Annotated in this window: 51 protein-coding genes and 1 riboswitch (1 of these 52 cut by a window edge); of the genes, 22 read left to right on the forward strand and 29 right to left on the reverse strand. The window is 45.5% G+C overall.

Annotated elements, in window-relative coordinates; genetic code table 11:
- Positions 1 to 597: the 3' portion of an MBL fold metallo-hydrolase gene (locus tag ALT761_RS00680; RefSeq protein ID WP_041453117.1), read on the forward strand. It extends 165 nt beyond the left edge of the window; the window shows 597 of its 762 coding nt (coding positions 166–762); the start codon falls outside the window, past its left edge; it ends in the stop codon at positions 595 to 597.
- A 126-nt stretch (positions 598 to 723) separates the two neighbouring features.
- On the opposite strand, the gene ALT761_RS00685 is transcribed toward ALT761_RS00680, so the two are convergent.
- Positions 724 to 1068: a carboxymuconolactone decarboxylase family protein gene (locus ALT761_RS00685; RefSeq protein ID WP_013786104.1), complete on the reverse strand. Its 345-nt coding sequence runs from the start codon at positions 1066 to 1068 to the stop codon at positions 724 to 726.
- A gap of 227 nt (positions 1069 to 1295) precedes the next feature.
- On the opposite strand from ALT761_RS00685, the gene ALT761_RS00690 reads away from it, so the two are divergent.
- Positions 1296 to 2690, forward strand: coding sequence for a YcjX family protein (locus ALT761_RS00690; RefSeq protein WP_129735689.1), 1395 nt, complete (start codon positions 1296 to 1298; stop codon positions 2688 to 2690).
- The gene (locus tag ALT761_RS00695) at positions 2683 to 3675 is read left to right on the forward strand and encodes a DUF697 domain-containing protein (RefSeq protein ID WP_129735690.1); all 993 of its coding nucleotides are present in this window, start codon (positions 2683 to 2685) and stop codon (positions 3673 to 3675) included. The genes ALT761_RS00690 and ALT761_RS00695 overlap by 8 nt, the downstream gene beginning before the upstream one ends.
- 79 nt (positions 3676 to 3754) lie before the next feature.
- On the opposite strand, the gene ALT761_RS00700 is transcribed toward ALT761_RS00695, so the two are convergent.
- The 18 genes from ALT761_RS00700 to ALT761_RS00785 form a co-directional block, all read right to left on the reverse strand.
- Positions 3755 to 4981, reverse strand: coding sequence for a threonine/serine ThrE exporter family protein (locus tag ALT761_RS00700; RefSeq protein ID WP_129735691.1), 1227 nt, complete (start codon positions 4979 to 4981; stop codon positions 3755 to 3757).
- A gap of 232 nt (positions 4982 to 5213) precedes the next feature.
- The gene (locus tag ALT761_RS00705; RefSeq protein ID WP_129735692.1) at positions 5214 to 6344 is read right to left on the reverse strand and encodes a YHYH protein; all 1131 of its coding nucleotides are present in this window, start codon (positions 6342 to 6344) and stop codon (positions 5214 to 5216) included.
- Positions 6345 to 6473: 129 nt separating this feature from the next.
- Positions 6474 to 7598, reverse strand: a complete 1125-nt coding sequence (gene thiH, locus ALT761_RS00710) for a 2-iminoacetate synthase ThiH (RefSeq protein WP_129735693.1) — start codon at positions 7596 to 7598, stop codon at positions 6474 to 6476.
- Between the two features lie 7 nt (positions 7599 to 7605).
- Positions 7606 to 8373, reverse strand: coding sequence for a thiazole synthase (locus tag ALT761_RS00715; protein ID WP_129735694.1), 768 nt, complete (start codon positions 8371 to 8373; stop codon positions 7606 to 7608).
- Positions 8374 to 8595 (reverse strand): sulfur carrier protein ThiS, encoded by a 222-nt coding sequence (gene thiS / locus ALT761_RS00720; protein WP_172602830.1) that lies wholly within the window; start codon positions 8593 to 8595, stop codon positions 8374 to 8376.
- The gene (locus tag ALT761_RS00725) at positions 8583 to 9347 is read right to left on the reverse strand and encodes a HesA/MoeB/ThiF family protein (RefSeq protein ID WP_129735696.1); all 765 of its coding nucleotides are present in this window, start codon (positions 9345 to 9347) and stop codon (positions 8583 to 8585) included. Before ALT761_RS00725 ends, thiS begins: the two co-directional genes overlap by 13 nt.
- Positions 9340 to 10989, reverse strand: coding sequence for a thiamine phosphate synthase (thiE, locus tag ALT761_RS00730; protein WP_129735697.1), 1650 nt, complete (start codon positions 10987 to 10989; stop codon positions 9340 to 9342). The genes ALT761_RS00725 and thiE overlap by 8 nt, the downstream gene beginning before the upstream one ends.
- Entirely contained in the window at positions 10986 to 12923 is a 1938-nt protein-coding gene (thiC, locus tag ALT761_RS00735; protein ID WP_129735698.1) for a phosphomethylpyrimidine synthase ThiC, read from the reverse strand. The genes thiE and thiC overlap by 4 nt, the downstream gene beginning before the upstream one ends.
- Before the next feature lie 157 nt (positions 12924 to 13080).
- Positions 13081 to 13194: riboswitch (TPP riboswitch) on the reverse strand.
- A 581-nt stretch (positions 13195 to 13775) separates the two neighbouring features.
- Entirely contained in the window at positions 13776 to 16091 is a 2316-nt protein-coding gene (locus ALT761_RS00740; protein WP_129735699.1) for a TonB-dependent receptor, read from the reverse strand.
- A 400-nt stretch (positions 16092 to 16491) separates the two neighbouring features.
- Positions 16492 to 17493 (reverse strand): TIGR03842 family LLM class F420-dependent oxidoreductase, encoded by a 1002-nt coding sequence (locus ALT761_RS00745; RefSeq protein WP_013786089.1) that lies wholly within the window; start codon positions 17491 to 17493, stop codon positions 16492 to 16494.
- Between the two features lie 128 nt (positions 17494 to 17621).
- Entirely contained in the window at positions 17622 to 18302 is a 681-nt protein-coding gene (gene npdG, locus ALT761_RS00750) for an NADPH-dependent F420 reductase (RefSeq protein WP_126872683.1), read from the reverse strand.
- Positions 18299 to 19081, reverse strand: coding sequence for a coenzyme F420-0:L-glutamate ligase (gene cofE, locus ALT761_RS00755; protein ID WP_129735700.1), 783 nt, complete (start codon positions 19079 to 19081; stop codon positions 18299 to 18301). Before cofE ends, npdG begins: the two co-directional genes overlap by 4 nt.
- Positions 19082 to 19091: 10 nt before the next feature.
- Positions 19092 to 19703 (reverse strand): 2-phospho-L-lactate guanylyltransferase, encoded by a 612-nt coding sequence (gene cofC / locus ALT761_RS00760; RefSeq protein ID WP_129735701.1) that lies wholly within the window; start codon positions 19701 to 19703, stop codon positions 19092 to 19094.
- Positions 19696 to 20652: a 2-phospho-L-lactate transferase gene (gene cofD / locus ALT761_RS00765; RefSeq protein ID WP_129735702.1), complete on the reverse strand. Its 957-nt coding sequence runs from the start codon at positions 20650 to 20652 to the stop codon at positions 19696 to 19698. Before cofD ends, cofC begins: the two co-directional genes overlap by 8 nt.
- Entirely contained in the window at positions 20649 to 21998 is a 1350-nt protein-coding gene (gene cofH, locus ALT761_RS00770) for a 5-amino-6-(D-ribitylamino)uracil--L-tyrosine 4-hydroxyphenyl transferase CofH (RefSeq protein ID WP_129735703.1), read from the reverse strand. Before cofH ends, cofD begins: the two co-directional genes overlap by 4 nt.
- Complete coding sequence (gene cofG / locus ALT761_RS00775; RefSeq protein ID WP_013786083.1) at positions 21991 to 23148, reverse strand: 7,8-didemethyl-8-hydroxy-5-deazariboflavin synthase CofG; 1158 nt, start codon at positions 23146 to 23148, stop codon at positions 21991 to 21993. The genes cofH and cofG overlap by 8 nt, the downstream gene beginning before the upstream one ends.
- Before the next feature lie 328 nt (positions 23149 to 23476).
- The gene (locus tag ALT761_RS00780) at positions 23477 to 24106 is read right to left on the reverse strand and encodes a TetR family transcriptional regulator C-terminal domain-containing protein (protein WP_126872678.1); all 630 of its coding nucleotides are present in this window, start codon (positions 24104 to 24106) and stop codon (positions 23477 to 23479) included.
- Between the two features lie 135 nt (positions 24107 to 24241).
- Positions 24242 to 25171, reverse strand: a complete 930-nt coding sequence (locus ALT761_RS00785; protein WP_129735704.1) for a LysR family transcriptional regulator — start codon at positions 25169 to 25171, stop codon at positions 24242 to 24244.
- A gap of 102 nt (positions 25172 to 25273) precedes the next feature.
- Here ALT761_RS00785 and ALT761_RS00790 point away from each other — a divergent pair, with 102 nt between their 5' ends.
- The 5 genes from ALT761_RS00790 (at position 25274) to hydA (ending at position 32791) form a co-directional block, all read left to right on the forward strand.
- The gene (locus tag ALT761_RS00790; protein ID WP_129735705.1) at positions 25274 to 26602 is read left to right on the forward strand and encodes an aspartate aminotransferase family protein; all 1329 of its coding nucleotides are present in this window, start codon (positions 25274 to 25276) and stop codon (positions 26600 to 26602) included.
- Positions 26603 to 26646: 44 nt separating this feature from the next.
- Positions 26647 to 28146: a CoA-acylating methylmalonate-semialdehyde dehydrogenase gene (locus tag ALT761_RS00795; protein WP_129735706.1), complete on the forward strand. Its 1500-nt coding sequence runs from the start codon at positions 26647 to 26649 to the stop codon at positions 28144 to 28146.
- 422 nt (positions 28147 to 28568) lie between these two features.
- On the forward strand, positions 28569 to 29843 hold the full coding sequence (locus ALT761_RS00800) for a Zn-dependent hydrolase (protein ID WP_129735707.1): 1275 nt from the start codon (positions 28569 to 28571) through the stop codon (positions 29841 to 29843).
- Entirely contained in the window at positions 29840 to 31315 is a 1476-nt protein-coding gene (locus ALT761_RS00805) for an NCS1 family nucleobase:cation symporter-1 (RefSeq protein WP_129735708.1), read from the forward strand. Before ALT761_RS00800 ends, ALT761_RS00805 begins: the two co-directional genes overlap by 4 nt.
- Before the next feature lie 24 nt (positions 31316 to 31339).
- Complete coding sequence (gene hydA, locus ALT761_RS00810) at positions 31340 to 32791, forward strand: dihydropyrimidinase (RefSeq protein WP_129735709.1); 1452 nt, start codon at positions 31340 to 31342, stop codon at positions 32789 to 32791.
- Between the two features lie 96 nt (positions 32792 to 32887).
- On the opposite strand, the gene ALT761_RS00815 is transcribed toward hydA, so the two are convergent.
- Genes ALT761_RS00815 through hemC form a run of 4 tightly spaced genes read right to left on the reverse strand, consistent with a single transcriptional unit; the run spans position 32888 to position 36952 of the window.
- Positions 32888 to 34060, reverse strand: coding sequence for a heme biosynthesis HemY N-terminal domain-containing protein (locus ALT761_RS00815; RefSeq protein ID WP_129735710.1), 1173 nt, complete (start codon positions 34058 to 34060; stop codon positions 32888 to 32890).
- Positions 34057 to 35265, reverse strand: a complete 1209-nt coding sequence (locus ALT761_RS00820; RefSeq protein WP_129735711.1) for a uroporphyrinogen-III C-methyltransferase — start codon at positions 35263 to 35265, stop codon at positions 34057 to 34059. The genes ALT761_RS00815 and ALT761_RS00820 overlap by 4 nt, the downstream gene beginning before the upstream one ends.
- The gene (locus ALT761_RS00825) at positions 35266 to 35997 is read right to left on the reverse strand and encodes a uroporphyrinogen-III synthase (RefSeq protein WP_129735712.1); all 732 of its coding nucleotides are present in this window, start codon (positions 35995 to 35997) and stop codon (positions 35266 to 35268) included.
- A gap of 19 nt (positions 35998 to 36016) precedes the next feature.
- Entirely contained in the window at positions 36017 to 36952 is a 936-nt protein-coding gene (hemC, locus tag ALT761_RS00830; RefSeq protein WP_129740535.1) for a hydroxymethylbilane synthase, read from the reverse strand.
- Positions 36953 to 37149: 197 nt separating this feature from the next.
- Between hemC and ALT761_RS00835 the strand changes: the two genes are divergently transcribed.
- Positions 37150 to 38208 carry a GGDEF domain-containing protein gene (locus tag ALT761_RS00835; protein ID WP_129735713.1) on the forward strand — a complete coding sequence of 353 codons (1059 nt, stop codon included), beginning with the start codon at positions 37150 to 37152 and terminating at the stop codon, positions 38206 to 38208.
- Positions 38209 to 38283: 75 nt separating this feature from the next.
- Here the strand turns inward: ALT761_RS00835 and ALT761_RS00840 are convergent, their stop codons facing one another.
- Positions 38284 to 38955 (reverse strand): alpha/beta hydrolase, encoded by a 672-nt coding sequence (locus ALT761_RS00840; protein ID WP_129735714.1) that lies wholly within the window; start codon positions 38953 to 38955, stop codon positions 38284 to 38286.
- A 197-nt stretch (positions 38956 to 39152) separates the two neighbouring features.
- On the opposite strand from ALT761_RS00840, the gene gmk reads away from it, so the two are divergent.
- The 12 genes from gmk to ALT761_RS00900 all read left to right on the forward strand — a co-directional run bounded on the left by gmk (position 39153) and on the right by ALT761_RS00900 (position 51877).
- On the forward strand, positions 39153 to 39794 hold the full coding sequence (gmk, locus tag ALT761_RS00845; RefSeq protein WP_129735715.1) for a guanylate kinase: 642 nt from the start codon (positions 39153 to 39155) through the stop codon (positions 39792 to 39794).
- Positions 39795 to 39905: 111 nt separating this feature from the next.
- Positions 39906 to 40178, forward strand: a complete 273-nt coding sequence (rpoZ, locus tag ALT761_RS00850) for a DNA-directed RNA polymerase subunit omega (RefSeq protein ID WP_129735716.1) — start codon at positions 39906 to 39908, stop codon at positions 40176 to 40178.
- A 142-nt stretch (positions 40179 to 40320) separates the two neighbouring features.
- Positions 40321 to 42429, forward strand: a complete 2109-nt coding sequence (gene spoT, locus ALT761_RS00855) for a bifunctional GTP diphosphokinase/guanosine-3',5'-bis pyrophosphate 3'-pyrophosphohydrolase (protein WP_129735717.1) — start codon at positions 40321 to 40323, stop codon at positions 42427 to 42429.
- A gap of 26 nt (positions 42430 to 42455) precedes the next feature.
- A complete protein-coding gene (locus ALT761_RS00860; protein ID WP_129735718.1) occupies positions 42456 to 42842 on the forward strand; it encodes a RidA family protein in 387 nt (128 codons plus the stop codon).
- Positions 42843 to 42845: 3 nt separating this feature from the next.
- Positions 42846 to 43577 (forward strand): tRNA (guanosine(18)-2'-O)-methyltransferase TrmH, encoded by a 732-nt coding sequence (gene trmH / locus ALT761_RS00865; RefSeq protein WP_129735719.1) that lies wholly within the window; start codon positions 42846 to 42848, stop codon positions 43575 to 43577.
- A 144-nt stretch (positions 43578 to 43721) separates the two neighbouring features.
- The gene (gene recG / locus ALT761_RS00870) at positions 43722 to 45794 is read left to right on the forward strand and encodes an ATP-dependent DNA helicase RecG (protein WP_129735720.1); all 2073 of its coding nucleotides are present in this window, start codon (positions 43722 to 43724) and stop codon (positions 45792 to 45794) included.
- On the forward strand, positions 45787 to 46596 hold the full coding sequence (locus tag ALT761_RS00875; protein WP_129735721.1) for a class I SAM-dependent methyltransferase: 810 nt from the start codon (positions 45787 to 45789) through the stop codon (positions 46594 to 46596). The genes recG and ALT761_RS00875 overlap by 8 nt, the downstream gene beginning before the upstream one ends.
- 9 nt (positions 46597 to 46605) lie before the next feature.
- Complete coding sequence (locus tag ALT761_RS00880) at positions 46606 to 47079, forward strand: peroxiredoxin (RefSeq protein WP_013786062.1); 474 nt, start codon at positions 46606 to 46608, stop codon at positions 47077 to 47079.
- Positions 47080 to 47484: 405 nt separating this feature from the next.
- Complete coding sequence (locus ALT761_RS00885; RefSeq protein WP_129735722.1) at positions 47485 to 48294, forward strand: hypothetical protein; 810 nt, start codon at positions 47485 to 47487, stop codon at positions 48292 to 48294.
- Between the two features lie 15 nt (positions 48295 to 48309).
- Entirely contained in the window at positions 48310 to 49344 is a 1035-nt protein-coding gene (locus ALT761_RS00890) for an extracellular solute-binding protein (RefSeq protein WP_057794778.1), read from the forward strand.
- Positions 49341 to 50861 (forward strand): ABC transporter permease, encoded by a 1521-nt coding sequence (locus ALT761_RS00895; protein ID WP_129735723.1) that lies wholly within the window; start codon positions 49341 to 49343, stop codon positions 50859 to 50861. The genes ALT761_RS00890 and ALT761_RS00895 overlap by 4 nt, the downstream gene beginning before the upstream one ends.
- A complete protein-coding gene (locus ALT761_RS00900) occupies positions 50861 to 51877 on the forward strand; it encodes an ABC transporter ATP-binding protein (protein WP_129735724.1) in 1017 nt (338 codons plus the stop codon). Before ALT761_RS00895 ends, ALT761_RS00900 begins: the two co-directional genes overlap by 1 nt.
- A gap of 47 nt (positions 51878 to 51924) precedes the next feature.
- Here the strand turns inward: ALT761_RS00900 and ALT761_RS00905 are convergent, their stop codons facing one another.
- Together ALT761_RS00905 and ALT761_RS00910 are read right to left on the reverse strand one after the other, a co-directional pair.
- On the reverse strand, positions 51925 to 53688 hold the full coding sequence (locus ALT761_RS00905; RefSeq protein ID WP_232043512.1) for a putative bifunctional diguanylate cyclase/phosphodiesterase: 1764 nt from the start codon (positions 53686 to 53688) through the stop codon (positions 51925 to 51927).
- 181 nt (positions 53689 to 53869) lie between these two features.
- Positions 53870 to 54085: a YgaP family membrane protein gene (locus tag ALT761_RS00910; protein WP_129735726.1), complete on the reverse strand. Its 216-nt coding sequence runs from the start codon at positions 54083 to 54085 to the stop codon at positions 53870 to 53872.
- A gap of 232 nt (positions 54086 to 54317) precedes the next feature.
- Between ALT761_RS00910 and ALT761_RS00915 the strand changes: the two genes are divergently transcribed.
- Positions 54318 to 55499, forward strand: a complete 1182-nt coding sequence (locus tag ALT761_RS00915; protein WP_129735727.1) for an NAD(P)/FAD-dependent oxidoreductase — start codon at positions 54318 to 54320, stop codon at positions 55497 to 55499.
- A gap of 102 nt (positions 55500 to 55601) precedes the next feature.
- On the opposite strand, the gene ALT761_RS00920 is transcribed toward ALT761_RS00915, so the two are convergent.
- The 3 genes from ALT761_RS00920 to ALT761_RS00930 all read right to left on the reverse strand — a co-directional run bounded on the left by ALT761_RS00920 (position 55602) and on the right by ALT761_RS00930 (position 57572).
- Positions 55602 to 56435, reverse strand: coding sequence for a mechanosensitive ion channel family protein (locus ALT761_RS00920; RefSeq protein WP_057794772.1), 834 nt, complete (start codon positions 56433 to 56435; stop codon positions 55602 to 55604).
- Between the two features lie 184 nt (positions 56436 to 56619).
- A complete protein-coding gene (locus tag ALT761_RS00925; RefSeq protein WP_129735728.1) occupies positions 56620 to 57219 on the reverse strand; it encodes a hypothetical protein in 600 nt (199 codons plus the stop codon).
- Positions 57220 to 57329: 110 nt separating this feature from the next.
- Positions 57330 to 57572: an HNH endonuclease signature motif containing protein gene (locus ALT761_RS00930; protein WP_172602831.1), complete on the reverse strand. Its 243-nt coding sequence runs from the start codon at positions 57570 to 57572 to the stop codon at positions 57330 to 57332.
- Between the last annotated feature and the right edge of the window lie 99 nt (positions 57573 to 57671).

The raw sequence follows: 57671 nt of genomic DNA on the forward strand, positions 1-57671 counted from the left end.
GTAACACACATGCACCCCGACCATGCTGGTGGGGCAGTTCGACTAAAAGCGTTAACCGGGGCGCCTATTGCTGCACACCCCAAAGCAAAAAGTTGGTATGCAGGCTTAATGGGTAGAGCAGCCCACGCCATTGATTTGGGCTTAACGTGGTGGGTGGCAAACCGTATAGGCAAGCAGCGAGAGTCTATTTGGTATAACCCTGTATTGCGTGCTGATATTTTGCTGGAAGACGAGCAAAATCTGCCCTTTTTTAACGAGTGGAAAGTGCTATATTCACCTGGGCACACTGACCACGATCTCACTATTATGCACGAACCTACGCGGCAAGCGTACGTGGCCGATTTATTGGTGAAAGTAAAAGGTGAGTTAGTACCACCTTACCCCCTATGCCATCCAAATCAGTACCGTAAGTCGTTGCAGCGCATTGCGCAGTCGTCTATAGAAACTATTTTCTGCGCCCACGTTGCCCCAGTGCAATTGACTGATATTCCTTTCGACCACGTTATCGAGAACGCGCCTACCTTGCCAAAGAATCACTGGCACTCAGCTAAAAACCGTATAAATCGAAAGCTGTTTGGCAAAACCGCTCAGCACTAGTGGGTTCAGTAAAAGTGCATATTGCAAAAGTGCGAAGGCGGCTGTATTTAAAGGCGCTTTAGCCAAAGCCGCTAAAGACAAAGCCACTTAAGACAAAGCCACCATGCTAAATTCGGTGAACGCATATTACCCTTGAGTAAATTGCTCGTAGGCTAACATGGCATCGGCAGCGTACATCAGTGACGGGCCTCCGCCCATATAAATTGCCATCCCTAGTGTTTCTTCTAACTCTTCTTTGGTTACGTCTAAATCGACCAATGCTTTTACATGAAAGCCAATACAGCCGTCGCACCGTGTTGAAATACCAATAGCCAATGCAATCAGCTCTTTGGTCTTTTTATCTAGCGCGCCGTCTTGAGTCGCGGCTTTCGCCATGGCTGAAAACCCTTGCATGGTGTCGGGTATGCCAGCACGAAGAGACTTCATATTATCCGAAATGCGTTTAGTTATATCAGGGTACGACTTGCTCATTTGATGATCCTTTTTACTATTAACGGTAAAGACTAAGCACAAAGTAAGTAAATCTTTATATGCATGTAATCTTATATATCAATGCATCATATTATGGTCAATATAGAGTACGGCGAAATGGTGGAAGTTGTAACAAAACGTGCAATATGCTTGTCTTACATCAATTAATGACCACATTATGTAGAAGCACGTATGTTTAAGTGCAACTAAAAGGAAACGGGTGGCTCATGCAAAACAGTTTGTCTTCTTTACTTGATAAGGTGCGCTCAGCCGCGTCTGCATCAGGAGAAACCCTGTCTGATATCTTCAGTAAAGAAACCCATAGGTTTACCATTACCGGCTTAAGCCGAAGTGGCAAATCCATGTTGTTTACCAGCTTAATGACCATGCTGAAAAGTCGTAGCGAAGAGGGTTATGCTTGTATGCCTCTGTTGCGATACCTTCCGCCTTCACAGGTTGAGTTCATGCGAATTGAACCCATAGACGGGTATAAGCCATTTCCTCTTGATGAGAACATGGCTGCATTGGCTGAGGGCCGCTGGCCTGCCGCTACGGAAGAAGCTTATGGTTTTAAGCTTATCGTGCGGTTAACACAAACCACCAGTATTAAACGCCACGTGCTACCCCATACCGATATTGTTTTCGAGTTTATCGACTACCCAGGGGAGTGGATAACTGATATCCCCATGCTAGGTAAAACCTATGCCCAGTGGTCTGATTCTGCGTGGGCTCAATTAAGCAGCGGGCCCCAGCAGCATTTTGCAAATGATTGGAAGGCCGTTGTGAATGCCTTTGACTTCGAACAATCACCTACTCAAGACAATATTAATGAACTTGTAAGTGCTTATCGACACTATTTAGTGATAGCGAAAAAAAATGGTATATCTCTACTACAGCCTGGCAGTTTCTTATTAGATTCAAGTGATTTTGATTGGCAGCAGCTAGGGTTTGCGCCGTTACCGTCGAGTATTACCAGCGATGTATCTCATCCTTGGTACAAAGCATTTGAAAGTCATTTTACTGCGTTTCAAAAAGACTGGTTAACGCCGTTAAAGCAGTCTGTATTTCGAGAAACCGATAAACAAATTATTTTGGTGGATTTATTCGAGGGTTTAAATCACAGCCGTCAGCATTTGTATCAATTAAAAGAAACGCTTAGTCATTTGGCCGACACTTTTGTGTACGGCCAAACAGGATGGTTTGCCCGCAATGTTATGCGTAAAGAAGCCATTGGCCGAGTGGCTTTTGTAGCCACAAAAGCTGATTTAATACCGGTGTCTGAACGGGAAAACTTGCTATCGTTACTTAAGCAGGTTACCGAAGGGGCCAGAGCCCGTTTTGTTGATAAACCCATTCAGTTTGAGCACTTTTTAGTATCGGCAATCCAAGTGACTGATGAAGGTAGTTCGCCGAACGCATTGCGTTATCAAGATGCCGAGAATGGCTACGTAGAAGCGGCATTTGAACCTATACCTGCTTCACTTAAAGCCATGGAAGCAGATGCACACTTTCCTGTATTGAACACCCAAGTGCCACAAGATTATATGGCGCGAATACTATCCGGCAGAGGATTGGACAGATTACTGCAGTTCTTGTTGGCCGAAGGAGTTTCCAATGAATAAGCAAAACTCGATGAACGAACAAAGCTCAATGGATAAACAACGCTCGATGGATGAACAAAGCTCGATGTATAAAAATACCGAGAAACCAGCAAGTGCAGCTCCGCCAGCCTATCGGCCCAAAGTGGTACAGCAGCGCCTTGATATTACGCCACCCGATACGGCGATGCCCGCAAAAACTGAAACCAACGAATGGCAAATGGACAGCGCAAAAGCACGTATTTCCATTGGTGGATTAACCTTAGGGCTAGGTGTACTTTCTATTATTGGCTTTTTTGTTTTCGATGCCTACACCACCCTTACCGCAAGCGTGGTCGAGCATCCTATTGCTAGCACTGCTTTGGCAGCAATGCTTAGCGGGTTTGTAGCTTGTTTTAGCTATTTAAGCTTTCGAGAATGGCGAGGCTATAAACAAATCAATAAGGCCATTGATGATGGGCAAACTATCGCGTCGTTAACGGGTGAAGACAGCATTGAGACCGTGGATAAGGTACTCAAACGCCATGGTAGCCGTTTTACCTCATCGTCTTATGCTGCGCATTGTTTCGCTATTTACCAAAAGCAGCTACACAATGATATGTCTGCCAAAGAGCGGCTTGAGCTATATCACGATACGGTATTAAACGCGGTGCAACAAAAAGCGCAGAAAGTGCTTAACAAAGAATCGATTACCGCAGGAAGCTTGGCATTTATCAGTCCGAATAACTTAATTCAAACCTTTGCTGTAATGTGGATAAGCTTTCGTACCATAAGGCGCATGGCTAAAATTTATGGCCTTCGACCCGGCACCATAGGCAATTGGAAACTACTTGGCGTATTAGCACAAAATATTGCTGCGCAGGGCGTTTTCGATTTAGCGACTGACGAAGTCGCCAACCAAATTGGTGGCTCGTTAAGTGCTAAATTCATGGAAAATTCCGCTGAAGCCGTTGCCGCAGGGGCGCTTAACGTACGCTTAGGAAAGGCGTTAATGAAGCTATTGAAATGAAGCTATTAAAACAAAGGTAAACAACAGCGTTATGAATAACGCTGTTGTTTTAGCTGTGCTTGTTAAGTAAATGAATACACTACAGCGCTTTTTTAGTTGGCATCACAACGTTAGCAAAAATAAGCCCTGCCACTAGCGACATAAAGATCAAGAACACTTCTTGGCCTAAATGATCGGCTTGCACAAAGTCCTGCCCCGAAATAAACGAGTTCAACCCAATATAAGTTTTAGACCCCGGCACCAATACAATTAGCCCATGCATAGCCACAATGGTAGCAGGTTGGTTAACAATGCGGGTGAAGCCGTTGGCAAATAACCCCAGCGCGAAGGCACCTACGAATGCGCCTAGCCCTGGGCTCATGTAATCAGAGCTCCACGCTGTGGCACTGTAGGCAATAAAGGCCGCTGCCATGGCCCACGGAATATGCTTCACCCGGGTGCGAAAAATAGCCACTAGTGCCAAACATAACAAAAACACCGATAACCACGTCGCCCAATAAGGCAGTGACTCAGCCGGTTGATATACGTTTTCGCCAAATAAACTAAAGCCTGCCGATACACCTAAAAAAGCACCGAAATAGAGCTTAAACAACTGCATTACTGCATCCATGGTGCGAGCGGTGCCTGATACCATATTGCGGGACGAAAGCTCGGCTAGCCCCATGGTAAGGGCAAGCCCGGGAACAAATACTATCACCGAGGAAAGTACAATAAGAGGAATGTTAATACCTGGGTCGATGTAAGTACCAATAGCACACGCGAGTAGGGCAGCAATAAAAGCGGTAGCCGGTTCTAGCATTAAATTAACCCGCTTAGAACGCTCGGACCACAGCGTCCATACATAGGCAAGTAAGCCTAGTAAACCTGACCATCCAATTTCAGCCCAGCTTGCACCCATTAGCATGGCGAAGGCGCTGGTAGCCATACCGAACGCGCCACCCGTAAGCCATTTCCCATAGGGGCTACCCATAGCATCAATTTCGTCTAAGCGCTTATCGGCCTCGGTAAGCGTAAGTTTGCCACCCAGTAAGGAACTTGCTAATTCGTCGGTAAGAGACAATGCATTCATGTCTAGGTCGCCGGGAAGTAGGCGAGAAGCATGATTGTATTCATCTTCGTGTCTATCACTCCAAATAACAAAAGTTAATGAAGTCGGAGTGGAAATAAATGAAGCGTGCACGCCTAAGTAGGTGGCAACTTCTAGTAAGTAAGCTTCTAGTCGAAAAGCAGGCGTGCCGTATTTGTGCAGCATTTTGCCAAGCTTTACAATAAATCTCCGAATTTGAATAAATTCTACAGTGTCCAACGACTTGTCCTACTTGGGGGTTATTTTTTAATAAAAATAAAAGTGCATTCACCGCTAAGTGCGGTAGCGAAATAAGCCAAGCCTAAGTTTTTGAGTATAAAAAGGCTTGGCTAAAATTTGCGCGGATTGTAGAGGCAAAATAAGCATAACGCAAAAAACATTTATTAAATTTTCACGTTAGAAAAACTAATGCTTTTTTTTACTAAGATGCGCCACGAAGAAGGCGCTTATTTTAAGGAAGGTCACCGGGAGGGCCATCACCATGAGGGCCATGATCACCAGGACCGCCAGGAGGGCCTCGCTTGGTATCGCACTGCATGCTGTCACCCTGTATAGCGCAACCTTGAGGTGCACTGAAACAGGCTAAAATTTGGTTACTTCCGGCATCGCCAGCATGGTAGTGGTAACCGATTTCACCCTCTTTCTCTTTACCAACGCTACTTCCATCTAGAGCATGCCCGCCGCAGTCATCAAGATCATCAGGTACTTGTCCATCAGGGAGTTTACGTTCAAAAATAGTAAAACCGTCTAGTGCTACGCCTAACATTTTGCCGTGGGTAGAAAGCGCAGTATCAATAGATGAGCATTCGGTAATGGCATGGTAATGGTACCCAACATGAGGGTTAACGTGTCCGCCACAGTCATCAAAGGGGGCAAGAGTATAAGCGCCTAAAATGGCATCAACTGGCGCAGGCGCATCCATCTTAATACCATTGAAAGCAAGCCCTACTCCCCCATGAGGGTCGAATTGGGTAATGCGTGATGCTTTTTTAGGGTAGGCGGGAATAAGGTATTTTTGCGGTTCGACATCTTCCGCGTATTCAGGTTGGCATTCAACGCAGTAGTTCTGATATTCGGGGGCAACATCAGGGCGTGCAGCAGCAAGGCAGGCATCTTTGCTGTCGGTCACTTTAACTTCACCCGTTTCAGGGTTAAATAGCTGCCAATTGTCATCACTATAGAAGGTGGCCAAATTCTCTATAAACTTGCCATCTGCATCGTATACCTGGTTGTCACTCAACCAAATCCCTGTGTCTTCGGCCGTATCGCTGATATTACGCGGGCACCATGGCCCTTTGTCGTGGCCAACGTCAATGCCACTATTTACTGGCATAGTAACGATATAACACGAAGATTCACTGCCATCGCTCAAGGTGCAGTCGACAAGGCTATCACTAACAATCACGTCATCAGTAAAGTATTCGGTAATGGTTGGGAGTGAAGCGCTTGTACTTTGTTTTGTTGATTCTTTTTTGGGGTGCTCGTGGGAGTCTGGGTTGGAATGATCGCCGCACGCGGCGAGTGTACTTAGGGTGAGCACCCCCGCGACCAACGCGAGTCTTCGTAGTTTGTTATTCTTCATTGCTATCCTTTTCCACACGGTTAAAACAAAGCTGATTAATAATAGTAGCTTACAGGGGACTTTTTGGATTAACACTGATAAATAATAAATATCCCAAATGACTTACCTAGCGTAACTAGAATGCAATGGCTAACCAAAAGCCATCCAGTCTTTCCATACGGGCTCCAACCCTTTTGCTTCAATGGCGGCGGCTACCAAATTTACAGCGCGGGTGTCATCTATATCAAACTGGTTAAGCGCTTCTGAAGGCGCACTATAACCGCCAGGTTGAGTTTGCGACCCTGCTGACATAGAGGTAATACCTAGTGGTAACACACCATCGCGAAATCGCGCCGATTCACGGGTAGAGAGCGATAGCTCGGCTTGAGGGTTAAACAAGCGATGAGCGCATATCAATTGCAACAGCTGCGTTTCGTTAGGAAATTGTTGGGTTAATAAATTAGCTGAATCGTTGGTGTTGCCTTCGCACTGTCGTAATCGCGGGAAAGAAATAGCCACCCGACTTCGCCAGTAATGCTGCTGAATAAGCTGGCCATGCAGGGCAGTCATCACACTATCGGTACGCCAGTCACCTAACCCTAATAAGGCGCCAATACCAATTTTATCAATACCTGCTGCGCCAATACGATCGCTGGCCTGTAAACGCCATAAGAAATCCTGCTTTTTGCCTCGAGTATGGTATTTTGCGTACGCTTGAGGATTATAGGTTTCTTGGTAAACCAGTACCGCATCCACCCCTAGGGTCTTTAAGGTTTCATAGTCTTTTTGTGGCAACGGCTGCACTTCCATCATGACGTTGCTCACTTTAGCCCTTATTGCCGGTAGCACTTCACTAAAATAAGGCATGCCCACCTTTTGTTCGTGCTCGCCTGTTACCAGCAATACTTGTGAAAACCCCATATCGGTAATAGCGTCTATCTCGGTTTCTATTTGGCTCAAATTCAGCACCGTACGCTTTATTTTGTTACTCATGGTGAAGCCGCAATATGTACATTCGTTTGCACATAAATTGGCAAGGTATAGCGGCACAAATAGCCCCATGGTATTGCCAAATCGGGCGCGGGTTAGCATTTGTGATTGCGCGGCCATCTCTTCTAAATAAGGCGTGGCAGCAGGGGATATAAGCGCCATAAAATCATCTAAATTACGGCTAGTTTTACCTAACGCTTGTTCTACGTGCTTGCTGGTTTTGCTTTGAATAGAAAGCGCTATATTCGATAAATCTTGCGACATGAGTGTGCTTGCAATACCCATTTTCAAATTACTCCTGCACCAAAAACTGGGTTAAGGGGCTAGAAGGATGGGCTTCTTGATGAGTAATAGGCATGCCCGCTTCATAAGCTTTGCGGCCTATTTCCACGGCTTTAGAAAAAGCACTAGCCATGGCAACTGGGTTACTTGCGGTAGCAATAGCTGTATTCACCAACACAGCATCAGCGCCCATTTCCATGGCCGCCATGGCTTCGCTAGGCTTGCCAATGCCGGCATCAACAATAACGGGTACATTCGCTTGTTCAATAATAATGCGCAAAAAAGGCGCGGTTTGTAACCCTTGATTGGTGCCAATAGGTGCGCCTAATGGCATAACCGCTGCGCAGCCCACTTCTTCTAAGCGTCTACAAAGCACAGGGTCGGCATGGCAATAAGGCAGCACATTAAACCCCTTTTTCACCAATACTTCGGCGGCATGTAGGGTTTCGATAGGGTCTGGTAAAAGGTGCTGTTGGTCAGGGTGTATTTCTAACTTTATCCATGGCGAACCGAGCACTTCATAGGCTAACTCAGCAGCAAAAATCGCTTCTTGTGCGTTTTTGGCGCCAGAGGTGTTCGGTAATAGCGTAACGTCTAATTCTCTTAAAAGTGCTAAGGAATTATCATGCTCAATATGCGCAGAAAGCCGCTTCATGGCTAAGGTTACTATAGTGCTTTTGGCACTTTTTACGCTGCGTTTCATTATGCTTGGCGAGCTAAATTTACCCGTGCCCATTAATAGGCGAGATGAAAAAGTTTGATTAGCTAAGGTAAGCATTTACCCTCCTGCTACAAGCGTGAAAATATCAAGCTTATCGTTGTTTTGTAAGTGGATGTCATCCCAAAGCGGCTTGGCTAAAATAGTGCCGTTTTTAGCCACAGCCACACCGTTTTGGCTTATTTCTTGGCCTATGTTTTGGTCTGTTAGAAAAGCTAACACTGACGTGTTTGGTGCGCAGCTCATCTGTGCACCATTTAATAAAATAGTTATGAAGGACATTGGCATACCTCGCAGTGTTCAAAGGCCGGAAGTGAAAAAGACTGAAACTGCGCAGAGACCACATTCATAATGTGGTATTGCCCCCACGTAATGTTTGTCTTCGGGTTCGCCATGTACAGCAATGCTTGTGTGGCTTGAAAGCATGCTGCCATGCCTACCACAGGGCCTAAAATACCTTGACTGATGCAGTCTTCTTGTACCCTCGTGTGCGCAAGTAGGCATGCGTAGCAGCCACTGTTTTTTTCACTCAACTGCAGGTTTATTGCTTGCCAGCTGTACTGACTGGCGGCAGCAATAAAAAGTGCAGTACGCTGGTTAACACACGCGGCATTAATGGCTTTTCGGGTGGTGATGTTGTCGCTGCAATCCAACACGCACTGGGCGCCGGTTATCAGCAACGGTAAGTTACTGCTATTTGCTTGAATCTCGGCTAGTTCAATCTGGGTGTGGGGGGTTACTAGGCGCAACTGGGCATAGCTGGATTTTGTTTTGTATTGGCCAATATGTTCTTGGTTAAACAGCACTTGCCGATGGATGTTACTCATATCAACAGTGTCGTTATCTACCAGCAACACTTTGCCAACACCTGCACCCACCAAGTAACGCGCAACCAAGGTACCTAGCCCTCCAAGCCCGATAACAACAGCGTATGCTTGTTTCAGTCGAGCTTGCCCTTCTTCGTCAATGTCATCAAGTAGCAACTGGCGACTGTAACGGCTGATATCATCGGCAGAAAGGTGTGCACTATTCATGGCTAAGCTCGTGTTGAACCGATGCGCCAGGCTCGGTAATTCTGTCTACGATGTCTTCGCCATTATTTTCGGCAATATATTCGCCATTTTCTTCGGCATCATTCATCCGCCTTAACAAGTCGTGAAATGCCGCAGCGGGGTCCGCTGCTTGTGTAACGGCACGCACAACGGCAATACCCGACACGCCAGTACTGGCTACCGTGTTAATTCGTGACAAATTAATACCCCCAATGGCCACCGTAGGAATATCTGCACAAAGCCGAACGTAACGTGAAAGGCGATCGAGCCCTTGTGGTTTCGACGGCATGTCTTTTGTGGTGGTGGGAAAGATATGACCAAGTGCAATGTAAGAGGGGCTTAGCCTTTTAATGCGTTGAAGCTCACAGTAACCGTGGGTAGAAACACCCAACCTAAGCCCCGCACGGGAAATGGCCTGTAAATTCGCCGTTTCGAGATCTTCTTGCCCCAAATGTACGCCGTAGGCACCATGCTTGATGGCTAATTCCCAGTCATCGTTAATAAATAACTGACAAGGTGTGTGCTTCACTATCTCTACAGCCTTCGCAATTTGTATTGACTTGAAATCTTCAGAGCCAAATTTTATTCTCAATTGAATAATCACGGCGCCTGCTTTTACCAATACCTCCAATTGCGATACATCGCTAACCACTGGGTATATCCCTAGTGAGGTGTTGGTTAATTTAGGAAATTGCATTGGTGTTTTGTGCCAAACAGGGTCATTTTCACCATAGCGGACGGAAGGGTAGTGTACCGGCGTTAAAGGAAAGCCAACTAAACCTGCACAATGAATTTGGTCGGCAGAACAGATAGAATTGCTTGAAAATACCGACACGTTACGCACTTTATGCAGGTATGCATTAGCAAGGGTTAGCGCATCTTGAATATCATAATCACTTGCCACAAAACCAGCTAATGCGCTGGAAAACATGCAACCTGTGCCTCTAAGGTTACCCATGTTGTCTCGGGGTTGTTGGAAAATTCGAATCGCCTGCGCTGACACGAAAGTATCAATTGCTGTACTTTGCCAGTGGGCGTGGCCGCCTTTAACGTAAACAGCTTGAGCCCCACGGGCAATAAGCGCTTGTGCCGCGGCTAATAGAGACTTTTCACAGTGCACAGGCCAGCCGGTTATTTGTGCTAACTCTTTCACGTTAGGGGTAACAACATCAACAGTCGCAATAAGCGTATCAATACTATGTTGGCTGAGTTCACCTAAAACGCCTCCTGACGAACTTACCAATACAGGATCCCAAACGACAAAACAGTTAGAGGTTTTATACTGTTTTATTTTTACTATATGCTCACACAAAAATAGGGCTTGAGCAGAGTTTGCAATAGCGCCAATCTTTATTGCCCTAGGTGGAAGGTCGCTTTCGAGCGCTTGCCATTGTTCATTGAGTGTATCGACACTTAGCGCGGTTGCGCTTCGCATTATCGAATGTGATTGGTTTGCGACTTGGGTGGTTAATACGCATGCATGCACATTTATATCAGCAAGGGTAATAGCGTCGCGGGTTATACCCGCGCCTCCACTTGTATCTATGCCACCAATAGCCCATACAACGGGTTCCTCGCTCATGGCTTGTGCTGCTTTAAATAAGCCTCTTGTTGTTTCTATCACGGCAGCTGCACCTTGGTATCGGCACCGTGATATAGCGCAGCTCCAGATTTATTAAAGGCGGTAGCCATGTCTTGCATGCCTTTTTCTTGCAGTGCTTTTTCTTGAAGAGCACTGTCTTGTTGAGCAGCTTCCTGATTAGCTTTGGCTACATCTCGCACTTCTTGAGAAATTTTCATAGAGCAAAACTTGGGGCCGCACATAGAACAAAAATGTGCCACTTTACCAGAGGCCTTGGGCAGGGTTTCATCGTGATAAGCACGAGCGGTATGGGGGTCTAATGCGAGGTTGAACTGGTCTTCCCAACGAAACTCAAAACGGGCTTTCGACATGGCGTTATCACGAATTTGCGCACCAGGGTGGCCTTTGGCTAAGTCGGCAGCATGTGCCGCAATTTTGTAGGTAATTAGCCCCTGCTTAACATCTTCTTTGTTAGGTAAACCCAAATGTTCTTTAGGGGTAACGTAACAAAGCATGGCGCAGCCATACCAACCTATCATGGCGGCGCCTATTCCAGACGTGAAGTGGTCATAACCTGGCGCGATATCAGTAGTTAGGGGGCCTAATGTGTAAAAAGGCGCTTCATGGCAATGGGTTAACTGCTCTTCCATATTGGCTTTTATCATGTGCATTGGCACATGCCCTGGGCCTTCAATCATAACCTGAACATCGTATTCCCAAGCTATTTTAGTTAGCTCACCTAGGGTGCGAAGTTCAGAGAACTGGGCTTCATCATTGGCATCGGCCACACTGCCTGGGCGTAATCCATCACCTAAAGAAAGCGACACATCGTAGGCGGCGCAAATTTCACAAATGTCGCGGAATCGTTCATACAAAAAGCTTTGCTTGTGATGGCTTAAACACCACTTGGCCATGATAGAGCCGCCGCGGGACACAATACCCGTTACCCGGTTTGCGGTAAGCGGTACGTATTCAAGCAATACGCCTGCGTGAATGGTGAAGTAATCTACCCCTTGTTCGGCTTGCTCAATAAGGGTGTCTTTAAACAGCTCCCACGTAAGGTCTTCGGCTACGCCGTTTACTTTCTCAAGAGCTTGATAAATGGGAACGGTGCCTAAGGGGATAGGGCTGTTACGAAGCAGCCATTCACGGGTTTCGTGAATGTTGCGGCCGGTGGATAAATCCATAAGCGTATCGGCGCCCCAGCGGGTAGACCACACTAGCTTTTCTACTTCCTCTTCAATAGATGAGGTGACCGCTGAATTACCAATATTGGCGTTAATTTTGACCAAAAAATTGCGGCCAATGATCATAGGTTCTAGTTCAGGGTGGTTTATGTTCGCGGGAATAATCGCGCGACCAGCTGCCACTTCTTGGCGAACAAATTCAGGGGTAATGTTTGAAGGCAGGTTGGCCCCGAAGTGCTCGCCTTTGTGTTGATTGCTTAGGGGGTTGTCTTTTAGCGCGTCGCGGCCCATGTTTTCGCGAATGGCAATATATTCCATTTCGGGCGTTATTATACCTTGGCGAGCGTAATGCAGCTGGGTCACATTTTTGCCATCTAGGGCTTTGCGTGGTTTCAGCGTGCGCGTGAAACGAAAATCTTCAGTGACAATATCTTGCTCACGTTGCTTCGCGAAGTGCGACGATACCCCTTCAAGCTGGTACGTGTTTTCGCGGGCTTTAATCCAGTTTTCTCGTAGCGGCGCCAACCCTTTTTGCACGTTAATAGTAATGTCTGGGTCGCCGTAAGGACCGGAAGTATCGTAAACCCCAATGGGAGGGTTACTTTCAAATATAGGGTTTTCTTCGGTGCCGCCAATTAAGCTGTCATGCTGATGAATCAGTCGCATGGCAACGTTAATATCGTCGCGGCTGCCTTTTTCATAGTGACGAGTAGAATTAGGGTAGGCCTCACCGGCCAATTGATTAATAAAGTCTTGCGCCTGTTGGCGCTGTTCGCGTCGAGTAGACATAGCATTTTCGCCTGTTAGTTTAGGTTATAAAATGCTTGTCAGGAGTGGAGGAGAGAATACAAAGTGCGCAAAAGTTTGACCGGTATTGCATGCAAAATCCCGAAGGATAAATTCATGCCATACAACAAGGCTTAACTTTTACCAATTACGACTTACCACTTTGTACTTTCTTGTTCCCTTCGCAGGTATTAGCCTGATCAGGTTCAACGGATCCCGCTTTCGCGGTCTCAGCTCACTGGGTTAATTCAGTTGAGCACTCCGACAAGTAACTGTAATTAGTATAAAGCGAAAGAAATTGAAATTACAAGCCCTGAGGGGGCACGAAAGCGAACTCACCTTAGAAACACGGCGTGAACCCATCCATGGGGCCTCTCTACAGCATCCATGCTGTAGAAGGTTTCTAAGGTGAGCTCGCTTTCGCTTGCTCAAGATGAATTTCGGCGAGAGAGATGAGGGAAATACGGCGTGAACCCATCCATGGGGCCTCTGCTGGCAGCATCCATGCTGCAGAAGATTTCTAAGGTGAACGCACTAACACTCCTATTCTAGGTAGAATTTACTAGGGAAAGGTGAGAGGGAAGCCTCTCTACAGCATCCATGCTGTACAAGGTTTCTAAGGTGAGCTAGCTTTCGCTTGCTCAAGATGAATTTCGGAGAGAGAAGTGAGGGAAACACGGCGTGAACCCATCCATGGGGCCTCTGCTGGCAGCATCCATGCTGCGAAAAAGGTCACGTGTGATTAAATTAAATTCATTTAGATTAAAGATAAAAAAAACCCCTAAACGGGGTTTTTGCTTACAGGATGTTTGTTGAGCGGTGCTGTATCTTTAACCGCAGCTAACCTTTTATTAATTAAAAGTTACGTCTTACCGTTATGCCGTAAGTGCGTGGTTTTGCGTAAGAGATTTGCGAAGTACCGTAGAAGCCTGATACGTCAAAACCAATTAATTCGTGGTCTGAATCAGTAAGGTTATCTACGTAAGCGGCTACGCTCCATAAATCTTCTTTGTCAGTCCAGGTAATGCGTGCATCGGCTTTAAAGTGACTTTCGATGGTATGCGCCGTAAAGTTACGAGCATTATGGAAAGACTCTGACTGGTATGAACCACTAATAAGTGCTGCAACACTGCCACTGTCTATATCCCATGTGTAGCGTACTAAACCTGATGATTGCCACTCAGGTGTGTAAGGGGGCGTGGTGTCTACAAATACCCCTGAAGCTACTTCTAAATCTTCTACCACAGCATCGGTGTAAGACACGCCGAACATGATGTCTAGTGCATCAATAGGGTTTAATAGTAGCTCAACTTCAGCACCAGTAAATTGTGCGTCTTCGTTGAACACTACGCCAGCATTATTCACCCACGAAAACGACTGATAGTCAGAGTAATCATAGTAGAAAATACTACTGTTTAACTGGGCTTTACCGTCCATTAAGGTTAGCTTTGCGCCCGCTTCATAGGCAAGAAGTACTTCGGCGTCGTAGGTGCTAAAACTACCGCCTAAAGGTGCGTTGAAGTTGCCTGCTTTTACGCCTCGGTTAATACCGGCATATAAAAGCGTATCTGAGTTTGGTTTATAATCTAACTGGAGCTTTGCAGACCACATGGTTTCATCATTATCCATGGCCACATCTACCAATGGATCAATGCCGTAATCTACTTCAATATCACGGTCTACCAAGTTCGCGTTTTGACGCAGTTGGCCGTCCATCGACTTATTTTCACGTACTAAACGTAAACCCGATACCAGCACGAGTTCGTCGGTTAAATCGTAATCTAACTGTCCGAACACTGAGTATGAATCGGTATCGATAGTGGCTAACGTGTTTTGCTCTTCACCAGCTAAATAGCCGCCTGTTGGGCTTGCAGCTAGGCCTTGCAGGTAGTCGGTTTCAATGCTTAAGTAATAGAACCCAGCTACCCATTTACTATTAGTGGTATTTCCACTTATGCGTAACTCTTCACTAAACTGGGTAATGTCGCCGTCTGATTGGAAAATCAATTCTGGTGAGGCGGTTTGGTCTGAATCTAGGCCGATAACCCGGGTAAAGTTTTTCCAGTCGGTCACCGAGGTAAAAGTGAAGTCGTCAAAATCATATTCATAGGTTGCCGCTAGGCCGCGTGACTTAATTTTGTTTTGATCGTCAAAGGCGAAATCTTTATTTACTTTTTCGCCGCTACCGTCAGGGTCGATATTACCGTTAAAGTCACCGCCTTGAACTGGGCGCAGTGGGTCGCCGTTAAAGTTACCGTCTACACAAGCGCCAGCTTGAATGGTGTCGCAGCCTAGAGGATCGTCAGCGGCGTAAATAACATCAATAACATTACCAGCAGCGTCTTTAACTTCTGTGGTATTAACTACCTGATAAGGGCCTTCACTTTTTGTGGTATCGGCCCAGTTTGCACTAACTAAAAGGTTTGAATTAGCGCTTAAGTCGAAGTTTAACTGTGCTCTAAATGCTTTGGTATCGTCGTTGTAACCGTCTTCGCCGCCGCCAATACTTCCGGCACGAGTGTCGGGGGCCGCTTCATCTTCGTATACGTTCTCAAGGATGTTACCCATATGGTTCGCCATCACAGAGATACGGCCCGATACTTTATCGCTTAATGCGCCAGATACCGCGCCTTCAAAGCGTTTTTGTTCGAAGCTAGCGAAAGTGAGTTCAGCATAACCTTCCACTTCTTCAGTAGGTTTCGCTGTAATGGTATTTACCATACCGCCAGTGGCGTTACGGCCAAAAAGGGTGCCCTGTGGGCCTTTTAATATTTCAACACGGGCGATATCGAATAAACCAAATGTTTGCGCTTGTGTACTGGCCAAGTACCCGCCATCTACGTAAACCGCTACAGGTGCTTCAGCAATGTCGGCGTAATCGTTTTGTACAACACCGCGAATGTTAAAGATGGCACGTTGACCACCAATATCACCGGCAAGGGATACACCTGGCGTAAACGCAATAAGATCAGTGCTGCTTTCAAAACCTAGTGACTCCATCTGCTCGCCACTAAATGCCGTTACTGCAATACTTACATCGTTTATGTATTGCTCACGCTTTTGCGAAGTAACCGTAATTTTTTCAAGTACCACCGAATCTGCTGCTGCAGTGTATGAAGATTGAAGTGCTAATCCGATTGCTAAAGCGCATAGCGTCTGTTTCGATTTCATGATGTGTTCCCTTCTTGTTGTTGTTACATCTACAAACTACATAGAAGTATTTTTTTGTTTTTTATTTGATTAACTTTTGTTCTAACGAAACTAAAGGGGTTTTACCAAGGGGTAAATATTCATGTGTCGAAGTCATGTTTCATGTTTATGAAACTAAGTGGTACTTACTTTCCTGTATTTACAATGTGTTAACAATGCAGTGATATTGATGACATCGTGCCATTAGTGCTTAAGTAGCTAATATATATAGGTAAAGTTTGTTTGTTGGGGTGTTAATGCTGATTTAGGGTAAAGGGTTTATTGATATGGGTATAAGGAAACGCGATAGCGTAGGGCAGAGTTGCGCGCAAATTAAATGACAATAATTTACGTGAAACTCGCCCTTGGCTAGTCATTAAATTTAGCGGAAAGCAGGGATAACTTCTTTGCCGTAACGGGTGATAATATTTTCTTCATCACCGTTATCTAAATAGATATTAAATTGTGTGGTTCCTGCGTTTTTAAGCGCCTGAATTTTGGTAATGTGATCTTCTGCTTCACCTAATACACAGAAGCTTTTTACGATGTCGTCGGTAATAAAGTCTAGGTAAGGGTTATCGCTTTGACCATGTTTCGAATAATCGTAGCCACGACGTTGCTCTATATAATCGGTTAAGCTTTTTGGTACTAAGCCTGAGTCTGTACCGTATTTTTCTACAATATCAGCTACGTGATTACCTACCATGGCAGGGAACCACTTGGTTTTTTCAATACAGGTTTCCATGTCACCAAAGTATGCAGGTGCAGCAGCTTGAACTTTGAAGTCGCTCATGTCGCGTTCTACTTTGTTGCCTGCATCTTGGCACTGTTGGCCAAACCATTGCACCAAATCTGGGTCGCCGATTTGAAGAATAACACCATCGCCATGTTCACCGGCTACTGCTAGGGCTTTCGGGCCATAAGCGCCAACCCAAACTGGCAGTTCATAGCCTGTAGCCCAAGGGAATTTAACCGGCTTCTCGCATTCGCCGTACATCACTTCTTCTCCGCGTACCATGGCTTTCACTTTGTGAGTGAATTCGGTTAATCGAGCTAGGTTAGCGGGCTTTTTACCCATTACACGCATGGAAGAATCGCCACGGCCTAAACCAATGTCAAAACGACCATTACTTTGCAACGCCAAGCTGGCGTACAAGCTTGCTGCTACCGACCAGTCACGTACGTTAGGGTTAGTCACACACGGGCCAAAGCGCATTTTTGTGGTGTGCTCCATACACATAGCCATTGCCACGAACGACTCGCGCCAAAGAATGTGTGAATCGTAAAACCAGCAATAATCGAAACCGGCTTCTTCGGCCATTTTTACTAATTTACGGGCACGATCTGGGCTAACAAAGCCTTTAAACGTAATACCAAATTCCATGAGTTCTTCCTCTATTTCTTTATATTTTGTTTAATGAGTGTCTTTACTTAATCTATTTATTTAGCTGCTAATACCTAGCAGCCAGCAGCCAGCAGCCAGCAGCTTACTTTGCTTTTCACGTCGCCGTTTTAATGATCGGGTGGGCAGATACGAATACCTGCATGGCTAAATGGCACTGCTTTGGATATGTTTAAGCGAATCAAAATGGGGGTGATGGCTTCAATACAGCGGGCACTTTCTGCTAGGCCTGCGTTGTAACTTTGAACACCTAAGTTATCTAGCAATGCTATGACTTTATTTTTGGCTTCAAGCTGATTACCGCACACTAAAATGTCGCAGTTAATGCTTTGCTCAAGGTTGTTAAGGGTGACAGCCGATACATTATGTAGCGCGCCTACTACGGCATAATCATCGCCTAACAATGCTTGGGCAGATTCTGTGGCTGAGCCTTCTGGAGGCATGGCAACCGCTTTGGGGTTGTTCTCTGCCAGCGGTACAACAATATCGATAACGATTTTGTCGCGAAGCAATGGGCGGATTGCATCTAAGGTCGCGTGATGCGCAGCCCAAGGTACTGAAATAATAACGAATTCATCCGCTGCCGATGTGGCTGCAATAGTATCTGTGCCACTGATGGTGCCCGTAGTGGCGGTACTTGCCGCTGCAATAGATTCTTGTAATGCTTGGGCTTTTTCTGCTGCTCGTTCACCATCTCGTGAACCAATAACGACGTCTATTCCCGCTAGGGCGAAGCGTTTCGCTAGCCCCGAACCTTGCGGGCCAGTGCCGCCTAAAATAGCAATCTTCATGCGAATAAATCCTCTTGGGTTGGTCTTAACAGGTCTGAGGCTTTACTGTCTGGGTTACTTACCCATTCAAGCCCTTTGAATAAAATAACTGGGCACTTACCTTGTTTACTCATCAGCAAGCCAGAGGCTGCAGCAAGTTCATCGGCAAGGGCAGGCGCTGTAACTTTTAGGGGGCGACCCCAAGCATCACATTCACCATAAAGTGGGTTTAAGGCGGGCACATTAGCTACGCCAATGGCCACATTGGTTTGGCCTAATCGCCAAGGGCGGCCAAAAGTATCACTTATCACCACGCCAATACTGTGGGCTGGTGCGCCATAGTATTTGCATAGACTTTCAGCAATTTCTCGCGCACTAGCGTCGGGATCTTTGGGGAGTAAAATTAACTCGCCTGGGTTATCAGTATTCGATTCATCCACTGCGGCATTGGCACTTATATGGCCTAATCTGTGCTCGGTAAGAATAATGCCTTCGTTAGCGCCAGGGTGTTTATGCACTTTTACCAAGCGGGTAGATTCCGACAAAATAACCGTAACTTTGCGAGGGTCTTTATTTACCTTTTCAGCTACGTCTATGGCTTCTTGCGTTGGGGTAATATCGTCAATATGGCAAACCGCGCCTTCGGCTTTCGATATGATTTTCTGGGCAATAACCAATACATCGCCTTCACATAAAACCTGTCGCTGTGCGGTAAGCTTATCAATTATCAAGCCCACAAGATTGTCGCCTTCGCGGATGTCCGGTAAGCCTTCAATCGTGTTGATGGTAAGTGCTCGCATACTTTCTACCCTAAGCAATCAAAGAGTCGACAACGTCATTCACGTGACGAAGATCGTCTGGATGGTCGATGTCTTGACTCAAGTATTTAGGCTGAACTGTCACGCACTTTAAGCCTTTTTCTAAGGCTGCCTGGTGATGTTCATAAGACGATGATTTGCCAAATGCAAAACCAATCGCGTTAGGGGGCGTAGTGCATAGGGCATTCGTGCCGCCATCATAGGCACTGCCAATAACTACCGAGGTGTCTCCTGAGGCTAGAGCCGCAATAGAATTCAGCTCTTTTTCTTCTAGCCGAGCAATATCTGCAGGCAATATAAGCTGGTGGCTAAAGCCTTGCGTCATGCTCCATTCGGTGGCTTGAGTTAATGCCGTGTTTAAGTTGCTACCTTTGGCTTCGAATATCACTTTGCAGCCTAAGCTGGTGGCTAAGTCGGCAATATAAAGCGATGGCGTTACCACCAGTTTCTGCCATTGAGGAAAGGCTCCGTTTAATGACATGATGGTTTTCTTAAACAGCTTGATTGCTAAGGCTTTACGCACACTGGCAGGTAAATGCGGTGACAAGCGCTGCTTACTAAACGCCGGGTCTTTCATTGGAATAACAACACATAGTTTATGCACAAGGCACCTCCGGTTGATAAGCGGTGGCCGCCGAAATAACCTCTTCCATCAGGGTGACTTTGTCTTGATCTGACTTCATTAGGGTTGACGTGCAATGCGCATGTAAACCAAAGCTCTCGATAATGTCTTTATCGCCTTCGTCCTGGCTATCAATCACTAATACATCGCACAAACCTTGGTAGAATTCAGCAATGCCTTTGTTGCCCGGCGTATAACGCATTTGCTGTAGTAGCTTTTCAGCAGGGCCTTTTATGGCTTTGCCACCTATAAGCGGCGAAACCGCAATTTTAGTGGCTTCACTTGCTGCTAGTGCATCGCGAACTTGCGGTATGGCTAGCATGGGGGCAATACTAAGTAATGGGTTACTAGGGGCAAAAACGATAATGTCAGCCGCGCCAATTGCTGCTAAAACTTCAGGGGTAGCAGAAGCAAGATTTGCCCCTTCGTACGCAATTTTTGTAACGTTAGCTTCGCAGCGTTGGTGTACAAAATAGGTTTGAAAATCTACCCAGCCGTTTTCGGTCATAAGCCGAGTTTGCACGGTATCGTCGGTAGCAGGTAACAAAGGTACGGTAATACCTAATCGGGTAGTGATTTGGCGCGTGATGGCCGTCATGCTAGTACCTTCTGCCCGCTTAGCACTTCTGAAAATATGGGTGGCAATATCCATGTCGCCCAAGTGCATCCACGTGCTTGAGCCAAACTGAGCAAGCCGCGACAATATGCGGCAGCTGTCGTTTTTAAGGCCCCAGCCAGTGACTGGATTTACTTCGTTCGCCAACGTATAGGTGAGCGTGTCTAGGTCAGGCGACACCCATAAATTATGAAATTCGTCGTCATCACCCACATTGCCAATAATGGTTAGCTTATCTTTATAGGCCGATTGATACAGGCCCTTTGCGGCTTTTGCACCGCCTACGCCGCCTGCGAATAACACTATTTTCTTCATGCGCTTACCTTCACCGGAATGTGAGATGCTGCGTTAAATGAACTAAAGGCTGGCTTGGCAGTTTTAGATATTGGCTTGGCAACTTCTGAACCCACAAGCGCCTCTTGGTGAGCTGGCTTTTTGTCACGGCCGTACGGGGTAACTACGTTGTACAAGGTATTGCGCTGATGAGCGTTTAGCCCCGCACGCTGAATAAAGTTCACCATATCCCTAGGAACAATTTCCTGGCCATGGCTAGCCCCTGCTGCACGAGAAATACTCTCGTTCATTAGCGTACCGCCTAAGTCGTTAGCGCCGGCACGAAGCACTTTCGACGCCATATCTGGGCCCATTTTTACCCATGAGGCTTGAATGTTATCGATATAGCCTTGTAACACTAATCGCGCAATGGCGTGCATTTTGAAATGCTCATCGGCAGTTGGGCCGGTTCTTACTTCGCTTGGGTTATTTTTATAAAGGGGGCTGTCGTTATGTATAAAGCCTAACGGAACAAATTCGGTAAAGCCGCCAGTACGCGCTTGCATGTCACGCAATAAAATAAGATGAGCGGCCCAGTGCGATGGCCCATCTATATGTCCATACATAATGGTGGATGTGGTTGGTAATCCAACGTTATGCGCAGTTTCGATGATTTTAAGCCAGTTTTCGGTGCTAAGTTTGTTTTTGGTTAACTTGCGTCTTACTTCGGTATCTAGAATTTCAGCAGCCGTACCTGGCATAGAAGCCAAGCCACGTTGTTTTAAGTCGGTTAATAATTCTGTGTAGCTCTTGCGGCCTTTCATTGCGCCATACCAAATTTCAAAGGGCGAATAGGCATGAATATGAATATCGGGTACGGTCGATGACACCGTATCAAGTAAATCGCCGTAAAAACTGGCAGGTAAGTCAGGGTGCAAACCACCTTGAACACAAATTTCTGTTGCGCCGCGAGCGTGAGCTTCTTTGGCTCTTGCCGCCACTTGATGAGGGGCTAAAAACTCTGCATCGCCAGCGTTTTTATTCACCCCAAAATTACAAAACTGACAGCCCATATGGCACACGTTGGTAAAGTTAATATTGCGGGTTATTACAAAGGATGCATCATTGCCGGTGCGCAGTTCACGCACAATGTCAGCGGTATGCAACAGGGCATCTGTTTCTGGCCCTTGGCAGTAAAACAAGGCTTCTGCTTCTTCATGGTTAAGCATTTTGCCTTCTAAAGCCCGCTGTAAAATATGTGCAATAGCAGGGCGAAGTTGGCTTAGCTTACTTTGAATAGGCGTATCGCTGTACGGTAAGGTGAAGTCGCCCGCTGGGGTTAGTTCGCAAGGTGAAACCGAGGTGATATTTTGCAGTATGTTACCCATGAGCAACTCCTTGAAAAGTGGTGTTATCAATACATTGCTCTACGGCAAGGCCGTCGTTGCGCCAAGCTGGCATAGCTTGATGCAGCGCTTTGGTAACGTAACGTTCGCCAGCTTGTAGATACTTTGGATATACCGTTAAACGCTCTTGTAATGCATAGCCTTGTTGCTCGCATGCAGTGGCTAATTCTGTAATTTGCGGCCAGCTACGTTCAGGGTTAATAAAATCTTTGGTTAACGGTGAAATGCCGCCCCAATCGTTAATGCCTGCGGCTATGTAATGAGGGTATTCTTGGGCTAGGTTAGGCGGCGCTTGCAGTGAAATAGCTGGGTCTAATATTAACCGTGCCATGGCCAATGTGCGGCGCATATCATCTAGGGTAGGCTCTGGTGCATTTGCCATGGCTGTACCGGCTTTTGCGCGAAAATTTTGAACAATGACTTCTTGAATATGGCCATATTCTTGGTACAGGGTGTTAATCGCCATTAAGCTATCAACACGTTCTTCCCACGTTTCACCGATGCCAATAAGAATGCCGGTGGTGAAGGGAATATCTAGCTTTCCTGCGTCTTCCAACGTTTTTAAGCGAATACCTGGCACTTTGTCTGGACAGGCATAGTGGGGTTGGCCCTTTTTCATCAAACGGTCGCTGGTGCATTCGAGCATCATACCCATGCTGCCGCTTACGTTTTTCAACTGTTTTAGCTCGTTAAAGGTTAACGTTCCCGCATTCACATGAGGGATCATCAAGCTTTTATCCAGCACCATTTCACATACTTCGGTAAGGTAATCCACCATGCTGGTATGGCCCAATGTGGCCAACCAATCTTTCGCGTAGCGATAACGCTTCTCGGGTTTTTCACCCAAGCTAAACAAGGCTTCTTTACACCCTTGCGCCTGACCTTTTAGCACGGAAGCTAACACCTGACTTGGGTTCAAGATATTGGCTTGCCCCGAATCTGGATGTTTTACAAACGTGCAATACCCACAGGTATCCCTACACATGTTAGTCAGTGGAATAAATATCTTTCGTGAGTACGTGAGGGTATTAGGCCAGTGCGTATCGCGAACGCCTGCAGCTTGTTCGCAAAGTGCATCTAGCTGTGCACCTGTAGCATGTTCAAGGGCAATGGCGTGTTGGCGCGATAGCATAATGGCGTCTCCTGCAAGTAAGGTTAATGCACTAAATATTCAATTTAGGCTGTTGCTTTTTTAATCTTTACCATGGTTTTTACCAAATGGTAAAGAAAATATTTGCAGGTTTTTTTGGTGCGAAGTGTGTCTCAAAATAGAGCAAGTTGGGTGCGCTAGTAGGGTGTTGGGTAGGTTTTAATACTTTACTAAATTTTAATAAATCTTATAGGTAACAATGACTTAATTTGATTTATGGCTGGTGGTAGAATAAGGGGAGTAGAAAGTAAAAGGCGCGCCTTTTCGATGAAGCGCGCCAGAAAAAGAAGGATAAATTAATTTTTATGCACTAGTGTTGTGCATCTAGGGCACTTAAAACGAAATTGCATAAAAATTCAGTGGCCTCGTTAAAATCATCTTGTTCTAAGGACGGCTTGCCTAACAGTAATTGAATTTGCGTTGAGAAGTCGGCATAGGTTTGCGTGGCCGCCCATATGGTAAAAAACAGATGCTTAGGATCGACAGGGCGAATATGGCCAGCGGCTATCCAGCGCTCAATAATTTTTACGTCTCGTTCAAATGCTGGCTTTAAATTTTCTATCAAATAGGTTTTCAGTACCGGTGCGCCGTTAATGATTTCATGGGCGAATACTTTTGACCCATTGGGATAATCACGAGATAACTCTATTTTCTGCTGAATGTACTGACGAATGGTACTGGCTGGTGAAGCCTCTGGATCGTCGTTGAACTGCATTTTCTCAAGCCATAAATCAATCATGTTTTCTAGTACGGCTTGGTACAACTTATCTTTGCCTGGAAAGTAATACAAAATGAGCTGTTTAGAGATACCAGCTTGTTGCGCCACGGCATCCATTGAAGAGCCAGCAAACCCTTTTTGTGCAAATACCTCTTCTGCGGCGCGTAGAATTCCGGCCTCTGTTTTTGCACGATTGGCCTGGGTCTTTGTAGGTTTTGTCATTTTTATTTCCTGTTACCGCTTCCATGTGGCGTTGTATAAATTTGCCACTTGTTCTTATTGTTCGTTCTCTTTACTGCTTACCAAAGCCTTGAAAGCACAACGCTTGAATGTCATAAAGTCAGTGTAATAGCTATGCTAAATAGCCATTGGTTCTTCCTTCCCATGCTCCTTAGCAAGGGCTTCTAAAAATAGCTCAACCAAACGGGTGGGCTTAGGTGACTTACGATAGATGGCCGCGAATTCACAATGATAGGCGAAATTATTAGGTTCGATAGAACGCATCTGGCCCTTTTTTACGAAAGATTCCGCATAATGATCAGGCAAGAAGCCTAAATAACAGCCCGAAGAAATCAGCGTGGCAATGCCCTCCTGATCGTTCGCTACCGCCATTTTATTGAGCCCTAGCGACATACTTTTATCCATATTTGGGCTGTGAAAGCTTAGCCCCGCATACTTAGCTTCGCATATTTCTTCTCGAGGAATGTCGCCAAGCTCAATGTAGAAAGGGTGTTTTCTTCCGCAGTAAAGATGCATTTGCTCACCAAACAAGGGTAAGTAATTTAGGCTTGAAGACGAACGATGGGTAGGAATAATACCAATATGATAGCGCCCATCCAATATGCCTTGCTCAATGGTATTAACCGGCACCACATGAATTTCCACATTCACATTAGGCGCCTGTTGCTGATAGGTGTAAATGGCTTCATTCACCTTGCACGCATCGTTCGACACAGTTTTATCGAACATGGCTACCACCACATTGCCCTGCAAATGCCGGTGCATGTCATTAACTTCGTTTCTAAAGTCTTGCAAGGATAACAGTAAGCGTTGAGTCGATTCATAAATTCGCTTCCCTTCTTCGGTAAGCGAAAAGCCCCCACGGCCTCGATGACAAAGCACCATACCCAATCGGGTTTCTAAATCTTTTAAATGTCGGCTAATGGTAGAGCGCCCAATATTGAGTTCAAGCTCGGCAGCAGAAAGGCCGCCAGCCTGCGCCACCACTATGAATACTCTCAATAAGCGAATGTCTGTATCTGATAGGTTTCCAAGAATTGCGCGCATAGTTTCATATTTATGAAAGTAAGATTTGAATATTTATAATTTATCGAACTTATGAGGCTGGGTAAAGTAGACCAAGTGAACAAATATCATAGGAAAACAATTATGACCCAGTGGGCTTCCAAGCTATCACAACCGCAAATGGACGCGTTGTGGATGCCTTACACTGCAAATCGCCAGTTTAAAGCATCGCCTAAAATGATTACCGGTGCACAAGGCAATTACCTCATTGATGACAATGGTCGCAAAATCTTTGATGGATTATCTGGGTTATGGACATGCGGCGCAGGGCATAACCGCCCTGAAATTGCCGAAGCAGTCGCGAAACAGTTAACAACGCTAGATTATGCGCCCGCCTTTCAGTATGGCCATAATTTGGCGTTTGAACTCGCTGACCGGCTAGCTAACATGGCGCCGGCTGATATCAATAAAGTGTTTTTCACTAACTCAGGTTCTGAGGCGGCTGATACATCGACCAAGATTGCTCGTGCCTATTGGCGCCAGCAAGGTCAGCCTACCAAAACCCGTATTATTGGCCGCGCGAAAGGCTATCACGGTGCAAGCTGGGGCGGCATTAGCTTTGGCGGCATTGGCGCAAACCGAAAAATGTGGGGGCCAGCGATGGAGTCTGATCACCTTTCACATACCTTGCTGCCGAATAATCAATTCTGCAAAGGCGCACCAAGCTATGGTGAAGAGCTTGCTGATGAGCTTATCGAAATGGTGGCATTACATGATGCGTCGAATATTGCGGCGGTGATTGTTGAGCCAATGAGTGGTTCTGCTGGGGTTATCGTTCCACCAAAAGCCTATTTACGCCGCTTACGTGAACTGTGTAACCAGCACGATATTTTACTTATTTTCGATGAAGTGATTACTGGCTTTGGCCGCACAGGTAGCTTATTTGGCGCCGATGCATTTGATGTAGTACCCGATATGATTAACGTGGCCAAGCAGATCACCAATGGCGCTGTTCCTATGGGGGCGGTATTGGCTCGCGAATTTATCTACGACACCGTAGTTAACGCAGGCGGTGCCGACTACAACATTGAATTACCACACGGTTACACCTATTCAGGCCACCCTGTTGCTTGCGCTGCAGCCATGGCGGCGCTTGATATTCTAGAACAAGAAAAGCTTGTTAGCCGGGTTGCCGAACTTAGCCCCTATTTTGAAGAGGCCGTGCATAGCTTAAAAGGCATGCCATTCGTGAGTGATATTCGAAACTTCGGATTTGCTGCAGGCTTTAGCATTGAAAGCTACCCAGGCGAACCGGCAAGGCGCCCGTATGAAATTGCTGACGCCATGTGGAAGAAAGGATTTTACGTACGCTACGGCGGCGACACTATTCAGTTAGGCCTTCCGTTTACCACCGAAAAAGCGGAAATCGACACCTTAATTAACGCGATGCAAGACACCTTAATGGGCAAGTAGCCCTTTACCGTCTTGGTCCATTTACGCAAAAAAGAGATACAGATATGACTTCATTGGTAGGACACTTCATTCATGGCGAACACGTAGCGCCGCAAGATGGAAATTTGATTGATATTCACAACCCTTCTACTGGCGCGGTGTGCGGACAAGTCGAAATGGCTTCGTCGGCATTAGTGCAAAAGGCGATAGATTCAGCAAAAACGGCTTATCCAGCATGGCGTGCCACGCCACCAGCAAAGCGTGCACAGGTTATGTTTCGCTTAAAAGTATTGCTAGAGCAACACAGCGACAAAATTTGTGAACTGATTAGTGAAGAACACGGCAAAGTGCTACACGATGCAAAAGGTGAGTTGCAGCGCGGTATTGAAAACGTTGAGTTCGCCTGTGGCATGCCCCAATTGCTTAAAGGTGAGCACAGCAAAGACGTGGGCCCGGGCATTGACGCATGGAGTGAATTCCAGCCGCTAGGTGTAGTGACAGGTATTACGCCGTTTAACTTTCCGGCCATGGTGCCTTTATGGATGTGGCCAAGCGCTATCATGTGTGGCAACACCTTTGTGTTAAAGCCATCTGAAAAAGACCCTTCCAGCGCGTTATACATTGCGGCTCTTGCGGCTGAAGCAGGCTTGCCGCCGGGTGTGCTAAATGTAGTAAACGGCGACAAAGCTGCTGTAGATCAACTGCTTGAAGACCCAACGATTCAAGCGGTAAGTTTTGTAGGTTCAACCCCTGTTGCCGAAGCTATTTATCAAAAAGCCAGTGCTAACGGTAAGCGCTGCCAAGCCTTAGGTGGTGCGAAAAACCACGCCATTGTTATGCCAGATGCCGATGTTGATAACGTTGTTAATGCGCTAATGGGCGCTGCGTTTGGCTCATGCGGCGAACGCTGTATGGCGTTATCGGTTGTACTAGCGGTGGGTGATGAAATGGGTGATACCCTGCGTGACCGTTTGTCTGCACAAATCGAAACCTTAAAAGTGGGTGCGGGTAACGACAACAGCAATGACATGGGGCCGTTAATCAGCGCTCAACATTTCGATACCGTCAGTGGGTTCATCGACTCCGGTGTTAGCCAAGAAGCTGATTTAGTTAGCGATGGTAGAAAGCTTAGTGTAGAGGGTTTTGAAGAAGGCTATTTCTTAGGAGCTACCTTGTTCGACAAGGTAAAACCTCACATGGAAATTTACCAAAAAGAAATTTTTGGCCCTGTACTTGTGATGCTACGTGTACCTGATATGCAAACCGCACTTGAGCTAATTAACGAGCACGAATACGGCAATGGTACCTGTATTTTCACCCGTGACGGTGAAGCTGCACGTTTCTTTATCGATCAGGTTCAAGTGGGCATGGTGGGTGTGAACGTACCGTTACCCGTGCCTGTGTCTTACCACAGCTTTGGTGGTTGGAAGCGCTCATTGTTTGGCGATTTACATGCTTACGGGCCTGACTCTGTACGTTTCTACACGCGCAGAAAAGCCATTACACAACGCTGGCCTTCAACTAATTTGCGTGAAGGCAGTCAATTTTCTTTCCCAAGCAATTAATCATAAAGCTAGCGTTTAAAAAGTTAACGTGTAAACCGATGAAGTTCGCAAATAAGCGAACTTCGTTGGCCACTAAAAACCGGTGCAACGGTCTCTGGCAAAGCCGCTGGCATAAATGTTGAAAGTCCAAAATATAAGAATTTACCATTCGGTCAATTTTTATCGTGTTACCGGCATTAATTAAGCGCCTAAAAATAGAACAGCGCACTAGACAAAAGAATAATCACGCCCTTTGCTTTAGGCGTCTCAGCAATAGTAGCGATACATAATAATGAGTGAACAATCAGCATTAAATCAGAGAAAAATTTTATTTACCGTTTGGTAAATAAAATTATCGAGATTGCACTCTTATAGTACGTTCGTTGAGCTAACTTGGGGCAAAGTGTTAATAGGAATAACCTTCCACCTGCGAGGACAAAACAATGGATAAGCTTAGAATTAACGGTCAAAGATTATGGGACAGCCTGATGGAAATGGGCGAAATTGGCGGCACTGAAAAAGGCGGATGTAACCGCTTGGCCGGCACTGATCTAGACAAGCAAGCTAGAGACTTGTTTTGCGCATGGTGCGAAGCCACTGGATGTGAAATTAAAGTAGATAAATTCGGGAATATATTCGCTAAACGCCCAGGTATTAATAACGAATTACCTTCTGTTGCCACTGGTAGCCACTTAGATACTCAACCTACCGGCGGAAAGTTCGACGGCGTATTCGGTGTATTGTCAGGTGTTGAAGTACTTCGCACCCTACATGAAAATAATATTACTACCCCAACCCCCATTGAAGTTAGCGTGTGGACCAACGAAGAAGGCTCACGCTTTCAGCCTGCCATGCAAGGTTCTGGCGTATATGTAGGCCGTTTTGATTTACAAGAAGAGCTAGATAAAACCGATGTGAACGGCTTACGCTTAGGCGACGAGTTAGCTCGCATAGGCTACTTGGGTGAAGAAGAACTTGGTAGCCGTAACATAGGCGCCTTTTTTGAAGCCCATATTGAGCAAGGCCCAATATTAGAAGATGAAGAAAAGCGTATTGGTGTAGTACGTTTAGGCCAAGGGATTCGTTGGTACAACGTAGAAATACAAGGCCAAGAGTCTCATTCAGGCACCACGCCAATGCATCTACGCAAAGATGCCATGGTCGCCACAGGCAAAATTGTAGCGGAAATCGAATCGCTAGCTAACCGTTATGACAACGGCCTAGGCACCGTAGGTTTTATGCAGGTTTATCCAAATTCACGTAATACTATTCCTGGGAACGTGAAATTCAGCGCCGATTTGCGTAATCCTAACCCCGACGTGTTGGCTACCATGCATGAAGAGTTCGTGGCCTACTGCGACTCGGTTGCCAAAGAGCGTAATTTAAAGATAGCCGTGGATAACTTCTGGTACTTTGCGCCGGTAGAATTTAATGCCTCGGATGATGTGAAAGCTGCCACTGAAAACTTAGGATATTCACACATGGATATCTACGCGGGCGCAGGCCACGATGCCTGTTACATGGCCGACCTAGTACCTGCGGGCATGATTTTTACCCCATGTGAAAATGGCATTAGTCACAACGAAATTGAATATTCTAGCCCTGAACAGTGTGAAGATGGCGCAAACGTGTTGCTTCATACCATGCTAACTGCTAGCAAGCGTATTGCTGAAGCGGCAGGTGCACCTGTCAGTGAAGGCGAGGGTGCAAGCGTATGAGTGCAGAAATTAATGAAATTACACTCAGTAAATCGGTAACCGAGAGTGATTATTTCAACGAAGATTTAGCACCGACTAAATTATCGGAGCGTACTTGGGGGACAGGCAATATTGCCGCACTCTGGGTAGGAATGGCAGTTTGTGTGCCTACCTATACCTTGGGCGGTGTATTAACCACTTACTTTGGTTTGTCGGTAATGGAAGCCTTATTTACTATTTTGTTAGCGAACATAGTGGTGCTTATTCCTCTTACGTTAAATGCATTTCCAGGGACTAAGTTTGGTATTCCCTTTCCGGTTGTGCTGCGTTCATCCTTTGGTGTGGTGGGCTCTAACATTCCCTGTTTAATTCGGGGTTTTGTAGCTTGCGGGTGGTTTGGTATTCAAACCATGTTCGGCGGCCTTGCCATCCATTTGTTTCTATCGTCGGTATCAGACGGCTGGGCTCAGCTTGGTGGTATGGGGGAGGTCATTGGCTTTTTTGCTTTTGGTGCGTTAAATGTCTTTATCGTAATTAAAGGGTCAGAGTCAATTAAATGGTTAGAAACCCTAGCTGCCCCGTTGCTCCTTATTGTAGGTGCAGGGCTTATTTGGTGGGCGAGTGATAAAGTATCGGTTACCGAGGTTTTAGCCACACCCGCAAGTCGCCCTGAAGATGCAGGCTTTTTCAGTTATTTCTTCGCCGGACTTACCGCCATGGTAGGTTTTTGGGCAACACTGTCGTTAAATATTCCTGATTTCAGTCGTTATGCTAAAAGCCAAAAAGCCCAAGTAACGGGGCAAATCATAGGCTTACCCCTCACCATGTTTATGTTTGCTGCCTTAGGGGTATTACTGACCTCTGCGTCAGTGACCTTGGTTGGTGAAACTGTATCCGACCCGGTAACGCTTATTGGTCATATCGATAGCCCGTTTTTTGTGGCAATCGCCATGCTACTTATTATTGTGGCTACCTTATCTACTAACACCGCCGCTAACGTAGTATCGCCCACCAACGATTTTCAAAACATAGCACCAAAATATATTAACCATACCCGCGGCGTTTTATTAACTGGCTTAGTAGGTGTGTTATTGATGAGTTGGGAGCTATTAAAGAAGGCCGGCATTATAGAGTCTGACGTTAGTGTAGAAAGCCTGTACTCAAATTGGCTGCTTGGCTATTCAAGTTTACTGGGGCCTATTGCGGGCATAATGATTGTTGATTACTTCCTGATTAGAAAACAAGAGCTAGATGTAGCCGCACTGTACACCAGTAGTGCCGCTTACCCGAAAGTGAATTGGGCTGGTTTTGTCGCTTTCTTAATTCCAGTTGGCATCACATTGTTAGCCATTACTGCAGATGTATTCACATGGTTTTATAACTATGGATGGTTTACCGGTTCTATTTCTGGCGCCATCATTTATTACTTTGCTGCGGGCAAGCTAGTTAACACCGTCAACACAAACGTTGGTGAGCTAGCAAAAGCCTCTTAATTTTACGCGAAACAGGACACGAAAATGGCCATATTATTACGCGGTGGTACCGTAGTTACCCACGAAATGACTTACAAAGCCGATGTACTTTGCGAAGACGGAAAAATTACTAAAATCGGCGAAGATCTTGCTGTAAATGAATCAGATGTAGAAATAGTCGATGTCGCTGAAAAGCTAATCATGCCCGGCGGCATCGACCCGCACACACATATGCAACTGCCATTTATGGGCACGGTAGCCGCCGATGATTTTGCCTCTGGCACAGCTGCCGCCCTAGCAGGTGGCACCACGACTATTATTGATTTTGTTATCCCAAGCCCAGGACAGCCATTGATGGAAGCCTATCAACAGTGGCGAGACTGGTCTGAAAAATCCATGTCTAACTACACCTTCCACGTAGCCATAACTTGGTGGGATGACAGCGTGCATAAAGACATGGAAACTCTGGCTACCGAATACGGCATTAATAGCTTTAAACATTTCATGGCGTACAAAAATGCCATCATGGCCACCGATGATATTTTGGTGTCTAGCTTTACCCGTTGTATGGAATTAGGCGCTATTGCCACCGTGCATGCTGAAAACGGTGAATTGGTGTATCACTTACAACAACAGATGATGGATAAAGGTATTACAGGGCCTGAAGCGCATCCGTTATCTCGCCCGCCTATGGTTGAAGGCGAGGCGGCTTACCGTGCCATTAGTATTGCTGAAACCCTAGGTGCGCCTTTGTATTTAGTGCATTGCTCGGTGGAAGAGTCGGTTGATGCTATTCGTTATGCACAGCAGCGCGGGCACCACGTTTATGGTGAAGTGTTGGCTGGGCATTTAACGGTAGATGATAGCGTGTATCAAGATGTCAGTTGGGAGCGGGCAGCGGCCCACGTTATGAGCCCACCGTTTAGGCCTAAAAAGCACCAAGACGTGCTATGGAAAGCGCTACAGTCAGGCACGTTACAAACTACCGCTACCGATCATTGCGCTTTTTGTAACGAACAAAAAGCAATGGGCAAAGATAACTTCACGCAAATTCCAAACGGTACTGCTGGGGTAGAAGAGCGCTTAGCGGTATTGTGGGAAAAAGGCGTGAACGGCGGCAAAATAACCCCTAACGAATTTGTAGCGGTAACGTCTACCAATGCAGCCAAAATCTTCAATATGTACCCGGCTAAAGGCGCAGTACGTGAAGGTTCTGATGCCGATTTAGTCATATGGGATCCGAAAGGCTCAAAGGTGATTTCAGCCGAAACCCACATGTCGAATATTGAAACCAATATTTTTGAAGGGATGGAAATTACCGGTGTACCTGTGATGACCATTTGTAATGGTAATATCGCGTGGCAAAACGGTGAGTTGTTAGCGAAGGCGGGCGATGGTAAATATGTTATGCGCCCCACGTATGCGAACTTTTATCAATCGCTTCAAAAGCGAAAAGCATTAGCGGAGCCTAAAGCGGTAGATCGCACCACCGCATAAAACAAAAAGGCCAGTACTCATAAATGGAGTGACTGGCCTTTCTTTTTACCTTTTCTTTTTACCCTTTCTTTCGGTCCAAAAGCTAGCAGCGTAAAACTACACTAACTGCTGGCCTTCCTTGTAATATTGCAATGCCGTAGTGCTATCGTGTCTGCGCTCACTAATGGCTGACAGCAATAACAAGTCATCTTTGTTCGATTCCATCTTCACTGCTTTTAACAACACTTTCTCGGCTAGAATATCGTCACCTGCGTTATATGCGACTCTTCCCAACGTAGAATATAACGCTACATTTTCACTGTCTTGTTTAATCCAGTTTTCAAGCAATCGCAACGATGGTGCTGCGTTAGGTATATTCAACTGGGTAAAATACGGGAACAATACTGGGTGTGGTCCTTTCTTTTGCCATTCTACTAACAAAGTTTGCGCTTCAGCATGCATACCTTGTTCAAGTAATTGTTGAATGTAGGCCGCGCGATAAGCATCGTCTTGTTTAATTTTACGCGGTAACCCTTCCCAGTGGGTTTTAAGCTCAGCAGCGCCGTTTTTACTGGCAATTTCAGCTAGCTTGCCCTTGGCAATTCGCTGCGACCATAAGGTGTAATCTTCTTTCGGTAACGCCTTGCGCCAACCACTTAGCTTTTCTTGCAAGGTTTGCCATTGGCCTTGCTCTGCCATTATTGACGCTTTCAGTTGTATCACTTGTGGGTTGTTGGCTTCTTCTTCATCTAAGCTATCTAGCTTTTCAAGTGCGTCAGTATACTTACCTTCAGAAACATCAATGCGCGCCATCACGATAGTGGCAGCTACTTTAGCGCTGTCATACTCGGCTGCTTGCAGTAAGAAGTAACGGGCTTTTTGTGGGTCGTTTTGGCTTTGTGCTACTTGTGCGGCAGCCAAGTAGTTTACCCCTTCAAAATCACCATTTGTGGTTTGGCTAAGTGCCTTGTGAGCACTTTTTAGGTCGCCAGCTGCTAATGACTGCAAACCATGATAAAAGGCACGCTTGCGTTTACGTTCACCTAATGCACCAAACCAGCGGTGAGAACCTGTTACTAAGCTTAATGTCCATAACACCAACTTAGAGATAATATACCAGCTGATAACGGCGCAAATAATGATAATACAAAAACCAATTAGACTGGTTTCTATCGCGGTATTACCTAATGAAATCAGCACGTAGCCTTTGTCGCCCAAAATCATAGGGCCAACAATAAGCGCAACAATAAATGCGGCCAGCACCGCAAGGGCAATGACTAACCATTTCATAATGCGCTAGCTCCCTGACTGAATGCTTGTTTTACACGAGACTCCAATAATTGTTCAAGCGGCTTTTGTGATGCCAACTGACTAGGGATTGGTTGTGAAATGTCGGTATCAACAAGGTTATCAAGTGCTGAGATAAAACCAGTAACTTGGCTCTTTTCAACATCGTAGTGCTCTTCCAGCATGGTTTTAGCGTAAAGCAAAGATTGCTCATACAGGCCTGTGTCCGCTTTAAGTGCAGCAGACTGTGCGTGCATTAATTGTAAGCGAAGCTGTTCTTTCACTAAAAATTGAGCTTGCAGCGACATCACAGGTTCAACCGGACCTTCTAAGCTTTTCACGGTTAAGAAACCATCAACAATGGAGTGCCATACTTTCGCAAGGTTCTCTTTCCAGTCGTCCGCTGATTCAGACAGTTCGTTGCTATCAGCATTTGCGTCTACTGGTTTTTCAAAAGTATCTAACGGTAACTTATCGATTTGCGCCAACATGCCGGTGAGGGCAAGAGCCACTGAACTTTGTGATACAGGGTTCATTTGCTGAAGGGTTTGAATGTCTTCAGCAAGTTTAGCGCGAACGGGCAACACCGAAGGGTCGGCTAGTGATTTCAATCGTTTGTCTGCGTTCACTAACAACAAGGTTGCTGTGCGAACATCGTTTTCCAACCACAATTTTCTACCTGCCATGCGAACCAAATAATCAGCCTCGGCAATTAGCCAATCGGCAGGACGTTGACCTTCCATGCTATTTAGTTGCTGTTGGGTTGCTTCTGCTTGTTGCACTAACGCACTGTTTTGTTGTTGCAGTGCATTAAGCGTATCTTTCAATTCATCGTTTTGCATATTTAGCGTACGCAATGCGTCTGCTGTCTGCTTACGATCCGAAAGCATATCGTTGACTTGCGCTGTATTTGCCTGTTGAGCTTTGGCAAGGGAGTCGCTGCTGCCTTGTTGTTGGGTGTAGTACCAATAACCAGCACCAATAATGCCTAGAACTAAAAGGAAAATAATAATAACCACAAACCATAGAAGCTTGGTTCCCGACGATTTTTTCGTTTTTTGTGGTGTGCTTTTAGATGAAGCTTTAGGTGATACGGTATCGGTGCTTGATGCCGTGTTCGCTGACGTCGCTTCTGATGTCGTACTTGATGATGATTCCACGCTTACCAATTCCCCGTTTTGAGGGTCCTTCTCATTCTTGTCAGACATTTAATACTCCCAATTTTCCTTTACCCAGGCAATTAATGCCTGATCGGTGGCGCGGTTGCACACCGAAACGCGTGCTATCCCAAGATTACGTAAACTCGTTGCAACTCGTTCACTTACTGTTAACCAGGGTAACGCTAATAATTCCATACTATGGCTAGAAATAAGCTGTCTTGCCATATTTTCGCTTGTAGCGATAATGCCGCTAACATCGCCAATTTTCCAGCTCTTTGTGTAAATTGGGTCTGTAAGTGGTTCTCTTTTATAAACACAAAACTCGGTAACCGATATGCCTCTCTCGCCTAAAACGTGAGAAAGCGTATCTCTACCACCTTCGCCCTTAATAATAACGACTTGTGTACAGTTTGCCTCATTAAGTTGCTGCATGACCAGTATACCTTCGGATGTATGTAGCGAAGGGGTGACGATTTTTAAAGGTAAATTAGCGCTGTGTAAGGCGTTAGCCGTGGCATCGCCAACCGCTATTAAGGTAGGGGGCACCGATAAAAAAGAGGCTTGATTAAGTGCGTGAAGTGCTGCTGGCACGGCATAAATACTGGTAACAATAATAATATTAACGCTGGGCGAGCCCAACAAAAACTGTTGTAGCTTGCCTGCCTTGCTAGGGATGCTTTGGATATCTGATGTAGCAACGCCTACGGCATCAATACCCGCTTGTTCGAAAGCATCTGCACTTGCCTGTAACTTAGGAAGCGGGCGGGTAATTAATAGCATAAGTCAGCAACAACATATATCAGTCATACAACGCGCTAAGAATTTCTCCTGCACCTTGTTCAAGCAGTGCCTCGGCGACTTCTACGCCAATACTCTTTGCATTTTTGGTAGGGCCTGTGGCAGAAGCGAACAACAAGGTTGACCCGTCCGGCTGACCTACCATACCGGTTAAGGTTATGCTGTCTCCATCAAGGGTAGCAAAACTGCCGATAGGTACTTGGCAACCGCCTTCTAAGCGTTCATTCATAGCACGCTCTGCGCTCACTCGGGTTTGAGTTTCGCCATGGTTCAGCGCTTGAAGTAACGCAATAAGCTCGGCATCGTCATTACGACACTCAATACCTACAGCACCTTGCCCAACGGCAGGAAGTGATACCGAAGCCGGCAAGCCCGTTTTAATGCGCTCTTCCATGCCCAAACGTATGAGGCCCGCAGAGGCAAGAATGATGGCATCGTATTCACCCGCATCTAGTTTGGCGAGGCGGGTATTCACATTGCCACGTAAGTCTTTAATTTGCAGGTCTGGGCGATGTTTACGGATTTGGCATTGGCGGCGAAGGCTCGAGGTACCCACCACAGCACCTTCTGGTAACGCATCTAAATTATCGAAGTGATTTGAAACAAAGGCATCAAATGGGTTTTCACGTTCGCAAATAGCGTGAAGGCCAAAGCCTTCAGGGAACTCTACCGGCACATCTTTCATTGAATGCACCGCAATATCGGCCCTGCCTTCTAGCATGGCGACTTCAAGCTCTTTAATAAACAGGCCTTTACCACCTATTTTTGCCAGCGGCGTATCAAGTATTCTATCGCCCTGAGTGCTCATAGGCACCAACTCAACCGCTATCCCATCGTGATGCTCTAACAATTTCGCTTTCACGTATTCTGCTTGCCACAGCGCCAGCGCGCTTTTGCGAGTGGCGATACGAATTGTTCTCTTAGGGGCTGCTTGCATCATTAATATCCTGTCTAGGGCCTTGTTTAAGGCATAGAACCTAAAGCAGCCTGACGGCTTTTGCTTGAGGCTTTTGTTCGACTAATAAATACATTGTACTTAAATCTTTAACTTGCGCACAGGTTTACAGTTGCGAAATTGTACGTAGAGTGACTATGATTAGTGCAATCATAATATAACGATAAGCCCTCTGTTATATGGACAGTGCTTCATTACGTGAATTTCTCGAAAATACACACTTAAATAATGCCGAAGCGAAACGACGCCGATTAACGCTGTATTTTATTTCCTATATTGGCGGTTTTATTATGGCCGCGCTTGCAGTTCAAAATTTAGCGCGGGGGGATCACTACCTCGCGTTTTGGTTGGGTTTTTTTTCGTTTTCAGTTTTTGCTAATGCCGCGTTGTCGCATATCTTTAAAAACAGCAATATTTTTTACTATATAGCTGGGTTTGTTGTTGCGGTTATGGTGGCGGTGATCACCATTACCGGCGGCTACAATAATACTGGGCTGCACTTCGTGTACCCAATCATTTTGATTCAAATTATTATTGTGCGTTTTAGAGCTGCCATTTTTTACGTCACAGGTACAGTAGTCGTAGTGGCCTTTATCGTTTATAACCAAGAATCCATTCCCGCGAACTATCGTGGTGAGGATGTCTCTCGCTTCTTAATAGCGCTTGGCTGTTTCATTGTGGTTGCGTTTATTTCTGAATACTTTTGGCACAAAAGTAGAAAGGAGATGATGACCGATAATTTAGAGAAGCTTCGCCAAGCTAACTCTGACCCTCTGACCAAAGTACCGAACAGGCGTTTTTTAGAGTCGGTTTATTTTGAGCGCGCAATGAAAAATCCCGCGGATTACTTTCCATTAAGTGTTGTGGTGGTGGATATCGACTATTTTAAAAAAATAAACGATAACTACGGGCATGATGTAGGAGACAAAGTACTAATTAAGCTTGCTACACTAATGAAAAAAGCGATTAGATCCACCGATGTTGTGTCACGAACCGGGGGAGAGGAATTTCTAATTCTCTATCCTAAAACAAGCTTGAGTGTGGCAGTAAAGTTGGCTGAAAAAATTCGTGTGGAGATTGAAAAATCACCTTATACAGAAGGTGATATTCACCATTCGATCACAGCCAGTTTTGGGGTGGCGACAGCGCTAACAGACATTAACATCAATGCTGCGATTAAACTGGCCGACGAGCACCTTTACGAAGCGAAAGGTGCTGGCAGAAACCGTGTTATGTAGCTTTTATCTTTGTCGCTTAATCCTATTGCCGTTTAACAAAACGACGTTAGCGAGCAGGCGAAGCAAAGAGGCAGACTAAGCAAGTACCTTTTGTAGCCAAGCTGAAATATCGTTCAGCTCTTGCATGCATACATTGTGTTGCATGGTATAGGTTTGCCAAGTGGCATTAAAGCCATTTTCAGTTAACGTTTTATAAGCAGCATTACCCATAAAAATGGGGACAACTTCATCTTGTTCGCCATGGGCCATCATAATGGGTATGTCACGATTCATATCAGTAGCTTCTTGTTCCAATAGACTTGGCTCACACATGTAAGTGGAAAGTGCCAATACACCGGCAAGTTTGTGCTTAATACGAGGCGCAAGGTGAAGTGCTATCACTCCCCCTTGAGAGAACCCAGCTAACACAATGCGATTTGTAGGAATGCCTTTATCTACTTGTTCTTGGATAAGAGCTTCTACTTGGCTAGCTGATGCTAATACACCGCTTAAATCTGCGCGGCTATTGAAATCTAGAGATTTGATGTCGTACCACGCACGCATACGCATACCGCCGTTAATAGTAACGGGGCGCTCTGGCGCGTGAGGGAATATAAACTTCACTGACATGCTATCAGGTAGCTTTAGCTCAGGTACGATAGGGGCAAAGCCATGACCAGAATCGCCTAAACCATGAAGCCAAATTACACAGGCAGTTGGCGTAGAGCTGGGGTTTTGTTCGACGTACGGCAAAAGTTCTTGATCCATGTTTGTGTGTTCCTACTTCTTATATTTTTTAATAACAGCGCGGGTACTATGCATACTGTTAACGTGTAACTATACTTCAGCTGTAAGCGCAGACATCGCAAGTGCATGTTTAAACGATTGCTACTACGGCTTGATGGTTCAATATGCTATCATTGCTCCACGAAATCACCATATTTTAAAATAAATTTAATACTTCAATGGCATCACTACTCGGTAACCTATTTATACTTGCAGCGCCTTCCGGCGCAGGAAAATCCAGCCTGATAAAGGCGTTAATGGAAAAGTACGCATCTAATAGCAACAATGCAATGGAAGTGTCAGTGTCCCACACTACTCGCAAACCTAGACCGGGTGAGGTTGATGGGCAGCATTACCACTTTGTAAGCCGTGAGCAATTTGAAGCGCTGATTGAACAAGGTGTTTTCTTTGAGTGGGCTGAAGTGTTCGGTAATTACTACGGCACATCACGGGTAACCATTGAACAAACCTTGCACCGTGGTATAGATGTATTTCTAGATATTGATTGGCAAGGCGCACGTCAGGTGCAAAAGCTCATGCCAGATACCTGCGGTATTTTCATTTTACCTCCTTCAATCGAGGTACTAGAGCAACGTTTAACCAATCGTGGTCAAGACAGCGATGAAGTGATTGCCGGTAGAATGAAAGAAGCGGTGGCAGAAATGTCCCACTTTGGTGAATTCAGCCACGTTATTGTTAATGATGATTTCGCGACCGCGCTTAACGATTTAGAAGCGATTGTGATTTCACAGCGTTTACGAACAATGAAACAACAAATGCGTTATCAGCCTTTATTGGACGAATTGCTCGGATCTGCTTAATATTTATATTGTTTTAATTTCAAACAAACCGCTAGGATCGCGCAGTACAAGAGTGTATACTACGCGGCCGCTTTTTGAATTACTTGATCAACCTAATTTTCGGAGAAATACATGGCCCGCGTAACAGTTGAAGATGCCGTAGATAAAATTGGTAACCGCTTTGATTTGGTTTTGGTAGCGGCTCGTCGTGCACGCCAAATTGCCACCGAAGGTAAAGATCCAATGGTTGATGTGCAAAACGATAAGCCTACTGTAACTGCACTTCGTGAAATCGAAGAAGGTTTGGTAACTGCTAGCACACTTGAACAAGACGATTTGCGTGATCAAGAACAACAAGAACACGCTGAATTTTCGTCAGTAGCAAACATTCTTTCTGATCAATAGTTACACCAGCAGGGTAACTATTGTATGTTTAAGCGCCAGTGCTTTGAAAAAAGCACTGGCGCTTTGCTTTTTGGGTATTGGCTAAAGGCTCAATTCTACGTATTCTAAAGGTTGTAACGTTAATCAGGAGTCGCACTAGTCCGTGTATTTGTTTGAAGGCTTAAAACAGAAAGTAATAAAGTACTTGCCTGCTGACCGAGTTCAGCTGGTACAAGAGGCGTTTGTGTTGGCTCAAGAAGCCCACGATGGACAAATGCGCTCAAGTGGCGACCCTTATATTACGCACCCTGTTGCTGTTGCCAGTATTCTTGCCGACATGCATTTAGACCATGAAACTCTCATGGCAGCTTTGCTACACGACGTAATTGAAGACACCCATTACAGCCAAGAAGATCTTGCTGAAGCTTTCGGTGAAACCGTTGCTGAGCTGGTGGAAGGGGTAAGTAAGCTAGATAAAATTGCTTTTAGCAGTAAGCAAGAAGCACAGGCTGAAAACTTCCGTAAAATGATGATGGCCATGGTGCAAGACATCCGGGTTATTCTGATTAAGCTAGCTGACCGTACCCACAATATGCGTACACTCGGTTCGCTTCGCCCTGACAAACGTCGCCGTATTGCCCTTGAAACACTTGAAATATATGCACCTATTGCCCATCGCTTAGGTATTCACGATATTAAAAATGAGCTAGAAGACTTAGGTTTTCTTGCCATGTATCCCATGCGCCATCGCGCGCTAAAATCAGCGGTTCGCCAAGCACGTGGTAACCGTAAAGAAATTATTGAAAATATTCGTGAAGAACTTAGCACTCGCTTAACGGCTTATAAAATTGAGTCAGACGTACTGGGCCGCGAAAAGCATCTGTACTCTATTTACCGCAAAATGCGTAACAAAGAGCTTATGTTCAACGAAGTGATGGACATTTATGCGTTTCGTATAGTGGTCGATTCAGTCGATAATTGTTATCGCTCGTTAGGGGCTATGCATAGCTTGTATAAGCCGATTGAAAATCGCTTTAAAGATTACATTGCCATTCCCCGTACCAATGGCTATCAGTCGTTGCACACCTCGCTTATTGGCCCCCATGGTATCCCGGTAGAAATTCAAATTCGTACCCAAGAAATGGATCAAATGGCAGATAAAGGGGTTGCCGCGCATTGGCTTTATAAAGAGCCAGGCGACAACGGCACTACCGCGCAACTAAGAGCGCGTAAGTGGATGCAGTCGTTACTTGAGCTTCAACAGTCTGCCAGTTCATCCTTCGAATTTATTGAATCAGTTAAAACCGATTTATTCCCAGAAGAAATTTACGTGTTCACTCCTGATGGCCGTATTATTGAGCTTCCCATGGGCGCCACGGCTGTAGACTTCGCCTATGCGGTACATTCAGATGTGGGTAATACCTGTGTAGGGGTGCGAGTAGAGCGAAGAAATTACAGTTTAAGTAAGCCGCTACAAAATGGGCAAACCGTAGAAATCATTACGTCACCTAAAGCTAAGCCTAATGCTAATTGGCTGAACTTCGTAGTAAGTGCTCGCGCACGCACCCGTATTCGCCAATATTTGCGTAAACAGCATTCGCAAGAAGCGGTGAACATGGGTAACCGCTTACTGCGCCATGCATTAGGTGAAGTGAAGCTGGACGATATTCCAGAGGCCGATATTGAACGGGTAGTGGCTGAAACTAAGCACGATGATTTTGATTCATTGCTTATCGATATCGGTTTAGGTAACGAGCTAAGCGCTATTGTCGCCCGCAGGCTGTTAGGTGAGAACACAGAGTTACCAGAGAAGAAAGGTAATGTGGCTATTCGCGGTACTGAAGGCTTATTGGTGCATTATGCCCGTTGTTGTCACCCTATTCCTGACGATGAAATTGTGGCGGTATTAAGCCCTGGCCGTGGTATGACGATTCACCAGATTGGTTGTAACAATATTCGTAAGCTATCAAGAGAAGAGCCTCAGCGTGTATTACCTATGCGTTGGGATGAAGAGCCTCAAGGTGAATTTAAAGCCTCGCTTCGGATTGAGCTGTTCAATCATCAGGGTACCCTTGCTACCCTAACGAACACAATTTCTGGTTGCGACTCCAATATTATTGGACTGCAAACGGAAGAAAAAGAGAGTAATATCTACTTTATCGACATCGAAATTACCACGCAAAATCGCGTACATTTGGCACGAGTGATGAAAAAAATCCGCACCATGCCAGAAGTTCAGAAAGTGTCACGTCATAGTCAGTCCAGACACTAACTTTTAAAAAATTTTTAGGATCTATTATGTCTAAGTCTATTATTCAGACCGATAAGGCACCTGCCGCTATTGGTACTTACAGCCAAGCCGTTAAGGCTGGCACTACGGTATATCTTTCAGGCCAAATTCCTTTAGTGGCAGACACCATGGAAATGGTTTCAGAAGACTTTGCTGAACAAGCGGTACAGGTTTTTGAAAACTTAAAAGCCGTGTGTGATGCGGCGGGTGGCACCACTAACGACTTGGTAAAAGTGAACATCTTTCTTATCGATTTAGGTCACTTTGCGACGGTAAATGAAATTATGAGCCGTTACTTTACTAAGCCATATCCAGCTCGTGCTGCAGTGCAAGTGTCTGCATTGCCTAAAGGCGCACAAATTGAAATCGACGGTGTGATGGAATTGCCGGAGTAAGCTATGTCGCCAGAGCGCTACCTTCGCATTCGAAGTGCGTTGGCAAAAAGGCAAACCGACCTTACGGTTTGCCTCGAAAATGTACACAAACCCCACAATGTATCGGCGGTAGTTCGTACTTGTGATGCCATTGGCATTCACCGCGTGCACACCGTGTGGGAAGAGAAATATCAGTTTCGTGGCGACACCGCCATGGGCAGCCAGCAATGGGTTCGCCAAACTAACCACGACAGTTTAGGAAACGCTATAGGCGCACTGAAGCAGCAGGGTATGCAAGTGTTAGTCACTCACTTGTCTGATACTGCCGTGGGCTTTCGTGAGGTGGATTACACCAAACCTACCGCGATTATCTTTGGTCAAGAACGTTACGGCGCCACTGATGAAGCCATTGCTATGGCAGATCAAGATATCATTATTCCTATGGCGGGCATGGTGCAGTCGTTGAATGTGTCGGTTGCGGCAGCGTTAGTGCTTTATGAAGCGCAGCGTCAGCGGGAACTAGCCGGCATGTATGATGTTGAGCACTTACCTGAAGAAGAATGCCAAAAACTCTTGTTCGAAAGAGGTTACCCCAGACTGTGCGCTTTAAGTAAGACGAAAGGGGTTCCATATCCTGCGATTGATGATATTGGCCGCATTGATGCACCAGCAAGTTGGTGGAAGCAAATGCAGCTAACGCCTGAAGCGTTACACGCCTTATCTGACGATGATGAGGCAGTGACTACGCACGCCTAGCCCGGCCAGACTCATAGACCTGTTATACTGGCCTTAAACCGTACTCGCCAAGCTTCTCGCAATCTATTACACTTCGTTTCTAATAAATGATTGCTTTCATTACCCTAATGAAATCATACGCTTGTTTTAAGGAATGTCGGTCAAATGCAAACTCTTGCCACCACGCCCATCACTGCCCTAAAAGGGGTAGGCGCTAAAGTGGCCGAAAAGCTGGCTAAAATTGGCTTATTTACCTTACAAGACGTGCTGTTTCACTTGCCGCTACGTTATGAAGACAGAACTCGGGTTTACAGTGTGGCCGAGTGCCGCCCGTTTACCCATGTAAGCGTGCAGGGAGAGGTAAAAAGCGCCGACATCCAATACGGCAAAAAACGCATGTTGGTGGTTAAACTTAGTGATGGCACAGGCACTATTACCCTGCGTTTTTTTCACTTCGGCGCAGTGCAGCGCACGATGATGACACCGGGCAACGTAATACGATGTTTTGGTGAGATTCGTACTGGTAAGTGGGGCATTGAAATGATGCACCCTGAATTCAAACTCGTGGATGAAGACGCGCCACTTGAAGCAGAATCCTTAACGCCTGTCTACCCCACCACCGAAGGGGTAAAGCAACTCACCCTGCGAAACTTAACCGACCAAGCCCTCAAAATGTTAGATAAGGGCGCGCTGGCTGACTTACTGCCTGAAGGTATGTACAGCGACCAGATAAGCCTAAACGAAGCATTGCATGCGGTACATCGGCCAGCCCCAGATGCCGATGTGCATGAAATGGAAGAAGGGCTTCATCCTGCTCAGTACCGATTAATTTTAGAAGAGCTTTTGTCACACCATTTAAGTGTATTAAAAGTTCGTAAGCTTTCAGATGCACAGCCCGGCATAAGCATAAAAGTAGACAAGCCCCTTATTGAAAAGATGTTAGCGCAGCTACCATTCTCACCTACGGGGGCACAGCAGCGGGTAGTGGCCGATATTCAGCAAGATATGCAACACCCCAGACCCATGATGCGCTTAGTGCAAGGCGACGTAGGCTCAGGGAAAACCTTAGTGGCCGCGCTAGCTGCGCTATCCGCTATTGGCGCGGGGCATCAAGTGGCTTTAATGGCACCCACCGAATTACTTGCCGAACAGCATGCGAATAATTTTAGAGAATGGTTTTCACCGCTAGGCATAGAAATAGGATGGTTAGCCGGTAAGCTTAAAGGCAAAGCCCGCACCGAAGTGTTAGCGCGGCTTGAAAGTGGCGATGTACAAATGTTGGTGGGCACCCACGCGATTTTTCAAGAAAGCGTAAACTATCAACAACTCGCGTTAGTGATTGTGGATGAACAGCACAGATTTGGTGTACATCAACGCCTTGCGCTTCGCGATAAAGGCGAACAACAGGGGCGATATCCTCACCAGTTAATTATGACGGCCACCCCTATACCTCGAACCCTGGCCATGACCGCCTATGCCGACCTAGATACCTCAGTAATCGATGAACTACCTCCGGGACGTACACCAGTGACCACAGTGGTATTGCCGGATAGCAGGCGAGGGGATGTTATTGAGCGCGTTCGCACAGCCTGTAAAGAAAACGGTAGGCAAGCCTATTGGGTTTGTACCCTTATTGATGAATCGGAAGTGTTGGAATGCCAAGCCGCCGAAGATGCCGCGGTTATCCTTCGCACAGCGTTACCTGAACTTAACGTAGGTCTAGTGCACGGGCGCTTAAAGCCAGCTGAAAAACTACAAGTAATGGCTGATTTTAAAGCCGGCGAGCTCGATTTACTGGTGGCCACAACCGTCATTGAGGTTGGGGTAGATGTACCCAATGCCAGTATCATGATTATTGAAAACCCCGAACGATTAGGGTTAGCTCAGCTACACCAACTTCGCGGGCGAGTAGGGCGTGGGGCGGTAGAAAGCCAATGCGTACTTATGTACCAAAGCCCTTTGTCTAAAACGGCTACTCAGCGATTAACTGTGCTGCGTGAATCTAACGATGGGTTTTATATTGCCCAGCGAGACTTAGAAATTCGTGGGCCAGGAGAATTTATGGGTACTCGTCAAACCGGTATGGCGGAACTTAAAATTGCCGACTTAGTGCGAGACGCCGCGCTAATTCCCAAAGTACAAGAAATTGCCTATACCCTATGGGAACAATATCCTTCCCACGCTCAAGCCATTATCAACCGCTGGATAGGGCACAAGGAGCAATACGGCCATGCTTAATACTTTGCCTCTTGTGATTGCTAACACCGAAGGTGATACCCGCTTTGAAAGCGACAAAGCGCTTGCGCTAACGATCAGTAAAAACTGGGGTTTTTCAATTGAAGAAAAGCCCGTTGAAGGCTTTTATCTTCAAGTCAGTCACGATGTACTCGGGCTTGCTGACGCTAACGAAAAGAAAACACTGCCTGTTGTAGTGGATTTTGCTTCTCCTGCCAGTTTATATCGTAAAGCCCATGGCGGCGGCAGGAAAGAGCCTATTGTAAAAGCGGTGGGGCTAAAAGGTGATGTACTTAAAGGTGCTGATCTTAAAAATACGGCGCCATGGCACGTAGTAGATGCTACGCCGGGTTTAGGAAGAGATGCATTCGTGTTGGTTAGCGTAGGCTGCAAGGTCACTATGATAGAGCGTTCACCCATTGTAGCCGCGTTGCTTGAAGATGGTATTCGACGTTTACAACAGCGCTTCCCAGAACTTGCAGAACGATTAGCACTACAACATGGAAATAGTGCCGATGTAATGCAATACTGGAATGGTGAAAACGTAGATGCAATTTACTTAGACCCTATGTTTCCGCATAAAAAGAAATCAGCCTTGGTGAAGAAGGAAATGCGATTGTTTCAACAATTGCTTGGACACGACCCCGACGCCGACGCGTTAGTCGCGCCTGCGTTGGCATTAGCGTCGTCTAGAGTAGTAGTGAAACGCCCTAACAGCGCAGAAGTGCTAGCAGGAAAAAATCCATCAATGGCAATAGAAAGTAAAAAACATAGATTCGATGTGTATTTACGTCAAAAATCCTAGGAGAGCAGCATGATAGAAGTAGGTAGCACCTTGCCAGAGGTAGATTTCAGCCTTTTAGTCAATGGTGAGATGACAAACCCCGGCACTGCCGAGCTTTTTAACGACAAGCGTGTAGTAGTGTTTGCAGTGCCTGGCGCGTTTACGCCAACCTGCTCTCAAGCGCACTTACCCGGCTATGTGGCATTGGCAGATAAAATCAAAGCGAAAGGCGTTGATACGGTTATTTGCTTATCGGTTAACGATGCGTTCGTGATGGATGCTTGGGGAAAAGCGAATAACGCTGAAGAGATTATGATGCTGGCAGACGGCAACGGTCATTTCACTAAGCAAATTGGTTTAGACATGAATACCAGCGACTTTGGTGGCTTGCGCTCAATGCGTTACGCCATGTTAGTTGAAGACTGCGTAGTGAAAAAAATCAGTGTAGAAGATCCAGGCCGCTTTGAAGTCAGTGATGCCGAGAGCATGCTAAAAAGCTTGTAACAGCAAGTTCAATACTAAGCACTAAACCTATTGAAAGGCTTGAGCATAATGTAACGCAATGCTCAGGCCTTTTTTGATCGCCAAATTTACCGTCCAAGCCCAGTTAACATGCCTAAGTTAGCGAGCATCACAAAAAATATCGATAGATTTTTACGATTGCGTGGCTTTAATAAAGTTGATCGCAAAGTATTGTTAAAATGTAATATAACTATGCTGAAAAAAGCCGGTCAATGGCAGTTATACGATGACTAGCTAAACGTCGTTTTTACTGCAAATACCGTGGTTACTGACTTTAATACCAATTTGGTAATGCGAAAGTATGACATATACATACGTCGAGTTACCTTTACTTAATTAATGATAATAAGTATCATTTGCATAATTAAAAGCGTACTAGGAATAATGATGACAACAACACTTAAGAAGCTAAGTGCCTCGGTATTAGTATTAGCCGTGACCTTTTCATTGGGCACGAGCAGCGCCTTTGCAAATGGTGTAATCAGCGAACATGTAAACAACCTTCAGGCTCATATTGGTGAGTACACAGAGGAAGTGCACTGGTTAGAAGAAAAATTCGACAGTGTTGTTGATGCGTACGAAAAAGACAGCAAAAACGTAGACACAGACGTGTTAATTGAATATTGGGAAGAAGTCGATTTTCACTCTGCGATAGAAACCCAATATGTGCCTGTTTATGCGTCTATCTGGCAAGGTATCTATGGCATTAAAATGGGTATCGAAAACGGTAAATCTGTAGAAGATGTTCGCGCAGAGCAAACCAAACTTAATCAAGCCTTGTGGCAAGCGTTAGGCGCAGTTAAACTTGCGTCACAATATCAAAAGCAGGGTTTGGTTGCCAAAGTACAAACCACTGAAGTTGAACCTACCACCGCGCCTGAAGTTATCGACGATATTAAAAAGCGTTTAGATCGCGTAGTGGCTAAATCGGCAGAGCAACTAACTGAAGTTGCCACCACCTTGGTTCACGATACTTACTTACAACGCTTTGAAGGGGTAGAAGGGGCGCTAATTGAGTTAGACGCCGACCTAGTTGAAGACTTAGAAAAAGACTTTAACGTAACCCTTCCACAGGCAATTACTGGCGGTAAAGGCGTAGAAGCGGTTCGTGGTGTAGTAGAAACTATGCAAACGAAATTAGATCGCGCTCGTTCCTTGTTAGTAGAAGCAGAAAAAAGTCGTAAAGACGTTTTCTAAGGAATAGTTTTTCAAATGCAACGTAGAACATTTTTACAAGGTTTAGCCGCCGCAGGTGCGTTAGGTAGTTTACCTATCAGCAGTTTGAGCTTTGCCAACACTATTGCAAGTGTGTCGGTAGAATCCCTTCCTAAGTTGGAAGGTGATCTCACCCTTTATTTAGGGCGTGGTGAAGGTGGTTTGTATGAAAATGTGCTCGATGCCATTAAAAAACGCAATCCAAAGCTTAACTTAAAAATTAGACGCGGCGCTTCAGCCGCGTTAGCCAATACCCTTGCTGCAGAAGCTAAAGCAGGGGTGAAGCGCGCCGATTTATTTTGGGCGGTAGATACCGGCAGTATTGGCATGGTAACCGATTCAGGTTTAGCTAAGCCGTTACCTACTGACTTGACCACGCAATTGAAAGACGGTTTCCAGTATCCTAGCTGGACACCCGTTACCGGCCGTATTCGTACATTGCCGTATAACACAGAGCGGGTAACCCCCGATCAAATCCCAGATAGCGTAATGGCCTTAGCGGATAGTGATTTAGCGTTGGGGTGGGCTCCGGCTTATGCCTCATTCCAGTCATTCGTTACCGCTATGCGCATTTTAGAAGGTGAAAAGGCCACGGCCGATTGGCTTAAAGGCGTTAATAGCAAAGCGAAAAAATACGCAGGTGAACTTGGCGTAGTCATGGGCGTTGAACGAGGCGAAGTGGATATGGGCTTTGCTAACCATTACTATACGCTGCGCTTAAAAGCCGGTAAGCCAAACGCTAATGTTGCCCTTGCCTATACACAAAACGATGCAGGCTGTTTAGTCAATGCTTCGGGTATTGTGGCATTAAGCGAAGGCGATTTACCTGTTAACTTTATCCGCTATTTACTGAGCCGTGAAGTGCAAGGGTATTTGGCAAGCGAAGCGTATGAAATTCCGTTGGTACAAGGTGTTACACCGCCGCAAGGTTTACCTGCATTATCTGAAATATCGCCACCAGATATGGATCTTAGAAAACTAGCAGATTTACGCCCCACGCTTAACCTTATGCGAAAAGTCGGGGTGCTGTGAGCAACTGGCCAAAGTCGTACCCGCTGGCTCTAATTATCGCGTTAATGGCATTGTTGCCAGTAGGCGTTTTATTTTCGTTAGCATCAGATAGCGCAGAAATATTCGACACCCACAACTTGCGCGTACTTGGCAACACCGTATCACTTATGGTGCTGACTATTATTGGCTCGGTGCTTATAGGTGTGCCTCTAGCGCTGTTTACTGCTTACGTGCAAATGCCGTTCAAACGGTTTTGGCTAATTCTTTTAGCTGCGCCTTTAGCCTTACCCAGTTATATCGGTGCATTTGCCATGTACTTTTCATTTGGCCGTGGTGGCGAAATAGAAAACGTATTAGGAATTACCACCCCCAGTATTAATGGTTTGTGGGGCTCGGCCTTGGTGATGTCGTTATACACCTATCCTTTTGTGATGATGACCACACGAGCGTCGTTACTAAGCCTTGATGCCAGCCTAATCAATGCGGCTCGCACCCTTGGTGTTTCATTGTATAAAAGTTTGTGGCGCGTGGTATTACCCCGTGTAGCAACCAGTATTGCTGCCGGCGCTTTATTAGCTGCACTTTATGCGCTGTCTGATTTTGGTACGCCTGCCATCATGGGTTTAGACACCTTCACCCGGGTTATCTTTGTTGAATACAATGCCTTTGGCTTAAGCCAAGCTGCCATGCTGAGCTTGCAGTTAATGGTGATTGTAGGATTAATCTTATTCATTGAAAGTCGTATTGGCGGTGCCAAAGAACGCCCAGGTAGACATTTAAGTTTATGGCCTGCCCGTTGGCAACGTAACCTTATGTTACTAGCCGCAATGCCTATATTGTTGCTGGCTATTGTATTGCCTCTTGCGGTATTCACTCTGTGGCTAATAAGGGAAGGTACTGGTGGGTTCGAATTTAGTTATGCGTGGAATTCAGCTTATGCGTCTTTCCTAGCCGCTATTGTGGCCGTTATCTTGGCAATACCCGTTGCTCAAGCCGCTATTGCAGGTAAAGCTGGCCGTTTGATGGAACGTATTACTTATTTTGGTTTCGGCGTACCTGGTATCGTAATGGGTACCGCATTGGTTTACGTTGGGCTTCAATTGCCCTACCTATATCAAACCTTGGGTTTGTTGGTAATGGCCTATGTACTACGCTTTATACCCCTTGCTGTGGGCAGTGTACGTAGTACAGCAGAAAATTTAGATACCGGATTAGTGAAAGCAGCACGAGTGCTAGGGGCTAGCCCTCGCGAAGCATTTATGCGTATTACCTTGCCACTTACCCTAAGAGGCATGATAGCCGGTGCCGCCTTGGTGTTTTTAGAAGCCATGCGAGAATTGCCTGCTACCCTAATGTTGGGGCCAACGGGTTTTGAAACCTTAGCCACCTACATGTGGCGCGTGTACGAAGCAGGTTACTTTGGTCGCGCTGCTGTACCGGGGTTATTGCTGGTATTGTTATCGGGCTTTGGATTAATATTAATGCTTTCTGGCGAACGCCGCGCCCAGTTTACCGTTTCCGAGGATGATCGTAGTTAATGCTTAAAGTGAGTGAGTTGTCAGTTAATTATGGTGCTACCCGTGTAGTGAATAAGCTCAACCTAGAGTTAGGTTCAGACGAAATTCTCATGCTGGTGGGCCCAACAGGCTGCGGTAAAACCACTATCTTACAGGCATTAGCTGGCCTTATTCCTATTTCAGAAGGGCAAATGACCCTTGGAAACTGGACCGCCACACCGAAGAAAACGGTGCCTCCTGAAAAACGCAATGTAGGCATGGTGTTTCAAGATTTCGCCCTGTTCCCTCATTTGACCGTTCAGCAAAATGTTTGCTTCCGTTTAAAAGATACAAAGCTTGCCGATCATTGGTTAAAGCTTCTTGGCCTTGAAGATTTTCGCGATGCTAAGCCTGCTCGTTTATCGGGTGGCCAAAAGCAACGTGTTGCGCTAGCCCGCACCTTGGCACACGAGCCGGCATTTGTTTTATTAGATGAACCTCTTTCAAACCTAGATGCTGCCTTAAAAGACAGCCTTCGTTGGGAAATTCGCGATGCGCTTAAAGCTGCAGGCGTGCCTGCTATTTGGGTAACTCACGACCAAGAAGAAGCCTTAAGCGTAGGTGACAGGGTAGGGATATTAAATAAAGGCGTACTAGAGCAACTTGCAACCCCAGAAGCATGTTACTCAGAGCCCGCCAGCCGTTTTGTGGCTCGATTTATGGGTGAAGCTAGCTTTATTCCAGGTACCTTTGATAACGGCATCGTTACCACTGAGATTGGCACTGTACCTGGCACATCAGTAGATGGTGCTAACGGCAAGGTAGACTTGTTAGTGCGCCCTGACGATTTAAGTTTACGCGCAGACCATGAATCCCCCAATGGCACTGTAGATTGGGTACGTTACGAGGGTGAAAGTCGCCTTTATGCCGTAACCCTAGACAGCGGCAGCCAATTAAAGGTACGTGTAAGCCACGAAAACGCCATGAAACCGGGTGCGCGAGCACACATGGCGCTAATCACTACGCATCCGTTGGCCGTTTTCCCACGCAACAAGTGATATGTTTAACGGCCAGCTATTATTTAATAGCTTACAACGTAATTGGCTCAGGTAACTGCCATTCCCAACTTGATACCATCTTTCAAAAGGCATTTCATATTATGCTCGGGCATTGGCTTAGCGTAGAAGTAACCTTGCGCAATAAAACATCCTAACGATAATAATAAATCTGCTTGGTCTCTAGTTTCTACACCTTCTACCACGACATCGCATTTGAACGATTCAGCCAATGTAACCGTAGAGGATACGATAGCTTGATGCCCCTTATTGGTTTCAATATCGGTGATAAACGTTTTATCAATTTTAATAGTATTGGCTTTAAGGTTATTGAGATAAGCGAGAGAACTCATCCCAGTGCCAAAATCGTCAATGGCTATAGCAATTCCCAATTGTCGGATTTCTGCTAACGCAGACTCTATATATTTGATGTTTAGGCAGGTTTCATTCTCTGTAAGCTCAATTTGAAGTAAATTTGCGGGCAGTTTATTTTCAATTAATTCTTGCTGTATGAAGGCACACAGTCCCGGGTCTAGAAGGTTATAAGGAGAAAGGTTAATGGCGATAGGAGTACTACAGCCCTCATTTAGCCATGAAGAAGCATGCTCAATAGCCTTTTTTACTATATAACGGCCAAAATCTTGCACTTTTCCGCTGCGCTCTATTAAATTAATAAAAGCAAAAGGCATCAGTAAACCCAATCGAGGATGTTGCCATCGACATAACCCTTCAACCCCCACAATGTTGCCATTTCTCATATCAACCTTAGGTTGAAAATGCAGGATCAGCTCACTGTTTAACATCGCCTGATTTAAATCAGCTTTTAGCATTACGTCTTGTTCGTTCACAAGCACATTTTGGTTGTCGTAAATCGACCACCCACTTCGCTGTTTTTTTGCTTTATACATTGCTGTATCGGCGCAGGATATGAGTGTTTCAGGATTACTAGTATGTGAAGGGTAGTGAGCAATGCCAACACTGGCACCGGTATTAATTTCTAACCCGTTAAGAGGAACTGTAGTATCGCATACCAATACTAATTCTTGTGCAAGTGCTTCACCCTGCTGAATGCTGCAATGTGGTGCCCATACTATGAATTCGTCGCCACCTATCCGAATAAGTTCATTGGGTAGCGTAATAATGGTGGACATGCGTTTAGCCAGTTCTATTAATAATTCATCACCAGTGTTGTGTCCGAATGAGTCATTCACTTCTTTAAATTTATCAAGATCAATAACAAACAAACATGCCTGTGAAATCACTTTATGCTTATGCTCGTTAGATTTCATATTACGCAAGGTCTCGGTGAGATAGAGACGATTCGCTAGACCTGTAAGTGGATCGTGAGTGGCAAGGTTAGCAAGGGTTGCGTTAATTTCGTCGGCACGTTTTGCGATAATTGAAGATAGCGTCAGAGCCAACCAAGCGGTTATCCAAAATACAATAACTGATGTAATAATGAGACGTTTAGCGACGAGTTGGAGTGTCGCATCTATTAGTGTCGTTTCCTTAACATAAAAAATATTATATTGATCAAAATTGACTCTCAACCAAAGATAACTTCGGTTATTTAAGAAAAAAACAGAGGCACTTTCTTCAGTTAACAGCTCTATTTTTTCTACTAAAGTACGGCTAGATTGCGGGTCTATAAGATGTGCTTGCGTCCACTGCTTTTGGGATGAACTGACATGAAATAGAGTGGGTAGTGCAGGGTCGGCTAGGCGGCTTTGGGGATCAAAATAGTAATTGCCATAAAAAAAAGCGTTTTCGTCAGATTGTATTTCCGAATTTAAAAACGTGACAACACGTGACATTCTAGATAGTTCGTTCTGAATACCGACATCAGCTGCTAGGCGATAAGAAACGGTAACGTAAATAGTCGAAACTAAAATTGAAACCGTAAGGCACGCAAAAATTAGCCGAATCCGAATGGCTGTTTTTTGAGGGAGTATAGGCATTTTCTGCATATATAATTATTACTCCAGCAACTATGTTTTAGCTTTCTTTCGTACTGACTCCGGCTATTTGGTATACCGGGCACCAACCCGACAGCAAAGAAATCAGGTTTAGCACCCCAAAAATACCTAGTAATATTTCAATAAACACATCATCGATTATATTGCCGTTAAGAAAAGCAAAAGCGGTTACCGAGATACCTATAGCTCCGCGAAGGGTGCGATCTAATAAACTTAAATTTGCATGAATTGCCATAGCGTTGCCATATTGAGTAATTCTAAAAAGAATAGCCTCATATTGTTCTAAGCAACAGTAGACTTTAAGTTACTTTTAATAGCCTTAATTTGAACTATCAGCGAGTCTAACGTTGAGTGGGCAAACTAATTACGTATAATTCAGCTCGTTTTTGCCCCATGCCTTATTATTAGACAGTGAGGGTAATTAGTACGATATTCCAAGTCAGGTACAGCAATTAAAGGTGAGTAGTGTGAAACAGCGTGATGTAATTGTGATTGGTGCTGGTGCAGCAGGGCTGTTTTGTGCAGCGCAAGCCGGTGCCCGTGGGCGCAGTGTAGAAGTGCTCGATCACGCCAAAAAAGTGGGGCGTAAAATTCTTATGTCTGGAGGCGGACGCTGTAACTTTACCAATATGTACGCTGGCCCGGAAAATTTCATATCGCAAAACCCACACTTTTGTAAATCGGCGTTAAGCCGCTACACCCAATGGGATTTTATTGGAATGGTAGCCGAGCACGGCATTGCATACCATGAGAAAACCCTAGGCCAGCTATTTTGCGACGACAGCGCCAAAGATATTGTAGAACTCCTGCTAAAAGAGTGTGATAAAGCGGGGGTAACTATTACCACACGCTGCGACATTGTAAGCGTTGAAAAAACCGAATCAGGTTACACGCTTAACACTTCTTTGGGTGAATACCAATGTGAGTCGCTAGTTATCGCCACCGGCGGCTTAAGCATGCCGAAGCTAGGCGCAACACCATTTGGTTACAAAGTGGCTGAGCAATTCGGCTTAAACGTGCTACCCACTCGCGCAGCACTAGTACCTTTCACCCTGCAAGATAAAGACAAAGACGTATTAGCCGAGCTAAGCGGCATTGCCATAGACGTAAATGCACAATGCAATGACACCTCATTCCGTGAAGCTATGCTGTTTACGCATCGCGGCCTAAGTGGCCCTGCCATGCTACAAATCTCAAGTTATTGGGAAGCAGGCGAGGCGTTAAGCATTAATACGCTCCCAACTGAAGATGCGCAGGCGCTTATTAATACGGCGCGCACCGACACGCCAGATGCATTGCTGGCAACCTGTTTAAACAAAGTGTTCCCCAAACGCATGGTACAAAGCTTTATTGAATATCATCAATGGCGCAATGTACCGGTGAAGCAGCTGAGCCATAGCGAATGCGAGGCTATTGCTAACACGCTAGAAAATTGGCAAATAAAACCCAATGGTACCGAGGGTTACAGAACCGCCGAGGTCACCATAGGTGGGGTAAATACCGATGAGCTATCGTCTAAAACCATGATGGCTAAAAACGTACAAGGCCTTTATTTTATAGGCGAAGTGGTAGATGTAACCGGTTGGTTAGGGGGCTTTAATTTTCAGTGGGCGTGGAGCAGCGGCTGGGCAGCCGGGCAGGTGGTGTAGTTGTAAATCAAGTCAAAACCGCATACAAAAAAGCGACTGTTCAATAACATTGAACAGTCGCTTTTAGCTATTTTCTACATATCTATTTCACATCAAGACTTGTTATTGATTGGTTTCATTAACCAAAATAACTTTACGATGTGGGAATGGAATTTCAATGTTCGCTTCATCAAGCCCTTTCTTAATTTGCTCAGGTACTGAGTAACGAATATCGAAGTAGTGCTGACCTTCACAGAACGGACGTACAATGAAGTCTACCGAACTGTTGTTTAAGGTTTCTACTTCAACAAATGGCGCAGGCTCTTTAAGTACATGCGGGTGTTCAGCGAGTACTTTGTCGATAACGGCACGAGCAGCATCAATACTTTCACCATAAGCAACACCAAAGGTCATATCTACACCGCGAATTTCATGGTGTGAATGGTTGGTAATTTGCTCGCCCCAAATTTGGCTATTTGGAATGATAATGTGTTGGTTATCGAAGGTTTGCAAAATGGTAGTGAACATATCTATTTCGGTGACTTTACCAAACTTGCCTGCTGCTTCTACAAAGTCATCAACTTTGTAAGGGCGGAAGATAAGTAGCATAACGCCAGCGGCTAAATTAGACAGAGTGCCTTGCAGTGCTAAGCCTACGGCAAGCCCCGCTGCGCCAAGTAATGCAATGATAGAGGCGGTTTGTACACCAAAGCGGTTAAGAACGGCTATGCCCACAAAGGCTAAGATGGTGTAGCGTATTACGCTACCAAAAAACTTAAATAAGGTGTCGTCTAATTGGGGGTATCTACCGGCTAGTGCAACCATGCCCTTATAGGCTTTACCTGCTACCCACATGCCTATAATTAATATAAGTAACGCAAGTAAAATGTTGGTAGCCCACGCTAGTGCGCCAGGGAGATACTGATCCACATCAAGTGATGCAATAAATTCTTCCATGTGTAAATTCCTCATAACGATTGATTATTTTTTGAAGATTCGTAAGGGTGCTTCAAGCCGCTATGTTATAAGCCATATACAACATTAAGGGTATTCATCAATAGTATGAAGGTGTGAAAACAAAGCAGCGAAAAAAGCGTGATTATCGCTGCTTTGTTTATATTATTCAGATAATTAAATTTTTTTAAAAGGTATAGCGAACAAAGGCTGCAAACACCTCGGAATCGGAAAATTTAGTATATTCACCGCCAACTGCTATCGAATCCCAGAAATATTGCGTGCCTAACTTATAGGCTTTTTGATCAGAACCTTCATCCCATTTCTGCCATTCTAATCCGCCATAGACTTCCACATTGTTTGCTATCATATGTCGAATATTAGCCTCACCGGTAAGGTATTCGGTACCTGCTGAAACGGCATTTTCACTATCGTTTATCTTAATATCAATTTCACCATAGCCAATTTTACCGTCCAGTACTGTGCGATTTGAAAAGCGGTGAATATAGCCAACTGCCACTTTCCAGCGGTCGACATCCATGTTTACCCCTTGGGTATTATCATCAGCGGTAAAATATGTGGCTTCACCAAAAAAGTTCATTCCAAGTTCTTTACTTGCCTTAAATTCAAAGCCTTTCGGAGTAAAGATATCTAAATCGGCGAATTCCGTTTGCACTAATGAAACCTGTGCAAAGTCGTAAGAAGGGGCATTAATAATGGGTTTGTCAGCCGCAAATACAGCACTTGCGGCTAAAAAACAGGTTGGAGCGATAAGAAGTTTATACATTGAATATCCTTATTAGGTTGGGGAACTAATAAGAAGAATAGGGGATATGGGATGAACGAAAAATGAACGCTAAGTTAATCAATATTCAGGTTAAAAGAAGACGTTTTCACCTATGCTGAATAGCGAAAACCTTGTTCTCTATGAAACACAAGGTACTCCTGATGGTAGCGTTGAAGCGAAGCTCGCATTTTAGAATTGATACCTAACACTTCTGGTTCCGCTAACTTTTCTGATATGACAATTTTGCCCGTATCTAGAAAGCTTATGTAACCTCTATCGAATGCTTTATCTAAGTTTGCTAAAAGAAGTAAGCCATTATATTGATTTAAGCTCGTCATCGTCGTTAATCTCATTGGTGGATATGTGTCCATTTTCGATTAAATCTGCCACCGCTAACATCAAACATATTTTATGAGACCTAGCCCGGCCGTTCGCACGGGCAGCGAGAAGAT

Origin of the sequence: Alteromonas sp. 76-1 (assembly GCF_900654235.1) — a bacterium.
GTDB lineage: Bacteria > Pseudomonadota > Gammaproteobacteria > Enterobacterales > Alteromonadaceae > Alteromonas > Alteromonas naphthalenivorans.

Bases quoted from the DNA above. Each gene is read 5' to 3' on its own strand.
- ALT761_RS00905 (WP_232043512.1), bottom strand. From the start codon at position 53,688: ATGTCACGTGTTGTCACGTTTTTAAATTCGGAAATACAATCTGACGAA.
- ALT761_RS00690 (WP_129735689.1), top strand. From the start codon at position 1,296: ATGCAAAACAGTTTGTCTTCTTTACTTGATAAGGTGCGCTCAGCCGCG.
- ALT761_RS00715 (WP_129735694.1), bottom strand. From the start codon at position 8,373: ATGCTTACCTTAGCTAATCAAACTTTTTCATCTCGCCTATTAATGGGC.
- ALT761_RS00725 (WP_129735696.1), bottom strand. From the start codon at position 9,347: ATGAATAGTGCACACCTTTCTGCCGATGATATCAGCCGTTACAGTCGC.
- ALT761_RS00860 (WP_129735718.1), top strand. From the start codon at position 42,456: ATGTCTAAGTCTATTATTCAGACCGATAAGGCACCTGCCGCTATTGGT.
- recG (WP_129735720.1), top strand. From the start codon at position 43,722: ATGCAAACTCTTGCCACCACGCCCATCACTGCCCTAAAAGGGGTAGGC.
- thiC (WP_129735698.1), bottom strand. From the start codon at position 12,923: ATGTCTACTCGACGCGAACAGCGCCAACAGGCGCAAGACTTTATTAAT.
- ALT761_RS00825 (WP_129735712.1), bottom strand. From the start codon at position 35,997: ATGCTATTAATTACCCGCCCGCTTCCTAAGTTACAGGCAAGTGCAGAT.
- ALT761_RS00815 (WP_129735710.1), bottom strand. From the start codon at position 34,060: ATGAAATGGTTAGTCATTGCCCTTGCGGTGCTGGCCGCATTTATTGTT.
- cofG (WP_013786083.1), bottom strand. From the start codon at position 23,148: ATGCTATCGCGCCAACACGCCATTGCCCTTGAACATGCTACAGGTGCA.
- ALT761_RS00930 (WP_172602831.1), bottom strand. From the start codon at position 57,572: ATGAGATTAACGACGATGACGAGCTTAAATCAATATAATGGCTTACTT.
- ALT761_RS00805 (WP_129735708.1), top strand. From the start codon at position 29,840: ATGAGTGCAGAAATTAATGAAATTACACTCAGTAAATCGGTAACCGAG.
- ALT761_RS00890 (WP_057794778.1), top strand. From the start codon at position 48,310: ATGCAACGTAGAACATTTTTACAAGGTTTAGCCGCCGCAGGTGCGTTA.
- cofE (WP_129735700.1), bottom strand. From the start codon at position 19,081: ATGCGAGCACTTACCATCAACACGATTGAAGGCTTACCGGACATCCGC.
- rpoZ (WP_129735716.1), top strand. From the start codon at position 39,906: ATGGCCCGCGTAACAGTTGAAGATGCCGTAGATAAAATTGGTAACCGC.
- cofD (WP_129735702.1), bottom strand. From the start codon at position 20,652: ATGAAGAAAATAGTGTTATTCGCAGGCGGCGTAGGCGGTGCAAAAGCC.
- hemC (WP_129740535.1), bottom strand. From the start codon at position 36,952: ATGCAAGCAGCCCCTAAGAGAACAATTCGTATCGCCACTCGCAAAAGC.
- ALT761_RS00790 (WP_129735705.1), top strand. From the start codon at position 25,274: ATGACCCAGTGGGCTTCCAAGCTATCACAACCGCAAATGGACGCGTTG.
- gmk (WP_129735715.1), top strand. From the start codon at position 39,153: ATGGCATCACTACTCGGTAACCTATTTATACTTGCAGCGCCTTCCGGC.
- ALT761_RS00840 (WP_129735714.1), bottom strand. From the start codon at position 38,955: ATGGATCAAGAACTTTTGCCGTACGTCGAACAAAACCCCAGCTCTACG.
- ALT761_RS00705 (WP_129735692.1), bottom strand. From the start codon at position 6,344: ATGAAGAATAACAAACTACGAAGACTCGCGTTGGTCGCGGGGGTGCTC.
- ALT761_RS00880 (WP_013786062.1), top strand. From the start codon at position 46,606: ATGATAGAAGTAGGTAGCACCTTGCCAGAGGTAGATTTCAGCCTTTTA.
- ALT761_RS00820 (WP_129735711.1), bottom strand. From the start codon at position 35,265: ATGTCTGACAAGAATGAGAAGGACCCTCAAAACGGGGAATTGGTAAGC.
- ALT761_RS00920 (WP_057794772.1), bottom strand. From the start codon at position 56,435: ATGGAAGAATTTATTGCATCACTTGATGTGGATCAGTATCTCCCTGGC.
- cofH (WP_129735703.1), bottom strand. From the start codon at position 21,998: ATGGGTAACATACTGCAAAATATCACCTCGGTTTCACCTTGCGAACTA.
- ALT761_RS00795 (WP_129735706.1), top strand. From the start codon at position 26,647: ATGACTTCATTGGTAGGACACTTCATTCATGGCGAACACGTAGCGCCG.
- ALT761_RS00740 (WP_129735699.1), bottom strand. From the start codon at position 16,091: ATGAAATCGAAACAGACGCTATGCGCTTTAGCAATCGGATTAGCACTT.
- trmH (WP_129735719.1), top strand. From the start codon at position 42,846: ATGTCGCCAGAGCGCTACCTTCGCATTCGAAGTGCGTTGGCAAAAAGG.
- ALT761_RS00885 (WP_129735722.1), top strand. From the start codon at position 47,485: ATGACAACAACACTTAAGAAGCTAAGTGCCTCGGTATTAGTATTAGCC.
- ALT761_RS00800 (WP_129735707.1), top strand. From the start codon at position 28,569: ATGGATAAGCTTAGAATTAACGGTCAAAGATTATGGGACAGCCTGATG.
- npdG (WP_126872683.1), bottom strand. From the start codon at position 18,302: ATGAAGATTGCTATTTTAGGCGGCACTGGCCCGCAAGGTTCGGGGCTA.
- thiH (WP_129735693.1), bottom strand. From the start codon at position 7,598: ATGGGTATTGCAAGCACACTCATGTCGCAAGATTTATCGAATATAGCG.
- ALT761_RS00695 (WP_129735690.1), top strand. From the start codon at position 2,683: ATGAATAAGCAAAACTCGATGAACGAACAAAGCTCAATGGATAAACAA.
- ALT761_RS00875 (WP_129735721.1), top strand. From the start codon at position 45,787: ATGCTTAATACTTTGCCTCTTGTGATTGCTAACACCGAAGGTGATACC.
- ALT761_RS00685 (WP_013786104.1), bottom strand. From the start codon at position 1,068: ATGAGCAAGTCGTACCCTGATATAACTAAACGCATTTCGGATAATATG.
- ALT761_RS00835 (WP_129735713.1), top strand. From the start codon at position 37,150: ATGGACAGTGCTTCATTACGTGAATTTCTCGAAAATACACACTTAAAT.
- ALT761_RS00925 (WP_129735728.1), bottom strand. From the start codon at position 57,219: ATGTATAAACTTCTTATCGCTCCAACCTGTTTTTTAGCCGCAAGTGCT.
- ALT761_RS00910 (WP_129735726.1), bottom strand. From the start codon at position 54,085: ATGGCAATTCATGCAAATTTAAGTTTATTAGATCGCACCCTTCGCGGA.
- ALT761_RS00745 (WP_013786089.1), bottom strand. From the start codon at position 17,493: ATGGAATTTGGTATTACGTTTAAAGGCTTTGTTAGCCCAGATCGTGCC.
- hydA (WP_129735709.1), top strand. From the start codon at position 31,340: ATGGCCATATTATTACGCGGTGGTACCGTAGTTACCCACGAAATGACT.
- thiS (WP_172602830.1), bottom strand. From the start codon at position 8,595: ATGTCCTTCATAACTATTTTATTAAATGGTGCACAGATGAGCTGCGCA.
- ALT761_RS00900 (WP_129735724.1), top strand. From the start codon at position 50,861: ATGCTTAAAGTGAGTGAGTTGTCAGTTAATTATGGTGCTACCCGTGTA.
- ALT761_RS00780 (WP_126872678.1), bottom strand. From the start codon at position 24,106: ATGACAAAACCTACAAAGACCCAGGCCAATCGTGCAAAAACAGAGGCC.
- ALT761_RS00785 (WP_129735704.1), bottom strand. From the start codon at position 25,171: ATGCGCGCAATTCTTGGAAACCTATCAGATACAGACATTCGCTTATTG.